The 57,671-nt window shown below is 35.0% G+C and carries 49 protein-coding genes and 2 tRNA genes (1 of these 51 running past the window's edge); 16 read left to right on the top strand and 35 right to left on the bottom strand.

Annotated elements, in window-relative coordinates; genetic code table 11:
• From RU96_RS05315 to RU96_RS05300, 4 genes are all read right to left on the bottom strand, one after another.
• Positions 1 to 223 carry the 5' portion of a DEAD/DEAH box helicase gene (locus RU96_RS05315; protein WP_071864499.1) on the bottom strand. Its footprint begins 2,948 nt before the window's first position, so only the first 223 of its 3,171 coding nucleotides appear in the window; it begins with the start codon at positions 221 to 223; the stop codon falls past the left edge of the window.
• Between the two features lie 45 nt (positions 224 to 268).
• A complete protein-coding gene (locus RU96_RS05310; RefSeq protein WP_071864498.1) occupies positions 269 to 3,388 on the bottom strand; it encodes an AAA family ATPase in 3,120 nt (1,039 codons plus the stop codon).
• A 64-nt stretch (positions 3,389 to 3,452) separates the two neighbouring features.
• The gene (locus RU96_RS05305) at positions 3,453 to 4,580 is read right to left on the bottom strand and encodes an exonuclease SbcCD subunit D (protein ID WP_071864563.1); all 1,128 of its coding nucleotides are present in this window, start codon (positions 4,578 to 4,580) and stop codon (positions 3,453 to 3,455) included.
• A gap of 270 nt (positions 4,581 to 4,850) precedes the next feature.
• The gene (locus RU96_RS05300) at positions 4,851 to 5,468 is read right to left on the bottom strand and encodes a lysophospholipid acyltransferase family protein (RefSeq protein WP_071864497.1); all 618 of its coding nucleotides are present in this window, start codon (positions 5,466 to 5,468) and stop codon (positions 4,851 to 4,853) included.
• 363 nt (positions 5,469 to 5,831) lie between these two features.
• On the opposite strand from RU96_RS05300, the gene RU96_RS05295 reads away from it, so the two are divergent.
• The 3 genes from RU96_RS05295 (at position 5,832) to RU96_RS05285 (ending at position 9,030) form a co-directional block, all read left to right on the top strand.
• Positions 5,832 to 6,566: a tRNA1(Val) (adenine(37)-N6)-methyltransferase gene (locus RU96_RS05295; protein WP_071864496.1), complete on the top strand. Its 735-nt coding sequence runs from the start codon at positions 5,832 to 5,834 to the stop codon at positions 6,564 to 6,566.
• Entirely contained in the window at positions 6,556 to 6,834 is a 279-nt protein-coding gene (locus RU96_RS05290) for a GIY-YIG nuclease family protein (RefSeq protein ID WP_071864495.1), read from the top strand. The genes RU96_RS05295 and RU96_RS05290 overlap by 11 nt, the downstream gene beginning before the upstream one ends.
• A gap of 81 nt (positions 6,835 to 6,915) precedes the next feature.
• Entirely contained in the window at positions 6,916 to 9,030 is a 2,115-nt protein-coding gene (locus RU96_RS05285; protein WP_071864494.1) for a serine hydrolase, read from the top strand.
• A gap of 69 nt (positions 9,031 to 9,099) precedes the next feature.
• Here RU96_RS05285 and RU96_RS05280 read toward each other — a convergent pair whose 3' ends face one another.
• From RU96_RS05280 to RU96_RS05265, 4 genes are all read right to left on the bottom strand, one after another.
• The gene (locus RU96_RS05280) at positions 9,100 to 9,456 is read right to left on the bottom strand and encodes a fluoride efflux transporter FluC (RefSeq protein ID WP_071864493.1); all 357 of its coding nucleotides are present in this window, start codon (positions 9,454 to 9,456) and stop codon (positions 9,100 to 9,102) included.
• Positions 9,453 to 9,836: a fluoride efflux transporter FluC gene (locus tag RU96_RS05275; RefSeq protein WP_071864492.1), complete on the bottom strand. Its 384-nt coding sequence runs from the start codon at positions 9,834 to 9,836 to the stop codon at positions 9,453 to 9,455. Before RU96_RS05275 ends, RU96_RS05280 begins: the two co-directional genes overlap by 4 nt.
• 91 nt (positions 9,837 to 9,927) lie before the next feature.
• Complete coding sequence (gene efp, locus RU96_RS05270) at positions 9,928 to 10,488, bottom strand: elongation factor P (RefSeq protein WP_071864491.1); 561 nt, start codon at positions 10,486 to 10,488, stop codon at positions 9,928 to 9,930.
• Positions 10,489 to 10,584: 96 nt separating this feature from the next.
• Entirely contained in the window at positions 10,585 to 11,520 is a 936-nt protein-coding gene (locus RU96_RS05265; RefSeq protein WP_071864490.1) for a cation diffusion facilitator family transporter, read from the bottom strand.
• A 143-nt stretch (positions 11,521 to 11,663) separates the two neighbouring features.
• Between RU96_RS05265 and RU96_RS05260 the strand changes: the two genes are divergently transcribed.
• Positions 11,664 to 12,857, top strand: a complete 1,194-nt coding sequence (locus tag RU96_RS05260; protein WP_071864489.1) for a DUF2075 domain-containing protein — start codon at positions 11,664 to 11,666, stop codon at positions 12,855 to 12,857.
• A 202-nt stretch (positions 12,858 to 13,059) separates the two neighbouring features.
• Here RU96_RS05260 and RU96_RS05255 read toward each other — a convergent pair whose 3' ends face one another.
• The 4 genes from RU96_RS05255 to RU96_RS05240 all read right to left on the bottom strand — a co-directional run bounded on the left by RU96_RS05255 (position 13,060) and on the right by RU96_RS05240 (position 18,953).
• Positions 13,060 to 13,776, bottom strand: a complete 717-nt coding sequence (locus tag RU96_RS05255; RefSeq protein ID WP_071864488.1) for a CPBP family intramembrane glutamic endopeptidase — start codon at positions 13,774 to 13,776, stop codon at positions 13,060 to 13,062.
• A gap of 152 nt (positions 13,777 to 13,928) precedes the next feature.
• Positions 13,929 to 15,551 carry a glycoside hydrolase family 13 protein gene (locus tag RU96_RS05250; protein ID WP_071864487.1) on the bottom strand — a complete coding sequence of 541 codons (1,623 nt, stop codon included), beginning with the start codon at positions 15,549 to 15,551 and terminating at the stop codon, positions 13,929 to 13,931.
• Positions 15,548 to 17,173, bottom strand: coding sequence for a glycoside hydrolase family 13 protein (locus RU96_RS05245; RefSeq protein WP_071864486.1), 1,626 nt, complete (start codon positions 17,171 to 17,173; stop codon positions 15,548 to 15,550). The genes RU96_RS05250 and RU96_RS05245 overlap by 4 nt, the downstream gene beginning before the upstream one ends.
• A gap of 16 nt (positions 17,174 to 17,189) precedes the next feature.
• On the bottom strand, positions 17,190 to 18,953 hold the full coding sequence (locus RU96_RS05240) for a glycoside hydrolase family 13 protein (RefSeq protein ID WP_071864485.1): 1,764 nt from the start codon (positions 18,951 to 18,953) through the stop codon (positions 17,190 to 17,192).
• A 710-nt stretch (positions 18,954 to 19,663) separates the two neighbouring features.
• Between RU96_RS05240 and RU96_RS05235 the strand changes: the two genes are divergently transcribed.
• The gene (locus tag RU96_RS05235) at positions 19,664 to 20,023 is read left to right on the top strand and encodes a YxeA family protein (RefSeq protein ID WP_071864484.1); all 360 of its coding nucleotides are present in this window, start codon (positions 19,664 to 19,666) and stop codon (positions 20,021 to 20,023) included.
• Positions 20,024 to 20,233: 210 nt separating this feature from the next.
• On the opposite strand, the gene RU96_RS05230 is transcribed toward RU96_RS05235, so the two are convergent.
• The gene (locus tag RU96_RS05230) at positions 20,234 to 21,634 is read right to left on the bottom strand and encodes a C69 family dipeptidase (RefSeq protein ID WP_071864483.1); all 1,401 of its coding nucleotides are present in this window, start codon (positions 21,632 to 21,634) and stop codon (positions 20,234 to 20,236) included.
• Between the two features lie 158 nt (positions 21,635 to 21,792).
• Between RU96_RS05230 and RU96_RS05225 the strand changes: the two genes are divergently transcribed.
• The gene (locus RU96_RS05225) at positions 21,793 to 22,125 is read left to right on the top strand and encodes a hypothetical protein (protein ID WP_071864482.1); all 333 of its coding nucleotides are present in this window, start codon (positions 21,793 to 21,795) and stop codon (positions 22,123 to 22,125) included.
• A 140-nt stretch (positions 22,126 to 22,265) separates the two neighbouring features.
• Here the strand turns inward: RU96_RS05225 and RU96_RS05220 are convergent, their stop codons facing one another.
• The 5 genes from RU96_RS05220 to RU96_RS05200 all read right to left on the bottom strand — a co-directional run bounded on the left by RU96_RS05220 (position 22,266) and on the right by RU96_RS05200 (position 29,715).
• Complete coding sequence (locus RU96_RS05220; protein WP_071864481.1) at positions 22,266 to 23,087, bottom strand: hypothetical protein; 822 nt, start codon at positions 23,085 to 23,087, stop codon at positions 22,266 to 22,268.
• 192 nt (positions 23,088 to 23,279) lie between these two features.
• Entirely contained in the window at positions 23,280 to 24,479 is a 1,200-nt protein-coding gene (locus RU96_RS05215; protein ID WP_071864480.1) for a dicarboxylate/amino acid:cation symporter, read from the bottom strand.
• A 164-nt stretch (positions 24,480 to 24,643) separates the two neighbouring features.
• On the bottom strand, positions 24,644 to 25,882 hold the full coding sequence (locus RU96_RS05210; protein WP_071864479.1) for an MFS transporter: 1,239 nt from the start codon (positions 25,880 to 25,882) through the stop codon (positions 24,644 to 24,646).
• 4 nt (positions 25,883 to 25,886) lie between these two features.
• Positions 25,887 to 26,717 (bottom strand): oxamate carbamoyltransferase subunit AllH family protein, encoded by an 831-nt coding sequence (locus RU96_RS05205; protein ID WP_071864478.1) that lies wholly within the window; start codon positions 26,715 to 26,717, stop codon positions 25,887 to 25,889.
• Positions 26,707 to 29,715: a bifunctional FdrA/YlbE family protein gene (locus RU96_RS05200; RefSeq protein ID WP_071864477.1), complete on the bottom strand. Its 3,009-nt coding sequence runs from the start codon at positions 29,713 to 29,715 to the stop codon at positions 26,707 to 26,709. The genes RU96_RS05205 and RU96_RS05200 overlap by 11 nt, the downstream gene beginning before the upstream one ends.
• 199 nt (positions 29,716 to 29,914) lie before the next feature.
• On the opposite strand from RU96_RS05200, the gene RU96_RS05195 reads away from it, so the two are divergent.
• From RU96_RS05195 to RU96_RS05185, 3 genes are all read left to right on the top strand, one after another.
• On the top strand, positions 29,915 to 31,519 hold the full coding sequence (locus RU96_RS05195; protein ID WP_071864476.1) for a PucR family transcriptional regulator: 1,605 nt from the start codon (positions 29,915 to 29,917) through the stop codon (positions 31,517 to 31,519).
• Positions 31,485 to 32,291 (top strand): alpha/beta hydrolase, encoded by an 807-nt coding sequence (locus tag RU96_RS05190; RefSeq protein ID WP_071864475.1) that lies wholly within the window; start codon positions 31,485 to 31,487, stop codon positions 32,289 to 32,291. Before RU96_RS05195 ends, RU96_RS05190 begins: the two co-directional genes overlap by 35 nt.
• Before the next feature lie 101 nt (positions 32,292 to 32,392).
• Positions 32,393 to 33,052: a DUF2238 domain-containing protein gene (locus RU96_RS05185; protein ID WP_071864474.1), complete on the top strand. Its 660-nt coding sequence runs from the start codon at positions 32,393 to 32,395 to the stop codon at positions 33,050 to 33,052.
• A gap of 142 nt (positions 33,053 to 33,194) precedes the next feature.
• Here the strand turns inward: RU96_RS05185 and RU96_RS13030 are convergent, their stop codons facing one another.
• Both RU96_RS13030 and RU96_RS05180 read right to left on the bottom strand, forming a co-directional pair.
• On the bottom strand, positions 33,195 to 33,353 hold the full coding sequence (locus tag RU96_RS13030) for a hypothetical protein (RefSeq protein ID WP_169818343.1): 159 nt from the start codon (positions 33,351 to 33,353) through the stop codon (positions 33,195 to 33,197).
• Positions 33,354 to 33,533: 180 nt separating this feature from the next.
• On the bottom strand, positions 33,534 to 34,325 hold the full coding sequence (locus tag RU96_RS05180; protein WP_071864473.1) for a Cof-type HAD-IIB family hydrolase: 792 nt from the start codon (positions 34,323 to 34,325) through the stop codon (positions 33,534 to 33,536).
• A 174-nt stretch (positions 34,326 to 34,499) separates the two neighbouring features.
• Here RU96_RS05180 and RU96_RS05175 point away from each other — a divergent pair, with 174 nt between their 5' ends.
• The 4 genes from RU96_RS05175 to RU96_RS05160 all read left to right on the top strand — a co-directional run bounded on the left by RU96_RS05175 (position 34,500) and on the right by RU96_RS05160 (position 37,236).
• Positions 34,500 to 35,153, top strand: a complete 654-nt coding sequence (locus RU96_RS05175) for an ABC transporter ATP-binding protein (RefSeq protein WP_071864472.1) — start codon at positions 34,500 to 34,502, stop codon at positions 35,151 to 35,153.
• The gene (locus RU96_RS05170; RefSeq protein WP_071864471.1) at positions 35,134 to 35,892 is read left to right on the top strand and encodes an ABC transporter permease; all 759 of its coding nucleotides are present in this window, start codon (positions 35,134 to 35,136) and stop codon (positions 35,890 to 35,892) included. The genes RU96_RS05175 and RU96_RS05170 overlap by 20 nt, the downstream gene beginning before the upstream one ends.
• Before the next feature lie 43 nt (positions 35,893 to 35,935).
• Positions 35,936 to 36,718: a pyrroline-5-carboxylate reductase gene (gene proC / locus RU96_RS05165; RefSeq protein WP_071864470.1), complete on the top strand. Its 783-nt coding sequence runs from the start codon at positions 35,936 to 35,938 to the stop codon at positions 36,716 to 36,718.
• 197 nt (positions 36,719 to 36,915) lie between these two features.
• Complete coding sequence (locus RU96_RS05160) at positions 36,916 to 37,236, top strand: DMT family transporter (protein WP_071864562.1); 321 nt, start codon at positions 36,916 to 36,918, stop codon at positions 37,234 to 37,236.
• Positions 37,237 to 37,331: 95 nt separating this feature from the next.
• Here RU96_RS05160 and RU96_RS05155 read toward each other — a convergent pair whose 3' ends face one another.
• From RU96_RS05155 to RU96_RS05130, 6 genes are all read right to left on the bottom strand, one after another.
• Positions 37,332 to 37,703, bottom strand: coding sequence for a DUF1634 domain-containing protein (locus RU96_RS05155; RefSeq protein ID WP_071864469.1), 372 nt, complete (start codon positions 37,701 to 37,703; stop codon positions 37,332 to 37,334).
• Positions 37,700 to 38,548: a sulfite exporter TauE/SafE family protein gene (locus RU96_RS05150; protein ID WP_071864468.1), complete on the bottom strand. Its 849-nt coding sequence runs from the start codon at positions 38,546 to 38,548 to the stop codon at positions 37,700 to 37,702. The genes RU96_RS05155 and RU96_RS05150 overlap by 4 nt, the downstream gene beginning before the upstream one ends.
• Before the next feature lie 169 nt (positions 38,549 to 38,717).
• Positions 38,718 to 39,911: a class C sortase gene (locus RU96_RS05145; protein WP_071864467.1), complete on the bottom strand. Its 1,194-nt coding sequence runs from the start codon at positions 39,909 to 39,911 to the stop codon at positions 38,718 to 38,720.
• 66 nt (positions 39,912 to 39,977) lie between these two features.
• Positions 39,978 to 41,846, bottom strand: coding sequence for a SpaH/EbpB family LPXTG-anchored major pilin (locus RU96_RS05140; RefSeq protein WP_159429697.1), 1,869 nt, complete (start codon positions 41,844 to 41,846; stop codon positions 39,978 to 39,980).
• 43 nt (positions 41,847 to 41,889) lie between these two features.
• Complete coding sequence (locus RU96_RS05135; RefSeq protein WP_071864466.1) at positions 41,890 to 43,200, bottom strand: pilin N-terminal domain-containing protein; 1,311 nt, start codon at positions 43,198 to 43,200, stop codon at positions 41,890 to 41,892.
• Positions 43,200 to 46,568, bottom strand: coding sequence for an isopeptide-forming domain-containing fimbrial protein (locus tag RU96_RS05130; RefSeq protein ID WP_249024151.1), 3,369 nt, complete (start codon positions 46,566 to 46,568; stop codon positions 43,200 to 43,202). Before RU96_RS05130 ends, RU96_RS05135 begins: the two co-directional genes overlap by 1 nt.
• A 913-nt stretch (positions 46,569 to 47,481) precedes the next feature.
• Between RU96_RS05130 and RU96_RS05125 the strand changes: the two genes are divergently transcribed.
• Positions 47,482 to 49,026: a helix-turn-helix domain-containing protein gene (locus RU96_RS05125; protein ID WP_249024150.1), complete on the top strand. Its 1,545-nt coding sequence runs from the start codon at positions 47,482 to 47,484 to the stop codon at positions 49,024 to 49,026.
• 59 nt (positions 49,027 to 49,085) lie between these two features.
• On the opposite strand, the gene RU96_RS05120 is transcribed toward RU96_RS05125, so the two are convergent.
• The 3 genes from RU96_RS05120 to RU96_RS05110 form a co-directional block, all read right to left on the bottom strand.
• Positions 49,086 to 49,158 (bottom strand) — tRNA-Gln (locus RU96_RS05120).
• Between the two features lie 68 nt (positions 49,159 to 49,226).
• Positions 49,227 to 50,183, bottom strand: a complete 957-nt coding sequence (locus RU96_RS05115) for a TMEM175 family protein (RefSeq protein WP_071864465.1) — start codon at positions 50,181 to 50,183, stop codon at positions 49,227 to 49,229.
• Positions 50,176 to 50,607, bottom strand: coding sequence for a MarR family winged helix-turn-helix transcriptional regulator (locus RU96_RS05110; protein ID WP_071864464.1), 432 nt, complete (start codon positions 50,605 to 50,607; stop codon positions 50,176 to 50,178). Before RU96_RS05110 ends, RU96_RS05115 begins: the two co-directional genes overlap by 8 nt.
• 136 nt (positions 50,608 to 50,743) lie before the next feature.
• Between RU96_RS05110 and RU96_RS05105 the strand changes: the two genes are divergently transcribed.
• A complete protein-coding gene (locus RU96_RS05105) occupies positions 50,744 to 52,534 on the top strand; it encodes an ABC transporter ATP-binding protein (RefSeq protein ID WP_071864463.1) in 1,791 nt (596 codons plus the stop codon).
• Between the two features lie 223 nt (positions 52,535 to 52,757).
• Here RU96_RS05105 and RU96_RS05100 read toward each other — a convergent pair whose 3' ends face one another.
• From RU96_RS05100 to RU96_RS05080, 5 genes are all read right to left on the bottom strand, one after another.
• On the bottom strand, positions 52,758 to 53,735 hold the full coding sequence (locus RU96_RS05100; RefSeq protein ID WP_071864462.1) for a zinc-ribbon domain-containing protein: 978 nt from the start codon (positions 53,733 to 53,735) through the stop codon (positions 52,758 to 52,760).
• A gap of 16 nt (positions 53,736 to 53,751) precedes the next feature.
• Positions 53,752 to 54,660: a serine hydrolase gene (locus tag RU96_RS05095; protein ID WP_084035464.1), complete on the bottom strand. Its 909-nt coding sequence runs from the start codon at positions 54,658 to 54,660 to the stop codon at positions 53,752 to 53,754.
• A gap of 473 nt (positions 54,661 to 55,133) precedes the next feature.
• Positions 55,134 to 55,769 carry a nitroreductase family protein gene (locus RU96_RS05090; protein WP_071864461.1) on the bottom strand — a complete coding sequence of 212 codons (636 nt, stop codon included), beginning with the start codon at positions 55,767 to 55,769 and terminating at the stop codon, positions 55,134 to 55,136.
• A gap of 285 nt (positions 55,770 to 56,054) precedes the next feature.
• Positions 56,055 to 56,795 (bottom strand): tRNA pseudouridine(38-40) synthase TruA, encoded by a 741-nt coding sequence (gene truA / locus RU96_RS05085; protein WP_071864460.1) that lies wholly within the window; start codon positions 56,793 to 56,795, stop codon positions 56,055 to 56,057.
• A 104-nt stretch (positions 56,796 to 56,899) separates the two neighbouring features.
• Positions 56,900 to 57,409 carry a DinB family protein gene (locus RU96_RS05080; RefSeq protein WP_071864459.1) on the bottom strand — a complete coding sequence of 170 codons (510 nt, stop codon included), beginning with the start codon at positions 57,407 to 57,409 and terminating at the stop codon, positions 56,900 to 56,902.
• On the opposite strand from RU96_RS05080, the gene RU96_RS13530 reads away from it, so the two are divergent.
• On the top strand, positions 57,404 to 57,604 hold the full coding sequence (locus tag RU96_RS13530) for a TadE/TadG family type IV pilus assembly protein (RefSeq protein WP_425429961.1): 201 nt from the start codon (positions 57,404 to 57,406) through the stop codon (positions 57,602 to 57,604). The genes RU96_RS05080 and RU96_RS13530 overlap by 6 nt on opposite strands.
• On the opposite strand, the gene RU96_RS05075 is transcribed toward RU96_RS13530, so the two are convergent.
• A tRNA-Asn gene (locus RU96_RS05075) sits at positions 57,570 to 57,643 on the bottom strand. The two genes, RU96_RS13530 and RU96_RS05075, sit on opposite strands and share 35 nt — an antisense overlap.
• Positions 57,644 to 57,671: the final 28 nt, after the last annotated feature.

Genomic DNA, 57,671 nt, shown 5'->3' with positions numbered 1-57,671 from the left:
CTGCCACGGTATGTTTGCAGTAATGATGTTCTTCCCAATACGGGCATTGACAATAGTCTTCTTCTTTTGCCGTCGCATCTAAGTCGACTAAATATTCCTCGCTACCTAATACCACAGCATGCCAAACTTTATTGGCCGGATCCGGCGTTACCGATAGTACTCTTCCTTCATTGAGGTATGTTCGCCCTCGTTCAATCACTTTTTCAGGAATACTCCACTTCACCCAAATCTCTCCTATCTTATGATTACAAACAGCCAAGTGCTGTTATTAATCTAATTTTAGTGCAATTTTACTTTGTCCTACCCCATTGGTTTTCACATTTATTTGTCTCACGATTTTTTCTTTTAAGGCAGGTACGTGGCTGATAATACCAATTAAACGTCCTTCTGTTTCCAATGTACTTAATGCTTCTAATGCCATCTCCAATGCCTCTTCATCAAGTGAACCAAAACCTTCATCAATAAATAAAGCATCTAAGGCAATACCACCGGTACGATTTTGAATCACATCAGCTAACGCGAGTGCTAAGGCTAAAGCAGCAATAAAACTTTCTCCGCCTGAAAGGGTTTGTACCCGTCTTGTTTGACCGGCATTATCATCATAAATATCGATGTCTAACCCCTTTTGTCCACGTCCACCACCAGATTTTTCTGCTAAGCTAAATTGATAACGCCCATTGGTTAACTGCTGCAAACGTCCATTAGCCAAATCTAAAATTTCCGCTAAATAGGCTTGCAATACATAGCGTTCCAAACTGGTTTTATACATATTTTTGCCACTTAATACTTGACTCAACTGTTCCATTTCCGCCAAATCATTTAATTCTTGTTCGTGAGATTTTAACAATTCTACTAATTTATCTAGTAACTGTTGATTATCTTTTTGCTGTACTTTTAATAAAGAAAGCTGTTGCTGACTTTCAGCTAACTTAGCTTGTGAATTTTCATGAATAGTTAAAAGCTCCGCCACCACAGGTAATGTTTCATTTTTTAAAAGTTGCTGTAGTTTTTCTTCTTGTTGCTTTATAACAAGTACATCATTTTTATAATTTTCGATTTCTTCAGTTAGTTCACTTAACCGCTGTTCAGAGACTTTTGCTTCCATTAATTGCTCTTTTGAAAATTCTTTAGGTGCTTGCTTTAAAAGTTGTTCTACTTGTTGATTTAACTGGTTAGCTTCTAATTGCGCTTGGTTTTCATAATCAGTCAACTCTTTTAATTGCACCGCATAACTCTTTGTTGCAGACTTCAAATTTTCTCCTGTGATTTGATCTTTTTGCAACTGCTCACTTAAGTCAGAAATTTCTTTAGTAATTGCTGCTATTTGATTCCTTAAAAGCGTAGCGTCGCTGTCTCCTACATGTTCTTTTAAACTGTCGATTTCACCATTTAAGCCAGCCAAAAGATTGGTCTGGTCTTGATAACGTTTTGTCCAAAGTGCAAGTTCTGCTTTTTGCTTTTCTATTACTTGGGTTAATTCAGCTTGTTTTTCACTGGCTGTTTCAATTTGTTGCCCTAATTCTGCTTGGATGCTAGCAAAAGTAGTAATTTCCTTAAAAATATCTCCTGTGATTTTTTCTGTCTGCAAGTTCGTAAAGTCTGCCACGATTTTTTCTTTTAACGTAATCATTTCATCACTTATTTGACTTACCTGTTTTTCTAAGTGAACGCGTTCTTTTTCTAATTGCTCTTTTTGCGTTTGGCTTCTAGCCAGTTGTTCACTTAATCTGGTTTTATTTGTTTCAGCTAATTCTAATGCTGCTTCACTTTCTTTAACTGTCGCTGGTGAATCTTGCTGATGAATAGCTACATTGGGATGTTCGGTTGCGCCACAAACAGGACAAGGTTCACCGGGTATGAGATCTAAACTTAATTTGGCAATCATCGCTTTAGCATGATTACTTTTTTGTAGGCGGTAATTTTCTTCAGCTTCGTTAATTTCTGCTTGCAGTGTATATATCGCAACTTCCATGGCTTTTAAAGACTGATTCCTTTGTTTAAGATTATCTGTCAGCTCAGTCTTAGTCGTCGTCAATTTTTCATAATCTTTAACGCTTTGTTGCACTTTGACTAACTCAGTCATTGTTTTTTGCCATTGATTATTTCTTTTTACCAATTGCTCTTGCGCTTGGTAATCTTTTTGCAAAACTGCAATCGCTTCTTCAATCTTGGTTACTTCTTTATGCATTTTAAGTGTATCTTTTTTTTGAGCGGTAAGTATTTGTTGCTTTTGTTCCAGTTGTTCTGCCTGTGGTAACTTTAATTCTAAAGTATGAAGTGCTTTTTTTTGGTCTTCTAGCTTCACTGCAAGTTTCTTGACATTTTCTCTTTGACTTTGCCACTGTGCGAGTGCGACTGCATTTTTGTCTGCTTGCTTTTGAACTTCGGCTCGTTTATCCCCATGCAAACTGACTTTTGCCAACGCCAATTTAAGCGAATTTAACACTGGAATTTGCTTTTGCACCCACAAAAGCAAATTTTTCTCCTCTGTTAATTTTGAGATGGCTGTTTGTTTTTGTGCTAAAACAGTAGCTTTATTGCGGACTTTTTCAAGCTCATCAAAATTTTGTTTAACTTCTTGTGCGCGGTAATAGTTTGTTTCAGCTTTTTTCTTTTTGTCTGTATCTTGTGCCACTACATTTTGTTGGGATTTAATAGCAGCTGATAATGCCATTAAGTCCTCTTGCCAGGCATTTTTTGTGGCTGTTAATGTTGGAAAAACAGTAGCTTCTTCAAACCATTTGAAACTTTCAACTAACGTTTCGGCTTGCATTTGTTTTGTTTGAATACTTTCATTTTTAGCGGCTGTTTGTTCTTTTAACCAAGTTTGCAAATTTTGATAAATTTCAGTATCAAATAGCCGACGCAAAACTTGTTCTTTATCTGTACTTGAGGCAATTAAAAAATTACGAAATTCCCCTTGCGGCAACATAATAATTTTGAAAAACTGTTCTGCAGTTAAGTGAAGCAGTTGATATAATTCAGAATCAACATTTTTTGTATATTGTTTCTTCTCGTTGCCCGCTTCATCATAAACAGTCAATGTCGTTTTCCCAGCCCGCTTTGTGGTGCCGGTCCCACGTTTTTTTTGAACTTCTTGTTCAGGGCGGCGCATCACTTCATAAAGTAAACCACCATGACTAAAAGAAAAAGTTACCTCAGTTTCCTCTGTTGGTTTTGAGAAAAGTGAACGCATCTCTTTACCATTCCGTAATTTACCCGAGGTTTGACCAAATAAAGCATAGGTCATACCATCAAAAATAGTTGTTTTACCTGCACCTGTTTTTCCACTGACTAAAAATAATCCTTGGTCTGAAAAGGCGCCAAATTCGATGGTTTCATCAAGATAAGGACCAAAGTTTTTCATGCGTAAAGTCCGTGGCTGCATAACTGTTGTTTCCTCCTTGTCAAAAATTGCAAAAGCGAGCTGTTAGATTGCATAAAGACTTTTCTCACTTACTCTCATCAAACTTTGCTGCTGTTTGCAAACCTTTTGTTAGCCACTTTTCTTGGCTTAAAGTTAATGTTTCACTCGTCATTTCTGTGAAAAAGTCGTGAACAATTTCTTCCGGGGTATCTTTTCTTTTTTGCAGTTTATGCAACTGACTTTCCTGCTGAATCTGATGCAAACGAGAAATTCCTAAAAGACGCGGATAAATTGCTCTTAATTGATTCATTAAATTTGCTATCACACCGCGATCAGTTAATTGAATTTGTAAAAAATCTTCGCAATCAACCGCCTGATAAAAGGCTGGTGATAAAAGCTCTTCGTAACTGGCGGTTATTGTCCTAACATCATGTTTAGGCGTTAAAGGATAAAATGTGCGCGAAAAATCATTTGTATCGACAATATAGACACCTTTTGTTTGGTTTTCTTCTGAAATAGCATATTTTAACGGCGCGCCACTGTATTGGATACTAGGATGATCTAAGGCATGATGATTGTGTAAGTGTCCCAATGCGACATAATCAAAAGAATTTAATAAATCAACAGCAACACTGTCTAATCCGCCGACCATGATTTTTGTTTCCGACTCACTTTTACTACTACCAGCGGCAAAAAAATGCGCTACCAGTATCTGGCGCTTTGCGGAATCAAACTTTTTTTCCATCTCAGCTACTATTTTTTTCATCGCATCGTTTAAGGTTTTAATACTGTCATCTTTAAAATACAAGCGAGCACTAAAAGGTTCAAAGTATGGCAACAGAAAAAACTGTATATCTGCTATTTCTACTGGTTGAAAGGCCTGTGCCAATTCTGTATGTAAATAAAAATTTGTTTTACTAAACCAAGGTGTCCCAAAATTTAGACGTTCACAACTGTCATGATTACCGGCAATTGTCAGTAGAGGTAGCTTATTTTCCAAATTAAAGGCAATAATTTTTTCATTAAATAAATTCACTGCATCAACACCTGGTACTGCCCGATCATATAAATCTCCTGCCACCACCACAGCATCTACTTGTTCTGTCACAGCTAAGGTTAAAATTTGATCAATAACTGCTCGTTGGTCCGTTAGTAGATCAAAGCCATTCAATTTTTTGCCGATATGCCAATCTGCGGTATGTAAAAAGCGCAATTTCATTCCAACCTTTCTAAAAAAGCATCTTCTGACTATTATAACACTTTCAGCCCCTTTACAAAAAGCGTTGGATTTTTTAGTTATAAGTATAAGATAGATATTCTTTTCAACTTTCACACATACGAATTTTCAGCTTTTGATTGTTGTAAATTCCCCTTCAATAAAACAAAAATACTAGCGCAAATGTCTTATTCGTTATGAAATTCACGAATTTCTTTACATATAAAAAGAGGTTGTGACAAAAGTCTTGTCACAACCTCTAAAAACTTATTGGGCAATATACTTAAATTTAGGATCAATCGTTTGGTCCAATTGATCAAAAGCAGTTTGAATGCGAGATTCTACAATCGCTAACCCGTCTTTATCAATTTTTTTTATGTCACTTATATCAATTGGTTCCCCAAATCGCATGGTAACTTTTTTACGCTTTAATAAGTCTTTAAAAGTTAAAGGCCCTTGGTAGACACATGGAACAATTTTCACTTTCGCCATTTTAGCTATTAGTGCCATGCCACCTTTTAATTCTGTTGAATGTCTGGTCCCACTTGGAAACATAATCAAACTTAAATCAGAATTTTTCAATAGTTTCACTGGTGTTTTAATTGCAGAAGGCCCTGGCTTTTGTCGATCCACTGGAAAAGCATTGGCATGAACTAAAATAAAGCGTAAAATTGGATTTTTAAACAGCTCTTCTTTAGCCATAAAACTAAATTTTTTCGGACGCGCCCCTACAGCCATATATAAAGGATCCCACCAAGTTCTGTGGGGTGCAACTAAAATATAATTTTCATCTTGCGGTAATGCTGACTTGTTTTGAAATTCAGCATTTCCGTTTAACACAAATAAAAGAAAGCGGACAATTCCCCGCATAATGGTAAAAAACATCTGATCTCCCTTTCTATCATGCGCTTAGTCCCGTACCTAACTTCTTTCAAAAAAAGCTACTTTAAAAATATTTTTAAAACGGGATAATATCGTTTTATTGCAATACGGTCTAAGTATGCAAAAAAAAATATCATTTGACAAGCTTTTTTTACCCTACGTCATTTTATCATCATCTATAGCTTCATTCTTTCTTTTAATTTTAATATTTTCCTTTTATTAGTTATTCTTATTTTCTACCTGCTAAACCTACTAAAAAGTTTTCTGCCACCGAATCAAGATTTTCAACAAAAAGTTGCGCCCACAGGTCAGTCGAGTATAATACGGATAGATATTTTCAATTTTTTATAATTGCAGGTGTAAAACGTGTTAAATAAAAATGAACGCATTGATGCTTTATACGCTGAAGGCATCCAAATAATTCAAAGTAGTGACGTTTTTTCATTTTCCATCGATGCTGTCTTATTGGCTAATTTTCCTAAGATTCCAAAACGTGGTAAAATCCTTGATCTTTGTGCTGGCAATGGTGCTGTGGGCCTTTTTATTAGTCAAAAAACCCAAGCCAAGATCGAACAAATTGAAATTCAGCCACGGCTAGCTGATATGGCACAACGAAGTATTGCTTTAAATCATTTAGAAGCACAAATGGAGGTTCACCAGCTCAATTTAAAAGACAGTCTATCAGTTATAAAAAAAGATTCCCTAGACTTAATCTTGTGTAACCCGCCTTACTTTAAAAATTTGCCGACAAATGAAAAGAATCCCAATCCTCATCTGGCCATTGCCCGTCACGAAATTCATGCGACTTTAGCAGACGTCATTTCTGTTTCAAGTCAAATGTTAAAAATGAATGGCCGCCTTGCTCTGGTTCATCGCCCTGATCGTTTTTTAGAAATTTTAGAGCTGATGCAACATTACCGCATCGCCCCTAAACGCGTGCAATTTGTTTATCCTAAAGAAGGTAAAGACGCTAATATTGTGCTAGTAGAAGGAATCAAAGATGGTAAAAAAGCTGGCTTAAAAATTTTACCACCGCTAACAGTCTATTCAAAAAACAACGAATATACCCCTGCTTTAAAGGCGATGCTTTATGGCGAGTAACCATTATTTTTATGTTCTTTTGTGTCATGATAATACCTTTTATGGTGGCTATACAACTGATTTAGCCCGCCGTTTAAAAGAGCACAACGACGGTGTTGGCGCTAAATACACGCGCCTAAAAAAAAGACGACCACTTAAAATGATTCATGCGGAAGTTTTTTTGGATCGCAGTAGTGCCACCAAAGCAGAAGCTGCCTTTAAAAAATTAAGCCGGCCCCAAAAAGAACGCTATTTAAAACAGCAACAAGCAAAAAATCAAATCCGCTAAAGCCGCTATGAGGTCTCTTTTCCAAAGAGATCTTTTTTGTGATACCATTAAATTGAAAACGGAAACAAAAGGAGGAATAAAATGAAAAAATTGGGAATGGCTTTGGTTGGCCTAGGTTGGTTATTGGTAGCTTCTCCACCTGTTTTTGCGACAAGTGAAAGTGGACAAAGTCAAAGTAGTATATCATCATCCACTACAAACACATCACAAACAAGCAAAGAACTACCAGCAAATACCACCACGACAGCACCACAATCACAAAGAAAAACTGTTACATCCTCGCAAGTTGCTAAAGAAACAAATGCTAGTCATCCGTATTTCACTATTACAAAAAAGGAGCAGCCAGTTTGGGAAGATTTAGCCAGTGCCGCAGTTACAACAACAACGCCTCATTACAATCAAACTTTTCAAGTTTTAAGTAAAATTCTCACCACTGATGGAACAGAATACTATAAATTAAAAGGGCAAACAATTTTTTATGTTCGCACTTTGAGTGGTCGTTTAAGTGACAGCCCTTTCGGTATTCCTACTAGCCAGGTGCAATACGTTAGTGTAAAGACTACTAGTAACACTTATTGGCAAGATATTAACTTACAAGTAGCGCAAAATAGCGCTACACTTAAAAAACGCACTTGGCAAAGTCGTAATCTCTATCGCCATGTCAACGGAGAAAACTATCTTGATCTTTATAATGGCCAAGGAAAATTTATCGGTTACATAAAGTCAGCTGATACTACTACCACAACAATTTTCGGTTTAGCAGAAAAACAACAAAAATACGTGACCGTAACTAAGGCAAATTACCCTTTATTTCAGTCACTCACTGCTAATTCAACACTAACGACAAAAAAATATGATAAACAAACTTTTTTAGTCAAAGAATTGTATCATCACGTCGACGGCAATGACTATTACAGTCTTTATCAAACAAAAAATGGCAAGCACGTTCGGATTGGTTTTGCTAATATTAAAGCTTTCACTACTGCTCCAGGTCCTCAAGGTATTTATCAATCCTTTAGTAAATACGTTACGATTACAAATAAAAATTATCAAATTCACCAAAACTTTGCGTGGCGCTATCGCAATAAAACAAAAAATGTTTATGGTAAAACTTACCGAGCTAGAGGGCTTTATCGCCATGCAAATGGTGCTACTTACTACACCCTTTACGATCAAAAAGGAAAATGGCAAGGCTATTTGAATAGTGCCGCTGTAAAAGTCGCACCAGGAGCGCAAGGTATTTATCAAAAATGGGGTAAAACCGTTATTTTAACCAATAAAAATCAGCCACTTTGGCAAAACTTCCAATGGAAAAAGAAAAATACAAGCCAAAATTTAATGGGGAATTTGTATATAGCTCGTGGCTATTATCAACATGCCAACGGCTCTCGTTACCTCACCCTTTATAATAAAGCGGGTAAATGGCAAGGTTATATTAACGCCGGTGCCACTAAACAAGCTACTTCAAAAGCAGCAAAATTGAAAAAAGTCCAACAATTACTCAATAAAAAATATAAAAATAAAAATGTAGGGATCCATGTGATGAGCCTAACTGATGGCAGCACAGCACAAATAAATGGCAATAAAAATTTCCATGCCGCCAGTACTGGAAAACTACCGGTTTTATACTATACCCAAAAACAGATTAATGCTAAAAAAATCAATCCTTATAAAAAATATCGATATACAGATGCCATTAATAAAATGTCACTATCTTATATGCGTGGTGGCGCGGGAATATTGCAATCCAAACGCTATGGTAATTATTACTCCATAGATACAATCATGAACTGGACCTGTAAGTATTCCGATAATCAAGGCGCCAATTTTTTAGGTTATTATGGTGCCAATAAATACGATCAAAAGATGAAAAATGAAATTAGTCGTATTATTGGGCGGAAATGGAGCCGTTTTAGTATCATTAATGCTAAAGAAAATAGTCAGTTGTTAAAAGCAATGTATTTTGAAGGCGGCAAAGTTTTAACTTATTTATCCCATACCACCTATGACCAACAACGTTTACCCAAATATCTACCCGTTCGCGTCGCTCATAAAATTGGTGATTTAGGCGGTTATGCTCATGACTGTGGAATTGTTTACACCAAAGAACCTTATGTTATTAGCGTAATGACCCAAGGAACAGGTTATGAAGTCATCTCAAAAATTTCAAAAGACGTCTATCAAATAATGAAATAAAAAAAAGGAACCAAAGAATACCAATTCGCTGAAAATCATAAAGCGAAAAGACGTAAGCTTTGGTTCTTTTTATTTTGCTAAAAAACTCCCCAGTGCTACGCCAAGAAAGCTTAACAAGAGGCCGCCACCATAAGAAAGAGCAAAATAGTAATAAAAAAGTTTTCGTTTTGTTTGATATAACGTTAACATTTCAAAGTTAAACGTTGAAAAAGTCGTATAGCCCCCCATCATTCCAGTTCCTAAAAATAAATAAAGAGCATTCCCTAAGTTCAAACCAGAAAATATGCCTAAAAGAAAAGCGCCGGTTAAATTTATAATTTGAGTAGCCCAAGGATAAGGATGAGGCCGCTTTTCAAAAAAACGATTAATCGCAAAACGTGCCATTGCACCTAAAGCTGCTCCAAAACCAACAAGTAATAGATTCATTTAAAATCCTCCTTATTTGCTTTAGGTCGCCAAAATTTTTCTCCTAGATAAGCTGCAAAAAGGCCGCCACCAATCGATAAAATAAGATAAATAAATGCCAAGAAGATGTTGGTTTCAAATAGTTTCACTGTCTCTAATGCAAAAGAAGAAAACGTGGTAAAAGCGCCAAAAAAACCGGTTCCAACCCCGAGAATGAGCCGACCATTTACATCTTTATCTGCCATAATATGTTTAACCAGCCAACTAAATAAAAAACACCCTAATAAATTAGCAGCTAACGTTCCCAACGGAAAACCATTTACTACTGGTAAATTCACGCCTAGTAAATAGCGGGCATTACCACCAAAAAAGGCAAAAAAAGCTACAATCAAATAGTCCATTTCAACGCCTCCTTCTGTAAAAATTTCTTATCAAAAAAGTAGCACAAAAAAACCAAGAGTGAAAGGTACAACTCTTGGTTTTTAAATTTAATTATTTGGCACGCTTAATGTAAGTACCTTCAGCTGTATTGATTTCTAAACTTTCACCAGCTTCAATGAAATCTGGAACGTTCACAACTAAACCTGTTTCCATTGTCGCAGGTTTACCAGAGCCCGTTACAGTCGCCCCTTTAATTGAAGGTTGTGTTTCAGTTACAACTAAAACGACTGTTGTTGGTAGTTGAACACCAATAACTTCTGAACCGAAGAATTGGATTTTCACTTCCATATTTTCTAGTAAATATTTCATTTCTTCTTCAATTGTTTCGACTGGAATTTCATATTGTTCATACGTTTCTAGATCCATGAAAAAGGCTGTATCATCCATTGTATATAAATATTGTACCGGTTTTGTATCAATGTGGGCTTTTTCAAATTTTTCATCTGGACGTAAAGTAGTATCATAAGTCGCGCCACTTCTCACATCACGAAGTTTCATACGCATTACTGTATTTCCTTTACCTGGTTTATGATGACTGGCATCTAAAACTTTAATCAATTTACCGTCTTGGACAAATGTCATTCCTGCCCGTAAGTCACTTGCTGCAATCATTGTTTAAATCCTTCTTTCTTGTTATAAAATTCTTTTTCATTGTAGCAAACAAGACGCGTTTATGCTAGTTTTAGCCAAAATTTATCCAATCCACCCTTATTTTCTGACATAGTTAGGATCATATTCATCTGTTTCAATGTAAATATAAGCTTTCTTATCCGGTAAACTATGGCGAATATCGCGTTCAATATCGTTTACCACCGTATAACTGTGGGCTTCATCTTCATCGACAATATCAATTTTAGCCGCAATCATAATTTCAGTTGGCCCTAAGTGGACCGTTTTAATATCAATCAAACGTTTGACTTCTTTGCGATTAAACGCTGCTTTAATTTTTTTTAAATCACCAGCCGTTACACTTTCCCCTATGATTAAGCTATAAAACTCACGGGCTAAAAAGATGGCCGCAAACATTAGCAAAAGCCCAATTAATAACCCACTCAAGGCATCAAAAACCGCATTACCTGTCACCATCGTTAAAATCGTTCCGGCTAAAGCAAGTAATAAACCAATCACCGCACAAAAATCTTCGGTAAAAATAATTAAAATTTCACTGTGGCGACTTTCTCGTAAAAAACGAAACAGTGGGAGTTTTTCTGTATTTAGTTCTTTAATCTCTTTAAAAGCAATGCGTAATGAGCTACCTTCTACTACCATACCAAAAAGTAAAATTACAATTATAAGCCACTGATTACCAACTTCATGGGCGGGATGAAAAAGTTTTTCTAATGCTTCCATTACGCCAAGCGCACCACCACCAAAAAAGAGCATGGTTGCTACAATCGTACTAAAAAAGTATTTGGCCCGACCTTCACCAAATTGATGTAATTCACTAATCGGTCTTGTCGACCGCTTATCACCGATTAACAAGAGGGCTTGATTACTACAATCCACTACACTATGAATACTTTCGTTTAACATAGCAGCACTACCACTCAACATATAGCCAATAAATTTACTAATGGCGACTAAAATATTGGCAACTAAAGCGGCAATAACAGCCATCATTCCATGATTTTTCTCTTCTGCCATTTTATCTCCTCTTTTCATCAAAATGAAATTTCTCCTTTTATTATAAAGAATCCCAGACACAAGGGAAAATGATAACGCCTTAAATCAAAATATTCTACAAATAAGAAGATTTTTTCTACAATAATGTTTAGGAAGTGAAGACAATGGAAACATTTACGAGTAGTTTTATTCTGCCTAAAACGGCCCAATTAGATCCCTCACAACAAAAAGTGATAGACGCAATTTTAAAGTTCAGTGCCGAAAATGCGACGGCCAAAAAGTCCGCCGTCTTTGTTTTAAGTGGCGACGCTGGTGCGGGTAAAAGCATTGTTTTAGCTAGTGCTTTTGAAAAATTACAAACGTTAGCCCGTCAAAAAGATACTCCTTTTTCTGGCTTTGACAATAAATTATTGGTTAATCACAATGAGATGCTAAAAATTTATAAAGAACTGGCGACAAAAACAAGCCACCTTTATAAAAAAGATTTTATGAAACCAACTCCTTTTATTAACCGTTATAAAAAAAATCATCAACAAGCCGATATTGTGATGATTGATGAGGGCCATTTGTTATTAACTAAAGAGGATCCCTTTAATAATTTTAAACAACAAAATCAATTAGCTGAAATTATGCAGTTAGCTAAAGTGGTGATTTTTGTTTTTGATCCGCAGCAAGTAGTGAAACTCAAAAGTTACTGGCAAAATGATTGGCTAAAAGCGTTATTAACTGGTCACCCAACCGAATATTATCACTTGGATAAACAGTATCGTGTCCAAAATAAAGCGATAACCGCTTGGATTGATGCTTTTACAAAAGGGAAACTGTTAAAAAGACCCCAAACTGCCAATTTTGAGTTAGAATTTTTTGCCGATGGCTTACCAATGTATGAAAAAATACAGGAAAAAAATAAGGCTTTCGGACTATCCCGCCTGTTAGCCACCGCTGATTTTCCTTTTACCGTTTTAGATGGAAAGACGTGGTTTGTGACAGCTGGGCAATTAAAGTTGCCTTGGGATAAAATTAATTTTACCGACCGTCCTTGGGCAGAGCGCCCAGAAACCATTCAGGAAGTCGGCTCCATTTATACCATACAAGGATTTGATTTAAATTACGCCGGTGTTATTTTAGGTCCGAGCATTAAATACGATGAAAAAAAAGACAAAATCTATGTTGACAGTAGTCTTTACGAAGATCACGAAGCTTTTAAAAATAGAAATGATATTCCTATGCTAGCTAAAGCAAAAGATGCTATCGTCATGAACTCAGTTAATATTTTATTAAAACGGGGAAAATTTGGTCTGTATCTGTATGCTTCTGATCCGCTTTTAAGAAAACATTTATTGGCGTTAAATGATTAGACTGCCTTCTTATTTAACTCATGATTGCTTAAAATACTTCTTTAAACATTTTATTAAAAAAAGAGCTTGTAATAAAAACAGCTGCTATCAACCGCTTATTCGGAAAAAAGGCAGCGTGACAAGACTTTTGTCACACTGCCTAAACTTTCCACTTATAAGACTACTAAATTTGCAATTTTTATCCGTTTAATCGCCCATTAGATTACTTTACAATTCCGAGTAATGTCAAAATGATAATGAATAACGTTGGCAACATCTGATTAACGGTATTGAAGATCCAATGGACAATCAATGATCCCCAAATATTACGATAAACCATGTAAATAAGACCAAAGAAAAATCCTACTGCCATATATGGAATCGTTGCATAGATGTTACCGTTAAAATTAGCATAATGAATCAAACCAAATAAAACAGCTTGAACAAATAACATCACAATTCTCACCAAATTGTTAGGGGCTTTGCCAACTAATAGATAGCGGAATATGAGTTCTTCTGAAAAAGGCGCTATAAAAGAGGGAATCGCCGCTAAAAACAGCGCCACAAGTTGGACATTGCCACTAAAACTACTTTCTGATACTGCTGCATCAGAAGCATCAGTTGAAATTTTTAATAAATTTTCCGGTATAGTCCCTCTGACAAATTGAATCAAGAGATGACTTGCAACTACTAAAACAACTGCCAACAATAAGTTTAACCACAAACGTTGGCGATACTGTGACCACTGCTCTTTCAAATCTTTTTTGTAGAAAAAAATTAGAATTGAAAAAGCCACTAAATTAATGCCCACACTACCAATTAAAAGATATAACGGATTATCCTTAAAATAAGAAATATGAATCAAATTATTTCCTATTAAAAGTTCCAACGGTATGATGAACAAAGCCCATAAATCTTTTTTTTGCCATTTTGTCGCCATTATTTGCTCCTATCTCTTTCTTTCAACTTATAGACTTCAGTTTAGCAAAATTATAAATATTAGACAAAATAAAGCACATGATTATGCTGTATCAATTCATAAGTTTGTTTTGCGCTACTCTTATTATCTAAAGCAAACAAGTTAAACTGCCCTTAGTTTTGTTCAAATAACCAAGCATCATAGGGATTTAATTGCATATTTTGAGAAACTGTTTGCGGTGCATTTTGATCATTTGCAATCACAAGCTGCCAATTTTTTTGCCAAACTTTTTTAGGCAATGTGAATTTGCGCACCTTTTGACTAATATTGGTGACAATTAAAAATTGTTTTTTCCCTGTTCTCATATAAGCAAAGATATCAGGATCTTTTGCCGCCAATAAAGTAAACGTGCCCGTTATAAAAGCCTGTTCTTTTTTGCGTAGTGCAATCAACTGTCGATAAAAATTTAAAACCGATTCAGAATCTTTATCTTCAGTAGCGACATTTATCTTTTCATAATTAGGGTTCACTTTAAGCCAAGGGCGCCCTGTGGTAAAACCACTATTTTTTTTAGTATCCCACTGCATCGGTGTACGTGCATGATCTCTTGTCCAAGCGGTAGCAAGTTTTAGTGCTTCGTCCTCACTTTTTTCAGCTAATAAGCGTTTATAATAAGACAATGTATCTTTGGCATTAATCTCACTAATAGCTTTAAAGGGATAATTGGTCATGCCAAGTTCTTGTCCCTGATAAATAAATGGCGTTCCCCTTAAAAATAAATACATTAACGCCAGTGCTTTAGCTGACTTACTTGTTTCATTTCCTAAAATAGAATTAAAACGAGGATTATCGTGATTTTCAATATAAAGCGCATTCCAGCCTTTTGGTCCTAAATCTTTTTGCCAACGAGCGATAACCTTTTTAAAGCCAAGTAAGTTAATCCGCTCTTTCCCAGGTTTTCCCATCCGCACATTATGTTCAAGTTCAAAAATCATATCCAAATAGCCGTCTTTATCTGTCCAATTCACTGCTTTTTTACTAGAAACACCGCTAGCTTCACCAACAGTCATGACATCATATTCATTAAAAATTTGTTGTAAATCTTTCATGTAATCGTCAATTCCTGCAACATTCATAAATGGTGCCCACGGATTTGTTTTGATCTGAAAATCCCAAGGTTCTTTTTGAATATGACTAATCGCATCTAAACGAAAGCCGTCAATTCCCATATCAAGCCAAAAACGAATCATTTGATAAATTTCATTTCTAACAGCTTCATTTTTCCAATTTAAATCTGGTTGTTCTGGGGCAAAAACATGAAAATAAGCCTGTGAACTTTTTTCATCAAAGGTCCAAGTAGATCCTCCAAAAAAACTTTGCCAATTATTTGGTAATTTAGTTTCTGTTGCATCTTGCCAGTGATAATAATTACGATAAGGATTATCTTTACCTTTTTTAGCTTCAACAAACCACGGGTGTTGATCACTGGTATGATTTACCACTAAATCCAAAATAAGTTTTAAACCGATTTGATGCGTCGCCTGTAAAAGCGTCTTAAAATCGGCCATATTGCCAAACTCAGCTGCAATATCTTGGTAATCTGAAATATCATAACCATTATCAACGTTAGGGGATTTATACATTGGATTGAGCCAAATAAAATCGACACCCAACTCTTTTAAATAAGGTAATTTTTCAATAATTCCTTTAATATCCCCAATTCCATCGCCATTACTATCAAAAAAGCTACGGGGATAGATTTGATAACCGACTGCATTTTGCCACCAACTCGTCATGATTTTTCAACTTCCACAACAAAAGCATCCCATGGAGCTAAAGTAAGATTTTTCAAATCTTGTGGTAAGATGCCATTAGTAATAATGATCTCTTTTAGCAATCCATCGTAATCAAATTTATTTTCATTGCTAGAAAAATTTGTTACCACTAACCAAGTCTTGCCTTCATAATGGCGTTTATAAGCAAAAACCTCAGGGGCCGTTTCAATTAATTGAAAATCTCCCCAAACAACGATTGGATTATTTTTGCGCAACTGAATTAACTTTTGATACGTATAAAATAGCGAATCTTTATCCGCTAAGGCTTGGGCTACATTTATCTTTTGATAATTTTCATTGACAAAAAGCCAAGGAGTACCGGTGGTAAAGCCAGCATTTTCACTGTCATCCCACTGCATCGGCGTACGAGCATTATCCCGACCTTTGACATTAATCGATTGAATAATTTCTTTAGGGTCATAGCCTTCTGCGAGGCGTTCATGATACATATTGATACTTTCAATATCATCCACTTCTTCAATTGCAGTCACCGGTCGATTGGTCATGCCAATCTCTTCTCCTTGATAAATATAAGGTGTTCCCTTTAAAAGATGTAATAAAATAGCCAATAATTTACCACTTTTCACACGATAATTTTTTTCATCGCCCCAACGAGAAATAATCCGTGGCAAGTCATGGTTATTCCAAAATAGTGAGTTCCAACCCTCATTACCTAATTCTGTTTGCCACTTTTCAAAAACCGCTTTTAATTCGGCAACTACCAATGGGCGTAAATCCCATTTACTTTTTTGGGGTTGTTCATCTAAACCAACGTGTTCAAATTGAAAAACCATACTCAATTCATTACGTTTAGGATTAGAATATAATTTGGCGATTTCTGGTGTCGCGCCCCACGTTTCACCGACCGTCAAAAGATCGTGTTTAAAAAATGTCGCTTGATTCATTTCTTGTAAATAATCGTGCAGCTTCGGCCCATTTCCCGTAATCATTTCCATGGGAACTTTACCAATCAAATCGATAACATCCATCCGGAAACCGCCAATTCCTTTAGCAATCCAAAAGTTCATCATGTCATAAACGGATTGTCGAACCTGTTCATTGGCCCAATTTAAATCCGGTTGTTTTTTTGAAAATAGATGTAAATAATACTGTCCGCTGGCTTCATCAAACTCCCAAGCACTACCAGAAAACGTCGATGGCAATTCATTCGGAGCGCTACCGTCAGATTTTGGATCTGCCCAAATGTAATAATCGCGATATAAATTGTCACGTCCTTTTTTTGCCTCAACAAACCATTGATGTTCATCAGATGTGTGATTGACGACTAAATCCATGATAATTTTAATATTGCGCTGATTGGCCGCTGCAATCAGGTGATCCATATCTGCCATCGTACCGAATTCAGTCATGATTTTTTCATAATCTGAAATATCATACCCATTATCATCATTTGGAGAAGCATAAACTGGCGATAACCAAATTGCGCCAATTCCCAACTCCTTTAAATAATCTAATTTTTCAATAATACCACCAAGATCGCCGATTCCATCGCCATTACTATCTTTAAAACTGCGAGGATAAATTTGATACACTACTACTTCTTGCCACCAGTGTTTTTCCATTTCTTTCACCCTTTTTCTACGCTTTGGTTATAACAAAACCTTTTGGCGCAATCGTTATCTGCCCAGCTGTTTCTTCAAAACCATGCCCTAAAAGAATCGTTCCGTTTTTCTCAAATACATTTTTAGTTGTTCCTAAGTTAAAATGACCACAAATTATTTCATCATCTAATTTACGGCTTAAGACGATTTGTTCATTTGCTAAATTAACTGTTTCCCAAATCATTTTTCCGTCGGCTAAAATGGCCGCATGTTCCCGTCTGAAACTAACCAATTTTTTAAAGAAGTCAAACATATCACGATCTTGTTCTTCTTTTTGCCACACCATACATTTACGACAATCAGGGTCCATCTCGCCTGTCATAGCAAACTCATCACCATAGTAAATACAAGGCGATCCTGGCTGTAAATACGTAAAGGCTTCAACTTGTTTCATTAAATCTTTATCTTCGTTAGCTTCAGTTAGAATCCGGGGAGTATCATGAGAATCTAAAACATTAAATTGCATCGCATTTGTTTGTTCCCGATACATCATTAAATGGCGGTTAATTTCTGAGACCATTTTTTCCAAACTGATTTCTTTTTTAACAAATGCGCCTACGATTGCATCAGTATAAGCATAATTCATTACCGCGGTGAACTCATCCCCATTTAACCAGCTTTGGGCAGAATGCCAAATTTCCCCTAAAATATAAAAGTCATCTTTTATCGCGTCACAAACTTCACGAAATTCTTTCCAAAAAGTATGATCTACTTCATTAGCAACATCTAAGCGCCACGCATCAATATCAAATTCTTCAATCCAATAAGCCGCAATACTTAATAAATATTCCTTGACCTCAGGATTAGCTGTATTGAGTTTTGGCATATGCGGGGTAAACGCAAAAACATCATAGGTAATATCCGTTGCATTTTCAAAATCTTTTCCTTCTGTATAACTAACTGGAAATGAATTGACGTGAAACCAATCCGCATATTTTGAGTCCGCGCCATTTTTAATGACATCTTGCCATTGGGGTGAAGTATCCCCCATATGATTAAAAACAGCATCCAACATGACTTTAATTCCGCGTTTGTGACATTCGTCTACGAGTTTTTTAAATAGCGCCTTATCCCCAAAATCAGGATCAATTTCAAAATAATCAATCGTATCGTATTTATGATTGGAATAGGCTTTAAAAATTGGGCAAAAGTACAGACCATTAATTCCCAGCTCAGTAAAATGATCGAGATGATCTAAGACACCTTGTAAATCACCACCAAAAAAATCTTGGCGATCAGGTGCTTTACTCCCCCACGGAAATGTACCTTTAGGATCGTTTGTTTTATCGCCATTTGCAAAACGCTCTGGAAAAATTTGATACCAAACTGTATTTTTCACCCAAGCCGGCGCTTTAAAACGATCGATTTCATGAAAATAAGGCATTCTAAAATAATTATTGGGCATTTCTAAATGTTGTTTGTCAAAAGGAAAACAACCATGATCGCCATAAAATACTTCTGTGCCATCTTCACCTACTACCCGAAAAGCATAGGCCATTCGTTTAAAAGGCTCACTCGTTGCCACTACCCAGTAATCATGAACAGCCGTGCTCAGATACTTTTCCATTTTTAAAGGATGTCGGTACCATTTCTCTTCTGCTAATGTATAAGTATCACCATGAATTAATTCTACATTTGCGACATCATTTTTCGCCGTTTTTAAACGAATATGCATGATATCTTTTTGATAAAGATAGGCAAACTCACTATCTGGACGGTGGGCAATTGCTGCTGTGTTCATTTCATCACACCTTTTCTTTTTTATTGTGACGCTTTCTTTATTTGCTGTCATTTCAATCTCATTATGGCATAAAAGAAAATGCTTTTCAACGAAACTACGCAATCGATTGCAGACATATTCTTTTATAAAAAAATCAGATAAAACAGTGAAAATGCTTGGATAATTTGATAAAAATATTTATAAGTTTCAAATCTGAATAAAAATTATCAATACTACAGCAACCGATTGCTCAAATTATTATTCTTTCCCCTAACTAAATTTTATTTGCTATCAAAAAATTCTAAAATCTAAAAAAAAATGAAGAAAAACACTTATTTATCATTCAATCCTTTTCTAACAACAATTTTCTGATTTAAAAATAACTTAAACTAAAAATATTTTTCTGTTTTCCTACAGCTAAAATTTAATAATTGTAGAAATAAGTGTAAAATATGGAACTAGAAATAGAGGATATTCCCCGATAACCTTAATTTTCCATTAGGCGGAAACTTTCTCCCCATTGTTTCCGCCCCAATTTTTATTTTGTCCTTTAGCCGTATCCTATAGGCCAATTTTTATATGAAGTTTTCTTATTACTCGAGCCTTTTTAAGGCTTTTTTTTGTCAAAAGAATCATTGCAAAATTGTAAGTCTAACGCAAGTTAAAACAATGGCACCTTTTTTAAAATAGCTTTAAGATAAGACTATAAAGGAACTAGGATGGTGGAACACGTGAAAAAACTATTAATCGGCTTAGTAGTAATCATTGCTGCAGCCTTTGGGTTATTTAAATTTATTGAAAATACTGAGATGGGTGGAGACACTTATTACGTCCAGATTACAACCGATGGTAAACAAGTAACGTTAAAAGATGACAGTGGTCAAGAGTATTTGGATTATGAATATCAACTCACCGGCTACGATGATAAAGGTAACAGCAAAGAATTATCATTTAGAGCCAATAAAGAACGTCCCTTACGAAAAAATGCCTACTTAAAAGTGACCTATAATTCTAAAAAAGAAGAAGTCACCCAGTGGGAAGAAGTTAACGAGAAGACAGTGCCACAAAAAGCACTAACACAACTAAAATAAGCACTAAAAACAGCCACTACATTAAGCCTTGAAGTGGAGTGAAAATTAGACTGAAAATCTAATTTTGCTCACTTCGGCGCGCAGTGGCTGTTTTTTTAGATAAAGTTTTTGAAAATAAAAACACCATTTTAAAAACTTCATTTTATTCTTTAATAGTTAAATAACTATCTGTAACTTTGCTTATTTACTTGATACTTAGTTAAACAATTTTTAATCGCCTAAATTAAAGCGTAGCTTCATTTGAGGTGCTCCTAACATTACCATTTGCCCTAATAACTTTGTGGTCATTTCTTTAGCTACTTTTGCATATTCCTCATTTACTGAAGCTAAATAATGGGAAAGATCAGTTTGACTTGATGCCGCTTGATCACTTTGCCGTTGAATTTGGCGAAAAGCAGCGACACTTGCTTGAACATAGTCATCTCTGACATCGGAATACAAATTATAATTCGTATCCCCTAAAACCGCGATAAGTCCACTTAACCAGTACATGTTATCCAAGCCAAATTCTTCGCTGACTTCTTTATAAAAAGCAGGAGTATCTGTAACATTGGCATAAAACGGCACCACTGTATTAAAAGTATTAGGACCAAAGGCGAGCCAGTGAATTCCTGCAATTTCTTTTGCAACATCATTGCGTAATTGCAAAATATGAACTTCTTGATTACGATTAATTCCTACTGGACGTAGCTGACGTTTTTGTGCATCAGTACCATCACCATAACAGTCATACACCGTTTCTTCATAATGAGAACTAAGCGCCCACTTCACATCTTCAATACTAATTAAACGATTCGCTTTACAAATGAACGGTAAATTTTGATCAAAAGGCGATTGTTCTACCTCAGGGGTAAAGAAACGTTGAATATACCAAGCACGAGGATTATTGTATTGGTTATCTTTAACTGTTGCGCTACCAAATATATGTCGCAAATTGTAGCCATCATAGTCCGGATTCAAATGATTTTCATCAATCAATTCTTTTAAATCTGATGAGCACATTGTATCTGGGGCCTCAAAATCAAAATCGGTAATATTCATACGATTTGGTGCAACTACATAAGCATCATCTGGAATACGCACAGCTGCCCAATGATGGCCTCCAATTGTTTCAAGCCACCAAATTTCTTCATTATCAGAAAAAGCGATGCCATTGGGTTCATAAGTGCCAAACTCTTCCAGCAGTGCCCCAAGACGTTCTACCCCTTCTTTTGCACTTTTAATGTAAGGTAAGACAACTGTTAACATGTCCTCTTCACCAATCCCACCTTCAACATAGGGATCAATGCCTAAAATACGGGAATTACTAGTAATCGTTTCTGTAGCAGACATCGCCACATTGGCACTATTAATACCTGACTCACCCCAAATACCAATTTTAGGCGAAACATCGGGTGTCGCCGTATAACGTAAAGGATTCGCTGGTAATTTTATTTCTACACCACTGATAACAGCCTTATAATCTTGTTTTTGCTCTGACGGGTTGACTACGATAAAATTTTTCGGATTTAATGGCGCTTCACCATCTTCGTTACGTGCAATCATCGTAGAGCCGTCAATGGAAGCTTTTTTCCCTACTAAAATCGTCGTGCATTCACTGTGCTTATTCATTTCATTCATCCCTTCTTTGTTTACTTACATTTCATTTCTATTTAAAGAGTAGACCTTCTCTTCAATTTTGTGAAATAAAAACCATTGTTCTGATGAAAAGCAATTTTTACCAACATTTTACAAATAAAGCTATAATAGAAAAAAAGGAGGAATGTGAGATGTCCGTACTTGTTCCCACTAATATGAATGAAGTTGCTGAAAAATTAAATGAAGATAAAAACAGAGGAATTGAAACTACCGAAGAAATCGTTATTAAACAAGCCGTTTTAGACAACGCTCAAGATATATTAAACGGCGCTTTAGAAGGTCCTTATTGGAAAGTAAAATGGCGCAAAGAAGATGAAAGTTTAGTTATCTACGATATCATGAATCAAGAAGTTGGCACTGTTAGTGCAACTCAAAACTCTTTTAGTAAAAATTTTAAAGATAATCCTGCAACTGTTATTCGTAGTTTAGATGACCAAATTCAAAAAATCGTGAAAAACGCCTAACAAAGCTATTGAACAGTTTGCTTCATTTTACGACTATCAAGCTAATATTTAAAGAAGATTTATTATTGATGTCATCTATTTCTTCTTTACACTAGTTCTACTAAAAAAGCGGTGTGACAAGATTCCTGTCACACCGTCTTTTATTTTTGCCACACCAGAATACTCGCATCGTCACTTTGCTTGAAACGCGGATAAGTTAGTAATTGAGCATCTTCTCTTTCTAGCTGGCGAAGATGATCGCAAGCAGAAATAAGCATACTATAATCTTTAAATTGACCTAATTGATGTGGGGTACACTCGTTAAACGTATCCACTAACCGATAAAAACCATCGCTTGTAATGACAATTTTTTCTACCTGGACAAGGGGTAGTTTTTTTTGTGATAAACGTGCAATCCCAATTGGTGATGGATCTAAAATAGCATAACCATTCGGTGTATTTTTCATCTGACGATTTTTAATTAAATCTTCTTTGACTGTTTCTTTTGCCACGTCAATTACTTCACCTTTTTTTAAGAGCTGATGAAAAGTCATCACAATTCGTTGATCATTTTGTGGCACTGTTCGGTCATAAAAGGTGCGCATCTGTTGGCTCAAAAAAGCAGTTATTGGTGAATCACCTAACCAGCTAAATTCCATCTCATCGCCGATTTTACGATAGCAGCTAAAAGTAGCACTCGGCCATAAGTCTGGAGTTAGTCTACCTAATTCTTTGCGGTATTTCTGAGCAAATTTAGTCACTGCTTGCATTAACGCCCGATTCGTCGCCATTTTTTCATTAGCAAGAAGTGTAATCAACTGACTACCAATAAAATGACTAAAAACTTGTGCATCACTATTCCCTACTAAATAATTTTCCCCTAGGCCACTAGCACCATCTAAGATAAAACCAAATGTATCATTACCATAGACAAAATCTTCATTTTGATTATTCCCACGATCAGTATAAAAGAATACAGCCATTTTATTCTTCCCTTCAAAATCAGTTTAAAACCCTGCTTTACGTATTTTCTTATAGTAGCACAAGAAAATTAAAATACCAACATCGTGAAATAGAGTGAAATCATTCACTCTATTTAGAAATGAATGTTTTACCTATTAAACAATAAAAAGTTGTCTATAATACTTTAAATAGACAACTTTTTACTCATTTTTTCATTTTTGATTAAAAATAGTATAATCAAGCTCATTGACTGATTTTGCTACTATAATTGCGGAGTATACATCTGAGTTAACATTTAGAATAGTTCGTAACATCCCGACAAACCACTCTACACCAGCAAAGATAGCAATGCTTTCAATTGGTAATCCCATCTGTGGCACAATGATTGCTAAAGATACTAACCCTGCTCCTGGCACTACGGCATTAGCTAGTGAAACAAAAGTAGCAGTAATCGCTAAATAAAACATTCTTTCAATTGAAAAATCACTTTGATACATTTGTGAAATTGTCATAACTGTAATAGCCATGTGCATTGCTGAACCATTACTATTCAATGACATTCCCAGTGGTAATACCAAATTTGTGATGCGATTACTTAACCCCAATTTTTGATGAGATTCTTCCATAGCAATGGGTAAAGTAATCGCTGATGATGTCGTAGCTAGCGCCATTACCGACATATTCTTCATATTCAAAAGTAAACGCCAAGGATTTACTTTAACATAAAGACTAATTATCATAATCCATATTCCTAAAAATAATACTGTACTTATGCCGTAAACTAGCAAGTACTTCATTAACGGTAAAATAATTTTAATGCCTAATTCGCTAATCGTTGAAGCTATTAGTGCGAAAATTCCAATTGGTGCGAAAATCATTACATAATAAATAATGTTGATAATCACTTCGTTAAAATCAACTATAATTTGGAACAGTTGAGATTTTGGTTTTTTTTGCATAAATTTGCTCAATGCTAAACCAAAAAACAACGCAAAAACGATAATTTGAATAATTGATCCTTCAGCAAGTGAAGTAAAAATATTTTTCGAGAAAAAATCACTAATTGTCTGACTTAAAGAAATTTCTTGCGGTTTAATTTCATTAGTCAGAGAATCTGTCATTTTAACACCGTAACCAGGATTAAACAAGATAGCCATCAAAATTCCCCAACAAGCGGCTAATAGCGAAGAAATACCGAAAACGATAATGGTTCGAAAGCCCAAACTTGTCAATTCTTTCGGTTTAATATTTCCAACAGCTTGAATAATTTGTCCCAAAACTAAAACTGGTATTGCCATCTGCATCAACTTTAAAAATATATCGCCAATAATTTTTAAGTAATGGGCCCATTCTGGTATCCATAATCCAAAAGTCAAACCTAAAACGACGGCAATCAAAATTTGGGTGATCATAGAGACTTTTTTGTCATTTTATTCACCTCTATTGATTGAAATAATCCACCACCAGCTTTCATTACTAAAGAGCGTAAAGAAAATAGCGGTTATAATTTTATTAATAGCTAGCATACTCTTCTTCTACAAACTTTTATTACTTCTATATCACAGTGCTTGAAAAGCTATGCTTCTTCTTTTGTATCTTTTGCTAACACAGCAAATACTATTAAACCAATCACTTGTAAGATACAAGCTAGATAAAATCCAATCTTCATTGAACCTACTGTATCTGCTAAAAAGCCTGTAATATAAGGTGCTAAAATAGAACCGGACATCCCTATAAAGTTGTATGCACTTAATGTAGTAGAAAGAGAACCTTTGGGAGCGTTTTTTGTTACATAAGCTACCACGATCGGATCAAGAGCCAATTTACCAGTCAATCCATACAAGATTAAAACTGCAATTAGCAATGTTCGATTCGTCACAAACGCGATAGAAAAAACAGATAAAATTGCTAATGGTACGAGTAAATAAACTAATTTTTTTGTACTTCCTGACTTATCAGCAAAACGGGCAAAAATCAAAGCACCAGGAATAGAAGCCCAAGGTACTAAAGAAGAAATAAATCCAACGCTAGTACCCGCAAATCCGCGTTCAGCAATTAGAAATGACGGTAACCAAGTAATAATAACGAAATTAGCATAAATACTGGTAAAACATAAGATAAACGCCGCAAGTAAGTTTTTGTTAGAAATAATCGATTTAAAAGATACCTTATTTCCAACTGCATCTGTTTCAACTACTTTTGCTTCATCTTCTGGTCGAATCACTTTTTCTTTTAACAAAGTATAAAATAAAATAGCTACAATAATAGTGGGAATAGCCATAATAAAGAATGGTCTACTCCAATGTTCACCATTTTCCAAAACCAATTTACTAGAAAGTAAATATCCCCCAGAAGTACCAAAAGCCATTCCGCTATTAATAATCGCTGTTCCCAAAGTCAATTTACTTTTCGGAATAGATTCTGTGGATAAAGCGTATTGCGGTCCGTAATATGCACCTTGACCAATCCCTGCCATGGCACGAATAACTAGGAACATCACAAATGTCGTGGCTAGACCACTAAAATATGTCATGACCCCCATAATTAAAAAGCCAATTGTAATAACCAATTTGCGTCCAATTTTATCTCCAATAACGCCAAATGGTACTTGCGCAATCGCATACGTTAAGAAGAAAATTGAATTTGCTAACCCTAACTGCGTATTACTTAAGCCAAAATTTTCCCCAATTATCCCCATTATCGGATTGAAAATAGTACGAGTAGCATACATCAAGATCCAGCCAACAAAAAATAAGGCGACAACTTTCATCCAATAATTATTGCTTACTTTTACTGCCTGTTTGGAAGATTCCATAGTCTTACTCCTTTTCAAAATTTAAAGTTAAAAGTGCTTTTATTCCTAAATAAATACCGTAACACATATCTTTTCCTGAAGTATGTCCTACTTTCATTATCTGTTGAATATCGTTTTCAAACTTTTCTGTCTTATTTTCTTTCAAATCCATATAAAACTGATAAATTAACGAATTCACATATCCTGCCACACAACTTTCAATATAAGCCCAACTTATATCTGTAGTATTCCCTTTTTGCTTTATAAGTTCAGCCACTAAAGCTTTAATATAGTCGATGTGACTCAAACCAAGAATAAAAGTATATGCTACTAAGATATCATCACCACTTGGTGTTAATCCTTTCCCCCGACCTATTAAAAATTGTGTAATACTAGCCCAATCAGCTGTTTCAGGATGTAGCAATTGTTCTTTTATTGCTACAAATTTTGCATCTTGTTCAATGCCGATTTTTTCTTTCAAATTAGCCGCTACTAAGAGTTGCTGCAAAAAATGCAGCGACTCTTTTTCTAGCTGTGTAGCAGTTACTTTTAAAGATACCACCTCGTAGTCTGATAGGTTTAATATCTTAATTTCTGCTAGATTGTAAAATACAATCCGATCAGATTTAATTTTAATGTGATCTCCTTGTTTAATATATGGCTTTATCTTTGCAAAAGAATCTATTGGAACAAATAAACCAAAACACGAAAGGTATTCGTTGTAGTTTGCGACATTGATTAATTGTTCACCAACCTTAAGATTAAAGGAATGTTCAAAAACACTATGAACAAAGCCAATGGTGCCAAACTTTGTTAAAGGTAATAAGTAATCACTGATAACAATCTTATTCCACATGAATATTCCACGCCTTAGCATAAGCTTCTAGTGCTTTTTCAAAACATCCTAGAGGTGCTCTAACTGTACCAGCACCAACTTGTCCCACTCCTGCCTTTTTATGAGCAATACCTGTATTAATAATTGGTGTAATTCCCGTTTCAACGACTTTACGGATATCAATCCCTAAACAAGTTCCCTTGAAATCCCATGTTGGAATTGTCCATGTCGGGTTATGAGTTTGGCAAATTTGTTCCATTTCATTAGAGATATCTAAAGCATCTTGAAATCCTCCCGCACCTACAAAACGTGTCACACCAGGAGCAGCCACCATTGCCATCGCTCCAACACCAACGGTTTCTGTGATAGCACTATCTCCAATATCAGGATTACCATCTGCTTCTGTAAAGCCCGTAAAGTATAATCCTTTTGGCGTATTCACTGGTGCGGTATACCAATCATCACCACTTTCAGCAATACGTATACCAAAATCTACCCCATTACGTGTCATTGTAGTTACAATAGTCCCTTTCGTATCTTTCCTAGCTGCATCTACAATTGCCTTGCCAGTTGCCATCATAATATTTAAAAAGAATTGATCTGTATCAGCTAAAAATTTAATAACATCATATTTTTCTTTTTCATCCATTTGTAATTTGACAATTAGTGGCGCAATTTCTTTTAAGAAATTGGCCGAAGCCGCGATATTGCGTTGGTGAAATTCATCCCCCATTGTAATTGAACGAGCGATGAGCACATTTAGATTAATTCCTTCTTCCGTTTGCTGTAATGCTTTTGAAATCGTCGGCCCTAAAACATCCTTCATCCAATGAAGACGATCAATAACTTCTTGTGAATAAGCCCCAAAACGTAATACTTTACCAATGCCTTCATTCATTGTGCAATATGCTTTTGTACCATCTAAGCGGTTTTTAATTACTACCACTGGCATATTACCTGAAGTGATTCCACCCATCGGGCCAACCGCATGAACATGATGACAAGGGATAAAACGAACTTCTCCATTTTCTAAAAGCTGTTTTGCTTTTGTTTCATCTTCTGCCCAGCCTTCAAATAACGCTGCACCGATACAAGACCCCTTCATTGGTCCTGTCATTTGATCATAAGTAATTGGCGGTCCAGCATGTAATAATGTTTTTTTTGCTTCATTTAGTTCGGGAATCACCGTGTTAGCTGGTACGACGTTTACTAAAAATGGTTGTGAATTTTTGATTTTTTCAATTACTTTTTCATTTTCAGCCTGAATTTCTGCCGCATGATCTTCTAATGCACTTAAAATTTTAATCATTTTTTTATTGCCACCAGCTTTTGGTCGCCAATTAAATTGTACTGATTTTCCGCCATAGTCTGTGATAGACTCATTGAAACTCTGTAAGCCAACATTAATGATACGTGGTTTCGTGTTTAAAATTTCTGTTACAGCTGCGCTAGCTTGTGGCACGGCCACTTTTTCACCTTTATAGTCAATTACTTCTTTGTTTGATTCTGATATAGTAATACCTTTTAGTAATAAAGCTAATTGGACTGCCTTAGCATTACTCTCAGCAACAAATATACCCGCATCTTCTAATCGTTTCACTGTTTCATCATAATTTTGAGGGTCTTTTCTAGTCCCTACTACTGTGGCAACAAAATATAACGTACGCTTTTCTTCTTTTGCTTTAGCTAATTCTTCTTTGATTGCTGGTAATAAAGCACCTGCCATATCCTCATGAGCGCCATAGCCTAATACAACATCAAATAAAATGATACCCGTTTTACTTTGTGTACCATATTCATGAATTTTTTGAATACGAACATCCGGATCAATCATCGGATGAGGCTTGCCTTGGGTATAAATATCATCGCCTAAATCAATCACCTCATAACCATTAGATTTCAAGATATATCCTTCTTGCTTAATTAGCCCATCTAAACCAAGAGCTTCTGAAATCATCATGCCTGCTTCTGCTGCCAAAGTTCCTCCAGAGTACAATCCTTTGACAACTTTATCGGAAGCTAAGATAGGTACATCCGGTTTTGCCACAGCTTCAAAATAATTTTTTTTGACTGCTTTTTCACTAGCTAAATCAATTGCAATTTTGGCTGTTTCTTCTAACGTATGTGCCAGATAAACTTTTCCTTCATGAGCAGTTGGTTTTTCACCTAAAAAAATTGCAACTACTGGTTTTGAAATACTTTGCAATAGTTGGACAACTTCATCTCGTACTTCTTTGGCAGGTGGCTTAGAAATAACGCAAATTACATCTGTTGGTTCATGGTTTTCCAATGCCACAATGGCATCTTTGACTGTGGTTGCTCCAACTTTATCACTTAAATCGCGTCCCCCTGTTCCAATCGCATGGACTACACCATTTCCTAGCCGATCAATGATTGTTGTAACTTCTTGAATTCCTGTACCAGAAGCACCTACAACTCCAATATTCCCGGGAGAAATTACGTTAGTAAAAGCAAGTGGAACACTGGAAATAATTCCTGTTCCGCAATCTGGTCCCATCATCAATAGACCTTTTTCATGTGCTAAATTTTTCAAGCGAACTTCATCTTCTAATGAAACATTGTCGGTAAATGAAAAAACATGAAGGCCCTTCTTAAGTGCATTTTCCATTTCAGTTGCACCATATTCACCAGGGATACTAAAAAGTGCCATATTAGCATCTGGTAATTGTGTCAAAGCTTCATCCCAAGAAGTAACGGCTCTATTTTCAGACGTTTTACTTGTGGCAGATAAGTCATCTAAAAATTCATGAACGGTTGGTAGTACTTCATCCATAATTTTTTCATCTGTACTATCAACTACAATCATTAAGTCATTGGGCGAAGAATCTTTCGCCTCTACTGTTAATAAATTAGTATTTTGTAAAATATCCTTATTAGCCTCTGTCCCCATCATGATTTGACTCATATTAACCTTTGGTAAATCATTAATTTTATTTGTCAGTAGCATTAGATTGATGGAGTCTTGATAATTATTTTTTAAAATTACTGTTTGTAACATGATGAGCCTCCTTATTTTTTTGAGCGCTTCAAATAACTATTTTTAAGAAAAAAGCTTAAATTAGTTGACGTCTAAACTAATTTTTATTGCTATATTTCTTTACACACTTATTGTATTTTTTATTGATTGCGTTTACACTTGATAATATTCTAAAAAAATCGCCTATTTTTTATCCAAAAGCGTAAAAAAGGAGAATAAAATGAGAATCTATGAATTATTGAGGTTAGAAATATTCCAAAATAGTCAGTTACTAACAGGTGAAATTGGTTTAGAAAATGAAATTGAATCAGTAATGATTTTAGAAGCACTAGACATTGAAAACTGGAGTCGAAAGAACCAGCTTATTTTAACCTCACTTTATGCGTTTGAAAACTTGGAACTACCTGCAATTGAAGCGTTTTTCCAAAAAATGCGTGGAATTGGTGTCAGTGGTCTAGTAGTAAAAGTAGATCGCTTAATTAATCGTGTTCCAGATTGGCTACTTTCTTTTTGTGGCAAGTATCAATTCCCCTTAATAAAAATAAGAAAAGATGTAACCTATGAACAAATCGTGTTAGCAATTTACCAACCAATCTTAAATCATCAATCTCATGTTCTAAAAACCTACTACGAGGTACGACAACGTTTTAATCGTTTAACTAGAAATTTTTCTTCCTATGAACAGATCATGACAGAATTTTATCGGATGATAAAAAAAGATTGTCTTTTACTTTTACCAGAACAGAAATTAACGTTAAATTTCGGGACACTTCCTCATGAATTAGTCGTCACCAAAAGAGTACAGATGCCCATTAGCGAATTTAGTAAAAACCACTATGAATTTCTAACACTATTCTCACATAGCGAAAGTAAAGAATATTTGGCCCTACAAACTAATATTGCCAACAATTTTAGTAGTGAATGTACTCTTTTAGTACATGAAGGTGAGGATGGACTAAAAGAAACAGATCTCATGATTATTGAAAACTTAATCGATGTCATTCAAGAAAGATTGCAAATGGACTTTTTAATAAAAAAGGATCGTTATACCCGTTTAAATAACTTAGCCGATGCAATTTTACAAAATACGCCTAATAATCTTGATGAACTAGAGGGTTTACTTAAAGAAGCAAAAATGGATCATTACTCTTATTATCAAGGAGTAGCATTTGGAACGAAAAAATTGTCTGACGACAAGAAGCGAAACTTACGGAATAAATTACGAAATTTACGTACTCATACTTTATTTTTTGAACATCATAATTATTCATTAATTCTATATAATTTAAAAGATGAACATAGATGTCTGACAAAAGAAGAGATACGCCAACAACTTAGTGAATTTTTGAAACAAAATAACGACCTTTTTATTGCAATAAGTTCACCCAAATCAAAAGAAACAATTAAAGAAATTTTAATTGATTGCCTTGACACATTACGGTTCAATCAATACTACTTAATCGCAAATGTAGTTAACATTCATGATTTAGGCATTTTCCGTTATTTTCTTACAGAAGATAATTTAACAAAAGTTGCCGATTTGATTCCATCTAAGCTCGTTACATTGCAGTTACAACAACCAGAATTATTTAATACTTTATTTACTTTTTTTCAAAATAATCGCAACTATAAGAAAACTTCTGAAACAATGTATTTGCATGCTAAAACAATTCGCTATCGAATCGATCGTATCCAAGAATTACTTTCTTTAGATTTAAACAATAACTTACAAACAATGAATATCGAAATCGCCACATACTTATTACATTTAAAACTACGGAGGAAACAAAATGAAAAAACAAGTTCACTTAACCAGCGGTGGTGAAGCGACCATTTACCTACCTCTGACTAAAATGGCGCCCCGCTATATTCTTTATTTTCATGGTGGTGGTTTAGTTTACGGCAGTAAGGCTGATTTATCTGAAAATCTGCTTCGTACTTTTTTAGAACGCGGGTACACAGTGATCAGTTTTGATTACTTATTGGCACCAAATAGCAGCTTATCAGAAATTTTTACTCAATTAAAACAGACTTGGTATGAAATAGAAAATACGATTATTCAAGGTGCGCCTTTTAGCTTTTGTGGTCGTTCTGCTGGTAGTTACCTGATGCTTTTATTGACGAAATGGTTACAAAAAGAAAGGCAAGTCCTTCCTCATCAAATAATCAATTTCTATGGTTATTATGATTTAAAATTTATTACGATTCCCCGTAAGCTAATCTCAGAGGGAATAACTGAAGAAATGATTCAAGGCATTAATCAAAAAACACCTGTTTTCGACGATCCTTTTATGCAGCGCTATCTGCTTTATTTATACGGTGTCTCTCACCAGCTATTAACGCAATTTTATGGTATTACACCAGCCAATCAGAAAGAATTTGAATTAACGCTAAATGATTTAACTACTTTACCTCCTGTATTCAGTACTGCCAGTACGAGTGATAATGAAGTGCCGTTTCAATACAGTAAAACACTAGCTCGAAAAAATAGTGCTGGAAAATTTCTGCCAGTGTATTATTTACCACATGATTTCCTAAAAGAAACTGATCCTGCAGTTACAACCGTTTTAAAAGCATTAACAGAGTGGCTAGACTAAGACAAATGGCTCTTAATTTAGTAATCTCCGTATCTTTGGTATACTAAGACTGGCACTTATTGCAACAGTTACTGTTGACACTTTTGTTGGAGGGTTTACTTATGAATATCAAAAAAATCCAACTAGGACTTTTAACTTTTGGACTTTTTGTATTAGCGTTTAACTTTTTTGAATTGGTAACAAAGGCGCGATCAGATTCACCGGTAGTCTTTGTTGAATGTATCGCCGGTATCATTTTAATTTACTTGCCACAATTATGCCGCAAGTTCTTACGAATTGAAATTCCAGATATGATTGTTATTTTTTATTGGTTCTTTTTATTAATTTCGGTCTTTTTAGGAACTTGTCTGCATTTAATTGCCTACATCAGTTGGTGGGATAAATTACTTCACAGCATTAGCCCCATGGTTTTAACTGCTTTGGGATATGGGATCGCAATCCTCACTTTAAAAAAAGCCCAAAGTAAAGCTGTCTCGCCTTGGCTCTTTTTGCTTTTCGGCTTTGCATTTGCTGGTGTCTGTGGTGTCTTTTGGGAATTTTGGGAATTCTTGTGTGATACGATTGGGGATATGAATTTACAACGTTACCGTGCTGGGGGTGTTGATTTAATTGGTCGCGCGGCTTTGATGGATACTATGGGGGATTTATTAACTAATACTATTGGTGCAATTCTGATGGGAATTTTTGCTTTTACCCAAAGCAAAGGGGATGCAAGCTATTTTGAAAAATATCGTATTACCATTATTCCTAAAAATAAATAGCTAGCCCACAAAAATAATTTTAACGTTACTTTTTTTGGATTACCATTTTAGATAAAAAATACGCAAGCGTCGATTGGTCATTTCTTACAAACAGACCTTTTAAACGCTTGCGTATTTTTAATTTAGACATTTAATGATTCCTTCATTGTTCCAATTTTGCCAATGCCAAAAGTCCACAGTCTAGAATTTCTACCGTTGCAGTTCGTTCAAAGATATTAACAACTCTCACTGTTTTCCGCTCATCATAACCAATAACGTTTGCTTCATATACTGCATTAATACATATTTCTTCTTTTTTCAAAGAAATCACCTCAATCTCTCTTTTGAAAGGTTATAACATGTAAAATAACAGTTGTAAACGAAATTCACTGATTATTCAAACAATTTTTACATCGCGTTAACATTCGAATTTTGTCCACGTTATTTACTACTAATTGCTAGAAAAATAATTTGGTACGTTTGCTCTCATTTCAAGCCTACATTACAGCTCTTCTAAAATATGAGCGACACCATCTTCATCATTTGATTTGGTAATTCTATCAGCTACTTTTTTTACTTCTAGAGGAGCATTATTCATCGCTACTCCTACTCCAGCTGCTACAAGCATAGGAATGTCATTATAGTTATCACCAAATGTCATAATTTCTTTAGTGGTAATATTATAATATTGCGCAATGGCTTGTAAGGCACTTTCCTTTGAAACGGTGCGATGGGTCACTTCTAAATAATTATCTTTAGATAAATAAAGTGCGCTTGTAGTAACTTCTTGAGCTAAGAAATCTTTTGCAGCTGTAATCTCAGCCACAGCACCAATAAGCAATAGTTTGTGCACCGGTCGTGTATCAACTAGTAGATCTAAATCTGTCACAATAGGTGTTATTTGGGTAATTTCACTTTCTAATTTTACATCTTGGTTCATCCGATCAACATACCACTCATTTGAGCTATACAAATTCACAGCAATAGTAGGAAATTGAACTTTTAAAGTAGCTAATATTTTTTTGACGTCTTCTTTTTCTACTGGCTGACTATAAATTATTTGATCTTGCCTAATCACTAATGCGCCGTTAAAAGCCGCTAGCGGCGAATTTGTGACCGCTAATTTTTGACTAATTTGTTTCATCCCTTCAGGTGAACGAGCAGAAGCTAGTACAAATGGAATATTTTTTTCTGCTATTTTTCTAATGGCTTCTTTTAATCTTTGACTCATTTGGTGTTGAGAATTTAAAATCGTGCCATCCACATCACTTACTACAACTTTTACTGCTACCATCTTCTGACCCCTTTTCAAAAAAACTTGTTATTTCATTATAACGTTAAAACGTTACTTTGACCTTCTCTATTTTGTGATTGATACTTCTTTTCAATTAAGTTCCATCATTAGAATTTTTTCCATTCCTCCTTTACAATAAAAAGTTGAATGATAAAAAAATATAAGGAGAGTTTTATGACATTACTACGTCTATCCGATGTGCAATATGAAATAGCCGGACAAAAAATCATCCAAAATATTTCTTTTGCACTAACAAATGGCGACTTTTTAACCTTAACCGGTCCTTCTGGCGGAGGTAAAAGCACACTACTTAAGTTAATTGCAACCTTATTAACCCCCACTGCTGGAAAAGTTTATTTTAAAGATAAGCAACAATCTGACTATGAAATTGTGAAATATCGCCAACAAGTATCTTATTGCTTTCAACAACCTAGTCTGTTTGGGGCAACTGTTTTTGACAACTTGTGTTTTCCCTATACGGTGCGCAATCAAAATTTTGATGATAAACGTGCAGCAGAATTATTGGAGCTAGTAGCTTTACCAACTAGCTATCTTAATAAAAAGATTACTGAGCTTTCTGGTGGTGAAAAACAGCGGGTAGCGTTAATTCGGAATTTGATGTTTTTGCCTGAAATCTTATTATTAGATGAAGTAACAACTGGTTTAGACGAAAAAAGCAAAAATATTGTACACGACTTAATTGGGGCTGTTCAAAAAGAAAATGTCACCATTATTCAAGTGACCCACGATCCTGAAGAAATCCAAAACGCCAGCAAAATTTTGTGGCTAGAAAAAGGGAGTATCATTGATGAACCAATTAGCCGTTAATAATCAATCACTTATTTTAGCATTTATTTTAGTTTTAGTGGCCGTAGCGATTAGTTACAAAGAAAAACTAGGCTTAAGTCGCGATATATTCTACAGTATTTTACGTGCAGTGGTGCAACTATTTATTGTAGGTTATCTTTTAAAATATTTATTCCAAGTCAACAATTTTTGGCTAACCACTTGTATGAGCTTTTTCATTGTTTTAAATGCTGCTTGGAATGCCCACAAGCGTAATCCTAGCCCACATAAGCACTACTTAGATTCATTGTTGGCAATTTTTATTAGCACTTATCTTACGATGGGCGTTTTAATTGCCGCTGGTGCGATTAAATTTATTCCTTCGCAAATTATTCCTATTAGCGGTATGATTGCCAGTAACGCGATGATAGCAATTGGATTATGCTACCGTAATTTGTATACAAAATTTCACGACCAAAGACAACAAGTGCTTGAAAAATTAGCGCTAGGTGCTCCAGTTAAATTGGCGTCTTTACCTATTTTACAAGAAAGTATTAAAACAGCGATGCAACCAACCATTGATTCTGCCAAAACCGTTGGCCTAGTTAGTTTACCCGGCATGATGTCAGGTTTGATTTTTGCTGGTGTGGATCCGGTTCATGCTATTAAATATCAGATTATGGTAACTTTTATGCTTCTTTCAACTACGAGTTTAGGTGCCATTATTGCTGGTTACAAAGCTTATAAAAATTATTTCAATCACTATTTACAACTGCGCTAAAATTTTTAACTAAAATTTTTAATTACAATTAGGAGGAAAAAAGATGAAGATTGCGTTTTTTGGTGCCGGACAAATCGGCAGTGCATTAATTAAAGGAATGCTTTATGACAAACAAATCCCAGCTGAAAATATTTATGTCAAAGGTGGGCATAGCCAAACAGCTGCGAATTTACAAAAAGAATTAGGTTTTCAACTTCTCACAGACTTAAATGATTTAAGCGGGATGGATCTCATTATCATCGCCACAAACAATAGTAGTGTGTTACCTATTTTAAAATCACTACCGCAACCAGTATTGGCTAAAAAAGTGCCGATTGTTTCTGTAGCAGGTGGCATAAATCTCTTTGCCATGATGAAAGAAGTCGGTCAAGAGTATCCAATTGCCCATGCAATTCCAAACACACCGGTTCAAGTAGGAGCTGGCGTATTAGGCATTAGCTTTGCAAAAGATATTGATTCTAAAGTAAAAGCGTTTATTTTAGACAGTTTAACTCCTCTTGGGGCAGTTTATGAAGTACCGGAAGATAGTTTAGAAATCGTCGGCTCCATTGCAGGTTGCACACCAGCTTTTATTGCTATATTAATTGAAAGTTTGGGAGATGCTGGGGTATTACATGGCTTAAAACGTGATTTAGCTTATGAACTAGTAGAACAAATGTTAAAAGGTACCGCAACATTAGCATTAGAAAGTAAAATGCATCCGGCCGTTTTAAAAGATGGCGTTACTTCTCCTGGTGGCTCAACTATTCGAGGTGTAGCAGCGTTAGAAGCTAATAATTTTCGTCACGCATTAATGGCCGCCATTGATGCCACAATGTCAGAATAGTGTCAGAAATTAGTAAAAATTTGCTCATTTAAGCCGCGAGCGTTGACTTTTAGCATACCTGTGCTAGAATCACTTTTAAGCAAATAAAGTATTCGCTGCTACCGGGCAGCTTAAAGAGGAAATCATTCCGTTAGGTCTTTGTAGGAATGATGCCCTCTTTTTTTATTTGCCATAATTTGAGGAGGTAGATAAAAATGATGGCATGGCTTTATTTAGGTTTGGCAGGTATTTTAGAAGTTTTTTGGTCCACGATGATGAAAGCAAGCGCAGGGTTTGCTAAGCTAGACTATTCCATTTACACCATTTTGGGGATGATTGCAAGTTTTCTATTTTTATCAAAAGCAATAAAAGTACTCCCCATGAGTTTGTCGTATCCAATTTGGACTGGCATTGGTGCAGTCGGTTCAATTATTGTGGGTGTGGTCTTTTTTCACGATAAATTAGCCCCTTTAACTTGGGTATTTGTTGCTTTGTTATTAGTGGGTATCATTGGTATCAAAGTTACAAGTGGTCATTAAAATAAAAAAGACATGAAAAAGCAAGTAGTATAGTCTGATTTTTTCAAACTATTACTACTTGCTTTTTTCACGTCTTTTTGTCATTATTTTCTTATTTAGCGCGCAACAAACCCAATAAAAATACCAATTAATAAAATAATTAAAACCATTGCGGTAATACCAACGTATAAATAATCACTTTCTTTAAAAAAGGCATAAATAGAGACAACAACTCGCAAAACCGGTGTTAAAATTAAACAAAAAATGCCAGTCATAATGTATGCTGCCGGTTGCAACGTGATAAGCCCATGCCAGATAAGTGCAAAAGTATTAGGTGCTTGTCCTAAATCACCGCTATTACCATTTACTATCAGGAGGATTAGCCCACAAGCAATAATTGCGGCAGAAACAACGACCCCAATTCGTAAAATTTTTCCTATCGCCAACTCCACTACCTGAATTTCAGTTTGTTCTTGTTTTTCTTTCATCCTACACTCACCCCAAAACCACGTAATACCATTTGTAATCCCATTACTACTAAAACAGGAATAAAAATTAAACGAATCCATTTGGGCTGCATATGTTGCATAATTCGTGAACCAAGTAATGCACCTGCCAAAACACCTAAAGCTAGAGGAGCTGCTATTTCTGGTAGAATTGTGCCATTAAAAAAATAAACCATTGCTGAAGCCGCCGCCGTAACCCCCATCATTAAATTACTCGTCGCGCTGGAAGGTTTTAGCGGCATTTTCATAATCGTATCCATAGCAGTTACTTTAAAAACACCACTTCCAATTCCTAACAATCCTGATGCAAGTCCGGCAGCGACCATCATGGCAAAGCCTGCTGGTACCTTTTCCACTTGATAATCAATTTGCTGTTGCGTAGTTTTTTCAAAATACGAACCATTTAACTTTAATTTTTCAGCTAACGCGTCGCCTTTAGTCGCTATTTGATCTGTCTTTTGGCTACGTAATTTTTTGAGCATATTGATAGCTGAGAATAATAAAAAGCTTCCAAATAAAACAAATAAAAATTGCGGTGCCACAATGCTCGTTAATAAAGCACCAACAATAGCGCCAATAGTAGTAGCAATTTCTAAAAACATCGCAATCCGTAAATTTAGCATCTCATCTTTCAAATACGCAATCGTCGCACCCGAGCTAGTAGCAATCACGCTGATAATACTAGCGGCAATCGCATATTTAATGTCCAAACCAATTATTAGGGTTAGAAAAGGCGTCAAAATAATACCGCCACCAATTCCCAAAACAGCGCCTAAGACACCACCTAATCCACCACCAACTAATAATAAAATCGTTTGTTCAATCATACTCTCACCTCTTCTTAATTGTAGAACAAACACACCCAAAAAGCGATGACAAGGATGATAAACCGCTTTTCTTCGCAATAAAAAGCCCTTGTAATCATCAATAATCCGTGTTTACAAGAGGCTTTATACAAAAAAATGGTTAATTTAAAACGAATAATAAAAATTAATGTTAGCTTTCTGTATTAGCTAACCATTTCTTTGCAATCTTTTTTTCAGTTAATTCGTTTTGAATGACTGATTCTACAAAAAAGTTGGCTGGATTTTCTAGTATCTTTTGTTGATAGAAATTTTTATCCTTTACTTTTCTTATCTTTACTTTAAAAATTAATGAACCAACTTTGACACGATAACAGCCACCTTTTAGCTGCCCAATATATAATTTACCATCGACCGTGGTGAATGATTTTATTGGCTTACCTTTTCTGGTAATTTGATGTTTACCATTTGTAGTAAAGAGTGTCACTTCTAAACCCACTTTTGGAATACCGTATTGGTCAATAACACAAAAATTCAAATCATATTTTTGATTAGAAATTCGCCAGTTCCAAATACGCCAATAAAGAAAAAGTAATAACCCTACACTAATAACGATACAACTTGCTACCGTTAACCAAAATTTAGCTTGTCGTTGTTGGTCATTTTTTTTCAACATTTTTGTCATTGCTTTTTTAAAAGGAATACGCTCTCCTCTGACTAACAAACGGTGACTATTAATCATATAAGGTGTGCACGTTACTAATGTGACATAATCTTTGTTGGGAACAATCGCTAAAGTCTCAATCTCAGTGGGTTCCACTACTTCTATTTGATTAACCTCGTATGCTAACGTTTCCCCATTACTGACAATAAAAAATTGATCTTTTTCCTTTAGGCGCGATAAATCGGTAAAAAGATTAGCTTCTGGTAAACCACGATGAGCGGAGACAACAGCATGCGTACTTTTGCCACCAGTTGGATAGGAAGTACCTTCTAAAAGTGCTGCTCCCTTTTTTAAAAATAGTTCGTTGGTATGATCAAAAATTGGCAACTTAACATTAATTTTCGGAATATTGATCACTGCAATAGTGTGTTGTTGATAATAATCTGGTGTTGCTTTTACAGGGTGCGCTCCTTTTTCAAAAGGGTCTTTTCCTGGATTTCCTGCTCCTTCAGCTAATTTTTTGTTTTTTTCAAGTTCGATCTTTCTTTTTTGGGTGGCGGCTTTAGTTTGTTGATTTATTTGCTGTGTATGATAGTGAACAATTTGTTCATCTAAAAAATTATTAATTGCATCACTGGCAAAGGGATAGATTAAAGCTAAGAGTCCAACAGATAATATTAAAATCATGACTATATCTACTATTAATCGACCAATATTTTTCATTAGACTCCCTCATTTCTTATGTATCTGAAAAGCCAACAAAAATGTCGGCTTTTCTTTTAATATTCACTATGCTTCAAATTTCTTACGTCCATTTTTAAAATAAAGCACTGCTGCACTTACACCTAGTAAACCGACAGCGATAAAGCCTACAATCCCCATACCGCCGGTTGACGGTAAAACACCCCGTTGTTTATTGGTTACTTCCATAGCTTCAAGTTCTTTGAATTCATTGGTACCTGAAATGACAGTAAAGTGAAGTGCATCTTTTAAAAGAACATAACCTTCTGGTGCCGCAATCTCTTGTAATTGATACTCGCCTTTTGCTAAACCATAGACACCAAAGGCGCCATGTTGATCAGAAACTAAGATTGTCGCTTTATCTTTAGTAGTCGTCCAAGACACATTTAAGTCATCTGTTGCCTGATTTCCACTAACTTCTTTACCTTCCTCGTTATTTAAGACTAGGTAATGTGTAGTTGAATCAACTTTTTTAGTAATGACAAATTTAGCATTGGCTAAAGCAGATTTGTCGACACTATCGACTTTTTGGAAAATATAGCCACCAGTTGTAACCGTTTCAGTCGTCTCTTTATCATAAAAATCATTTTCTAACACTACCTTATTTTCCAGTGGTGTTAGATTTGTGCTACCTTTGACTTTCATCTCAACAGTAAAAGAAATTGTCTTACCCTTGTATTTTGCTAACTGTTTTGGCGTCAATTTAATAGTAAACGGATTACCAGTAGTATCAACTTCAGCTGTAACATCTGTTATTGTTTTGTCTGAAATTTTCATTGACTCTTTTATTTGTTCTGAAGATGAAATTAAATCTAAGCGCGCATCATATTCATCAACTAATGTAAAAGTAGTATACCGCTCAATATCATTTGGCACGATTGTAGTAATGGTATAAGTAACTTTTTGTCCTGCTTCAACTGTCGTATCATCAGCAACTTTATTTACTTCAGGCGTTTTATAGTTATATGCAACCGCCGTATCACCTTTTTTTTCGGCTTGAACGGCATCAAAGTAAGTATATTCAATTTCCATATTGTCATTAACAGTTGCTGTTACAACATCTTTTTCTTTGTAGTGATAAATTTCTTCAGTTTGTTTTGTTTGTTTACCAGAAACAGAGACAGCACTATCAATTTCTGAGAAGATATATGTTCCAGGTTCTAAATTTAAACCTGCCACAGAGACTTTCCCGTTTTTATTTGATTCAAGAATTTGTGCAGCTGATGCTTCTGCCAGAAAATTGCCATCTTGATAATAACCGCTACCTACTTTACGTAACTTAAATTTTGCTCCTAGTAAAGCTTTAGCATCTTGACCAACTTCAATTCCATATTTAATAAACTCTAAATCTAGCGTCTTTACTTCATTTTTGGGATAAATATGAACAGTCGCTAGCTTTTCATTGGTTTTTTCATCATGAACAGGCAAACCCAAAACAAAATCTTTACTCTTATTACTTACTACTCCAGCAGGTTTTTTTGTTTCAACAAACCGATAGACTGCCTTCTTCTTATTCGAAACAACTGGTAAATCTTTTACAGTTTTGCCATCTGAATCCGTTAAACTAAAAACAATACCCTCATTTGGCAAGGTTGCTTTAAGCGTTGCATCAATAGCAGCCGCTTCTTTATTTGTATGGCTACCTTCTGTAGCACGGTAACTATCCCAATAAGTCTGCGTCATATCATAAGCTGTAAACTCAGCTCCCGCTAAAGGTTCCCCATCAAAATTTGGCATTTCTTCACCAGTATTTTTGATCTCCTCTGTGGGATAAGCAGTAAACTCTCTTTTATGAAGCATAACAGTTTGTTTTTCTACCTCAGCGGCGATAGAATTTTTATCACCAAAGAAGCAGAATAGTGGCATCAATACAAGAATGGCAGTTAAAATTTGCAAAACTTTTGAACTTTTTTTCATTTTTATTCCTCCTAATTTTTTACGTATTTATAAAATAATTGGCTTATCTTCCAATCTTATGGATAATGAATTTTCTCCAAACTGAAATGACAGCAAAAATCAAAACCAGACCAAAAACAAACAAAAGTGACTTTCCTTCATTCGTTTGCGGTAACCTTTGTCGCAATGTTTTCACTAAATCAGCCGGCACCATTGTCCCAAGTGTTTGGGGTAAACGCCCATTTGGACGAGGATCTTGCGGTACTGATGTCTTTGTTTGATAGTTGTAAACCCGTGGCTCTTTTTTTTGATAGGCAGATTCAGGTACTTTACCAGAAATAAGCTCATCCATTTCTTGACCATTCACCTTAACCGGTTGAAAATTTCCATCATCGTCATACCAAGCTTCAGGAATTTCCACCTTTACTTTCTTAGCAGCCGCATCAATCCTATATCCCGGTGCTGCTTGAACTTCTTCAAAGTAATACGTACCACTAGGCAAGAAGCGTTCACCTGTATTTACTAGCCCGTCTTGATCAGAGATAAATTTATCTACACGCGTATCATTTAGTGGATCACTTGAAGTAACCCAACTATTTTGTAAATCATGCACTGGACTCATATCTAAATAAATTTTTTGCTTATTTTTGTCATATTGAAAAATAACAAACTTTGCTCCTGTCACCGGTTTTCCTTCTGTAAGATCACTTGCTGAATTTTTCCCATATTTAAAAAAGTAAGGATCACGAACATAACCAACATTTTTAGGGTATAAATGTATCTCTTTTAAAACTTCTTGATTAATTGGGTGATATTGGGGTAACAGTACCATTAACGGTGCCGCTTTTTTATCTAAATCGACATTTAATTGCTTGTTTTCATTTAATTTTGTCTCAATAAATAAATAGGCTTTTCCTTTTTGGCTTGGTAACTGAATGCGAGCAATTCCTTCTTTTTGGAGTTTGCTATCAGTTTGAGTGGTAATTTTTCCAATGTGTTGTAAATTTTCCTCGTGTGCTATTTTCTTGGCTTCTTTACGAGACATTTTAGAAAATGAAGCAACAAACTTTTCTGGTGTTAAATTTGTTTGATCATAAAGTTTAGTCGCATCAAATACTTCAAAATTAGCACCATTTAAACCGACTGTTTTTTCGATTAGAGCAAGATCATCTGGATTTTTACTATCTTCTTTAATCGTTAAGCCATCATTTTCATAAAAATGATCTTCTGGTGCACGAACATCCCGATAGATTCGTTTATGCAAAACAATCTCTATTTGTTCACTTGTTTCAGCTCGTACACTTTGGGGAAGAATACCGCCAACTAAAGAAAAAAGAAACGTTATTGAAAAAAGCACATTCACTATTTTTCTCATTATACTTCCCCTCCTTTATTACTTTTTGGCTGATAGTAAAAAAAGAAAGTTAATACGACGCCAATGGTTAGAAGTGCCAATAGACTTAACTTGTGCCGTCCTGTTCCACCAGTTTTGGGAAGTGACGTACGGGATTTATTAAAAACAGTCAATGCAATCGAATTATTTTTTTCACCAGTTTCATTTTTTATAGCAGTAAAATGGTAAGGTGTATCGTTATAGGAAACGGTAATACTGCCATCACTGGCTACAGTAATAATAAAATCTGCCGGTAATGATAAGTACCCTGGTAAAGCTTTAGTTTCCCTTAGGCGATACGTTTTACCCGGATGAAGTAACCCTTCAAAGGTTATTTTTCCAGCTTTAGTTACCTGTGCTTCACCGATTTTTTCCTTGCCACTTTCATCAAACAAAGTGAATTCCACTCCGTCTAAGATTTCATTAGTAGTTGCATCTTTTTTCTCGAGGTTTAAATCAAATTTTTTCAATTTATTGACGACTGTTGGTAACGTGAGCTGAAGGGTATTCTCTAATTCTGAGATAGCTACATCGCCTAAAGAATAAGTAACCTTACCAGAAGATGTAATTCTTAGTATCCCGATAACACCCTCAATTTTTTCAAAACCAGCAGGTGCTTGAATCTCTATTAGTTCATAGATACCCGGCTGACAATTTTTAAAAGCGTAACTTCCTGATTGCGCCGTATTTTCAATCGAGTCGTATTTTTCTTGTCCTGTTTTTGCTCGTAATTGGAACTTGGCTCCAGATAGGTATTTTCCTTTTTCATCGGTTTTCTTAAGCGTAATTTCAATTGGCTTTAACTTATTTTCAATTTTGTTATTTTCGATGCCTACACCGGTAATAGTTCCGTCTTTGTTCACTTGCACATAAATCGGGACCATTGTTTCAAAACCGGCGGGTGTTTTAGTTTCTTTTAGCCAATAATTACCAGGCAGAATATTGTTAAACTGCAGTTTACCATCAATTTCAGTTTCTTTAGTCACATATTTTGCCTCTTCATCTGTTTTGCTTTCAAATAGACCAAATTCTGCACCGCCAAGATTAGCACCACTTTCATCTATTTTCGTCAATTCACTATTAACGGTGGCTTCTCTTACTCGCGTTTGAACCCTATTGGTCTCCCTTGCTTCAGCTGCAATATCATTAGCATAAATAAATTCTACGCTAGCACTATTCGTCATTAACGCCTTACTATTAGCACTATCTTTTGTTACTACTTGCACTTTTATGCGTAAACTAAACTCTTTACCACCGTATTGGCTCATCGCCCCTTTTTGATGAATTTGTTTGGCTACTTCGGCTGGAATCGTAACTTCTAATTTTCTTTCTGAAGCCTCATACGCAATAGCATTACTCGCTAGATTCAAGATAGAACCATCTAAATTGTAAAGAGTAACGTCTCCTTTAAAAGTTACTCCTTCAGGTAAGACATCTTTAATCACATAACTTTCTGGCATTAAAATTGATTCTGTGTATGGGTTGATAGTTTCTTGATTAATAAAGTAATAGTGTTCTGTACCCGGCACTACAAATCGCTGTTCCTTTTTAGGAACTCCTGGCGCTAATTTATCCTCTTCGGCGTTATGGCCTACTTGGCGATAACTTAAGGAAAATTCCCAAGGTAAATCTTTATCTCTGTCATAACTATCTAAATCATTCCAATACCGTTGCGCAAAACCAGATTCTGCACCGGTAGGATTATCCCATGTGTCACCTTTTTGATACTGTTGCAATGGTTGTACGGTCTTTGTTGGTGCTTTTTGTGGAACTTTTTTGACTTGACTGCTAGCAAAAGTATTCCAAGCTCGTCCATAAGTTGTTCCCATTGTAAACTCATGTTTCGTTCCTTTTAAGGGAAAAGAAACCGCTGCTAAATTGAAATTTTTAGCTCCTAAATAATCATCAAATCCATTTTCTGTGGGATTTTCAGCAAAATACTTTCCATCCGAGTGCTTTGTGAGCAAAGAATTTTTGACTAATTGTCCATCACCTTTATTTCTTAGACCAGCAAATTCATGGCGATTAATACTCTTAGCTGGCGCAGGATTAAGGCTTCCATTTCCGTAACCATTTAAAGAAGAAAATGTAAAAACAGAATTATCTCCTTCATTACCAAAAGTAATCAATTTACTCTCATTACCTTTTTCAAAAAATTCAACATCCATATCAAAACCTTGTACATAACAATAAACAACACCAGAGTATAAATTATTGGAAAACTCTACCCATGGATAAATACTGTTACTATTTAACCAAGTTGGCCCACCTCCAATTTGTAGATTCGAAATGGTTAGCTTAGCTCCGATTGGCCTAACATTGTTATCTACATCTAAATACGCCCCGACCTCACTAAAATTCAGCGTAATTACTTCATCCATCTTATTACCATTTTTATCTGTGTATTGTAAGGTACTGCCAACAGGTTTACTTTTAATTTGTTCTTTTAATTGATTTAGTGGATAAGCAACTACATTTGAACCTGAACCTTGCATAAATTGAAAATAACGATTGGCAGGATTAATAGCATCACTATAATAGCTATAATTGTTGTTGTTTCCACTATGACTACTCCCATTAGCTTTTGAAACAACTTTTGTTTGTTTTCTCCATTCATCATTCCCATTTGTTTTAGCCTTCGAAGTAACAACAACATCGGCAAATGCCGTAGGTGAAATAAGTAAATCTTTTGCACCAATTGAAGTTACTTGCATCTGTCTAGATGATTCCTTTGCTGAATTTTCGGTTGGATCAGCAGTTAGCACTTCAGTTGTTAAGCCATTTTCAAAAGAACCAGTTGTTGGCAGGGACACAGTCAAAATTTTTTCTTTTGCATCCTCTCCTGAAAAGATATTCGATGTGACGTCTGGCTTTTCTTTTGATATCTCATTAGTTGTAAGCGTAGACTTAATCGCTTCGTCTTCATTAGATAATGATAATTCTTGTTGATCCGCTTGTATGTATAATGTTAATTGCGGTTGATCTTTTGGTGTCGTCACAATCACCGTTCCTTTTGATTGGGAGGAAAAATGCGTTTCTTGAAACCATATACCTTGTGTTTCCCAATCCTCTGCAGGAGTGATGATACCAGTTGGAAAGTGGAATTTTAATTTGTGTAAAAAATTTCCACTTGATTTTTTCTCATAATAAATTTGCCAAGTAATCGATTCGTCATTCATTTGTGTTTTAACATCGATTTTTGCAATATCATTGTGAATGACATGAAATTCATCGATAGCAGCTGTTTGTGTAAGAGCCTCAACTGGTCTTGCAATTCCAAAAGAAAGTGACGTAATAAAAGGAACAAGTAATGTAATTAGTACAAAAATCGCTAAAAATTTTCTTTTCATCTTTCACCTATCCTTTCTAAAATTAGAAATTTTTTTCTTTTCACTCTTCTATCATGTTATTCAAACATGATAGAGCTTTCTATTTGGTATTAAAACATCTATTCGTCCATATCATAACAGACAGATTTTTAATGTCAATTTAATTAAAACGCAATATAAATAATCATAATCTCATTATCCAGGAGTTTAAACTGATAAAACCCTTTAGAATTAGCAAAAAAAAGCAGATTAAGTGATTTTGATATTAAATAACTACTAAAAAATCAATTTTTTCTGTATTTATTGTCATAATTGACCACGCTATATTACACGCGAATCTTAAATAATGTTTTCAAAAAACTTTATAAAAAAATTGACGCACTACCAACCATAAAAAATTACAGACAAAAGAAAAGAATTTTTGAATTTACGCACAAATTCTCTTAACCTATTATCTTTATTTCTTGCAGAAAATATTGTATCCCTCTCACTACAAAAAAAAGACATTTTACTGTCAGAATGTCTTTTTGAGTTATCCGTTTTATTAAGAAAAGGCTAAATAGCTTGCTTATAAAAGCAAAAAAATGTATCCATATTCATTAAAACCTATTATTTTCCCTATTTTTATTTATTAAATAGCTATGACTATTAGTACCTTTTTTATTAAATACTGTTTACATTTGGTTAAAAATAAGAGGATTCTACTTTCAATTGAATTCTTCTACCACTCTAATCAGACCAAAATTATCATTCTATCAAAAAATGGTATTTTTTTAATTCTTAAATATTACCAAATTTCGTATTCATTAATATCACTAAAAACTAAATATTTTTACCTTTTTTTAATTATGCTTAAAAATAATTAGAAAAATTCACCATAAAATTTTGGTAAACTAAAATTAATTAGAAATACATAATAAAAAGGAGTAAAGATATGGTTATTAATGAGTTATTTTCAATCGTTTTGGATAAAATTAGTAATGAAAAAAAAGACTTGTTACACCATATAAATCAGCAACAAGGATCACATTTTTCAATTAATCAACTCAGTATTGAACTAAAACTAACTTACAAAAAGACCTATCAACTAGTTTTAGAAATAGAACAAGATTTTATTGCGCTAGGTTGGAAGCCTTTAATATTAGAAAAAGGAATTATTATTTGGAAAAGCGATCATAGTAAAATGGACGAATATCACCGTTTTTTAGTCCGCCATTCCATCGGATATCAAATTTTACTGACTATTTTACTATCACCAGAAAAAACCTTAATAGAATTCTGCCAAGAGCAATTTATCAGTCGCTCTACTTTACTACGTAGAATAAGACCTTTAGCCCGTTATTTAAAAGGTTACGGCGTCGCGCTAAATGTCTCGCAAATGTCCATTGAAGGAAAAGATGAAGAAGTTGTTCAAGCCGTTTTTTTCAATTTGTTAGGATTGGGTACTTTTGGTATTGATTTTTTAAATGGAAATGTTGATATTGAAGAAGAACAGATAGTATTAAAAAAATTAGCTCATGATGGCGCAACTGCTTTGAATAAGTGGGTGGGCATATCTTGTTTATTAATTGCCCGCTTGCGACTGACAAATCAATATCCTTTACCAAAACCAGCTTGTCCGCCACCATTGTTTGAGGATAAGGCGAAAATATTACAAGATTATTTTTCACAATTTACCAGCAATCCAACTGAAATCGAAAATACAGTTCATTCTGTATATTTTAAATTATTTACGAATTACTACCTTTTTGAAGATGACTGGCGGTTAGAGAAAATAACGCATTTATTTAACGATTTTTTAAAAAGGGGCATGCCAACTGCTTATATGTGCCAGGCTTTCATGACAAAACTGCAAGAAGACTTCTTCTCATATGCTTTGACCCCAAAAGAACTAACCGTTTTGCAATACAATATTTTTATAATTTTTTATCTATTGGAATCCCCTTCTTTATTAACTTTAATGCGCCTACAAACACTACTACCAACTTCTATTCAACAACAAAAAAAATATCGTGAGCTGATTACTTTTTGCCAAGTCTTTGTCGCAGATTACGATCAGTATTTAAAAAGTACAACACTTTACTATGAACAAATTACAGATTTACCTCACTTTTTAGCCGAATTGGTGTATTCATATTTAGAAAAGAAAAGTTATCAATCTAGGTTAAAAGTAGCTCTTCAACCTCTACCTAATCATTATATGATGACTAGTCTATGCAATTTTCTTGATCAAATTCGCTTTGTAGATTATGAAATTTATGAAGAAGATAACCTGTATGATTTTTATATTGGTATAACAAAGGATCACTTTGAGATAGAAAAAGACGTCTACTTGTTAACTTTTAATCATCCAGAATATCAGGGAGAGCTCTTTCAACAATTACTAACAGCTTTGCAACAGAAGACAAATAGCACTTCTTATTTTTCTCCATTTATCCCTGAAAATCTATCTGAATCACCTTTATTACAAAAAAAATGATTCTTCTTATCAAAAACAAAAGCCACTTCCATTAATTTGGAAGTGGCTTTTATTTTTGATTGGGATAGCAGGGTTCGAACCTGCAATTGCTTGATTCAGAGTCAAGTGCCTTACCAGTTTGGCTATATCCCACTAAGACAACATAAAAAGAATAACGCCAAATTTTTTTCTTTTCAATTATTTTGTCTTAAAACTGGAAACTATTTTTTAGAAGCGTTTGTTTTATTGGGCGTCTGCTCAGTCATTTTTCCGTGAACAAAAGGACTTTTTTCCAAGTGACGTTCTCGTTCTTTAAGACGGGATTGCTGCATTTCTAAGCGTTTAATTTCTTGATGTAAATGTTCTTTTTCACTCGGAGAAGCATTTTCCAGTGCAGTTTGACGCATGGCAATTTCTTGATCTACTTTTTTTAGCCATTCTTTCATCAAGTCTTGCCATTGTTGACTCTCTTTTTCCTTTGGTTCGTTAAAAGAATCTCGTAATAAGTGGGAATAGCGCTTCATGGTATTGCCCCAAATTTGATTACGATCAGCAAAATAATCCGCTTGTTCTCTTTTATCTAACGTATCTACAAAACGTTCTTCTTTTTGATCAACCATATTTTGTAAAAACGCTAAAATCGGCAATGCTAAGTAGATAATGAGGGCAATGTGAACTTGAAATAATCCAATGACTAAAATTATAATTCGAGCGATGAAACTTAACATATCTTGTCGATTCAATTCATCCACACGGCGCTTTTGCAAAGCTTGCTCAGAAATCGACTGCTTGGTTAAAGCGGTAATTAACCGACGCATCAGCATTGTCACAATTAATGTTAGGACACCGTAGATTAAAACCGTCTGCTTGGTTGTATCTTCAATTAAAATTCTCGTTGCCGCAGGTACCAAAGATAAAGCAAACAGAAGAAACAAATAGACGACTAAACTTTTATTTCTCACTTGTTCAATGCGGTTAAATGCATAAGCAGTTTGAAACCAGAGATTGGCGACAAAGCAAAAGCTGATAAAATAAATTCCGACAGCACTGAATAACGTTTGCCACACAAGCTCACCATTTGTTGCATACTTAATCGGGAGTTCTAAGACCATAATGGTTAAAATAATAGCAATAATAGCATCGCCAAAAACTACCACCCGTTCTTTCATGTTACTCATCTAATTTTTCCTCCAATTGAAGCGCCAGTTTATTTAAAATTTGATGTAGCTGTTCTTTTTCTGTTAACGATAAAGTAGCAAATAATTCTTCACCTAATTGTTTCCGTTCATCTTGCATGGAAGAAATATATCTTTTTCCTGAATCTGTCAAAAAATAATTTGTGATGCGGCGATCATCTGTATTTTGCTTTTTGGACAAATAGCCTTTTTGATTCAATTTTTTTAATAACTCGCTTAATGAAGCTGGTCTGATATTCATCCGCTGGGCTAGTTCTTTTTGAGAAGATCCTTCTTGGCGCGCTAAAATACGGAGTAAACGATTTTGACCAAAGGAAAATTCTTCCTCGCTTGTTTTGCGTTTAGTATGGCGGCGTAATAAATGATTAAAATGCTGAAATTCTTCAAATAGCGCTTCTTCTTTCATGAAAACACATCCTTTATTTCCTTAAGTTTACGCAAAGATTTTTCATTCGTCAAATAGTTAGGTGCCTATCTATTTACATTTTCAAAAAACAGTAGTATAATGATTAGGTACCTAACTAATAAACGGAGGGGATTTAATGGCGCGAATGCGTTTTGACTTTGACCAAACAAAAAAACCTGAATTGACACTTCCTTTTATCCGTCGTATCCTTAATTATTTTAAACCACATACATTAAAATTGGTTTTGATAATTCTTTTAATTCTTGCTACTTCTGCTTTGGGACTAGTACCTTCACTTCTATTACAAAAAATTGTCGATAAGGCATTGCCCCAACATGATTTGACACAATTAAGTATTTTAATTGGACTTTCTATTTCCGCTACAATTTTATTAAATTTACTGCAAGTTGCCCAAGGCTATCTTAGTACTTGGATTGCCAAAAATATAACATTGGAAATGAAGAACAACTTATATCGCCATTTAACTTTTTTACCACAAAGTTTCTTTACTACGGTTAAAGAAGGAGAAATTTTGACTCGTTTAACCAGCGATGTCGACGGCATTCAACAAGTTTTTCAGACCACTTTCATCAATGCATTAAGCAGTATCTTTATTTTAGCGACAACACTTTTTGCATTATTTTCCATGAGTCCAATTTTAGCAGCCGTTGCCTTAGTGACTGTACCACTATTCATTTTACCTACTCGTAAAGTCGGTAAAAAAAGATGGCAAATCGCATCAGCAAGCCAGACTGCCCTAAGCAGACTTAATCAACACACCCAAGAAACACTAAATACAAGTGGTAGCACACTGATGAAACTTTTTACCAAAGAAGATGAATCTTTTCAAACTTTTAATCAAATTAACCAAGAAGTAACTGCCCTACAAATCAAAGAGTCTTTAGCTGGTCGTTGGTTCCGCATGGCTATGTCTGTCTTAATGGCAATTGGTCCTATGTTAATTTATTTAGTAGGTGGCTTTTTACTGACTAAAGGTCAACTTACTATTGGTGGTATTATCACCTTTGCTTCTCTTTTAGGCCGGCTTTATAATCCGGTTACACAATTATCTAATATTCAAGTTGATTTAATGCGGTCTTTTGCCTTGTTTGAACGAATTTTTGAATATTTAGATATTACTCCTGAAATTAAAAACAGTCCTACTGCTAAAGAGTTAGTGATTGATGCTGGTGAAGTAACTTTTGAAAATGTTGATTTTCGTTATGAAGAAAATGAAGTCTTAAAAAATATCAACTTACACATTTCAGCCGGTGAAACTTTGGCGCTTGTCGGACTCTCTGGCGCAGGCAAGTCCACTTTAACTCACCTTTTAACCCGCCTGTATGACCCAACCCATGGCGTTGCTCTAATTGATGGCCAAAATATTAAAGATGTCACATTTACCAGCTTACGACAAAATATTGGCGTAGTTAGCCAAGAAACTTTTCTTTTTAATGGAACTATTCGGGACAATTTACTTTATGCCAATGAAAATGCGGATGAAGCAGCGCTAATTGCAGCAACGAAAGCTGCTTATATCCATGAATTCATTATGACATTACCAAAAGGCTATGATACCATCGTGGGAAATCGGGGCATTAAACTTTCCGGTGGTGAAAAACAACGAATTGCGATTGCACGTATTATCTTAAAAAATCCACAAATTTTAATTTTGGATGAGGCCACTTCCGCACTGGATGCAATTTCAGAATATTACGTTCAAAAAGCAATGGATAATCTGATGCAAAATCGGACCAGTATCGTCATTGCCCACCGACTTTCTACTATTGCAAATGCAGATCAAATTGCTGTGATGGAACAAGGTAAAATCGTAGAACAGGGAAATCACCAAGAGCTTATTTCACAAGCTGGTCTATATGCAAAACTTTATCAGACACAATTTAAAGATAAAGAAGTCGCTGCCTAAAGCTTAGATTGCAAAAGTGAACCTTGGCTAAACGATTTCGTTGTTTCCATTTGAAAAATAATGACTTTAAATAAAAAAACTGTATTTCTATTCTGTTTACCAAAAGTTAGCTTAATATCTAGCTTTTGGTAACCCGTAATTAAAGTGAAATACAGTTTTTTTTATTATAAAAATTGATTGTAATCTAAAATAGATATACTCTTTTATGCTACTAGCAATCGATTTAGTAACTAACCCAGACCTCGTTTACACCATTCCCTTTTTTAACCCCATCGGTCAATGCTAAGCGAGAAGAATAAGACAAATACCCATAAAATACTTGTGTACCGCCTCCATTATCCCATGTTACCGTAATTTTAACATTAGGATGAATTGTTTTTGTATTGGGCATATCTGAAGGATACAACGCATTAGTTTCATAGCTTAAAATATTGCCACTCGTATTACTAATCACTGCTTGACCAAAATATTGTGTGCCATCATAATTATTCTGGGTCACACCCCCATTGGCACTAATATTTAACGAGCTTTGTTTTTGGTTAGACTGTGAATAATAAAAAGTATACGTATTCGCCCACTTGGCATGATCGCCAGTAAAACCACTCTGATTTGATACTGCCTTTTTTTCTTCAGCTTGTTGGGCTTTTTTTAACTCTGCTTCTTTTATTTCTTTTAGCCCTGTACTATTTTGCTGGGTTAATTCCGTTACCGCTAATTGAACAGATTGAAACTCTGGTTTAGCTAAATCACTCACGGGAATGGAAGCCAGTTTTCGCTCTGACTCTTTATATTTTCCGTCAATCGTAAGCTCTTTTGCTGCTTTAATTACCTCATCATATTTTCCGGCTTCTACTGTTTCTGAAGTTTCTTTACCCCTACTTTTCGTACTACTATTCGTGGTAACTGAAGTCGCTTCGTTAGTCGAACCATTATTACGAGAAGCAAAAAATATCCCTGCTCCTGCTAATAAGAAGACAACCACAAAAATAGTGATTAGGAGTGGTTTATAATTACGTTTTACTGGTTGTGCCTGCATTCGACTTTCACTTTTATTTCCATTAATCTGTTCCTCGTTATTAGCTACTGTCGCATCGTCACTATGTTTTACAACAATAGGAACATTTTTCAATGAATATCCACATTCTTCACAAAAATTAGCTAAATCATCATTTTTTCGCTGACAGTTCGGACATATTTTCATTTTTTCTCCTCCTAAATTAATTTTGACTTGCCGCTAATGCAAAATTAGCAATACTTTGCCGCATCATCTCACTATTAGTAACACCATTACTTAAAATAACGATTGCAAAAGGATCAGCACTCATGATGATCCCAATATCATTTTCTACACCAGGCAGTTCCCCGGTTTTATTGGCAATTATGTAATTAGGTAATTTTAAACGAATTTTTGTGCCAATTTGCTGACCGGTCATAATTTGAAACATTTCATTGTAAGGATAATCGTTTTGGTTATGATACATTTTTTTCAAAAATGACATCGTGTCAGTGAGACTCGTATAATTTTCAAGCCCCATTTCTTGTGCTTGTGTATCAAGCATTTTCCGCTGCAAAAGGGTCTGTTGATATCCTGCTTTGATAAAATATTGATTCAAATTTTCCATTCCGAAATAATCGATTAAAACATTAGTCGCCTCGTTGTCACTAATTTGAATCATTTGTTGGGCCAATTGGACTAAGGTTAGACCATTTATTTGAGTTGCCTCTGTTAATTCAGTATTTTTTATCTTTTCATATAAATACTCCAAAATAAAAACTTTAATAATGCTTGCCGCAATCATCGGCTGGTTATTTTCATTACTTAAATAATCTTGATGTTGAAAATAGTAAACACCATAGCTAACATTTGCAGCCTCTTTTAAAAGAGGTTGGGCAGCTGAATAAAGTTCATCTTTTTCACTCTCCTTTGTAGTGGTACTTTCCAAACTTGTTTCACTAGTTGTTTCGCTGGTTGTTTCCGCCGTCACTTCTTGCGTTGTTCCGCGGGTTGTATCAGAGGATACATTGCTTATTTCTTGTGAAAAATCTGGTTCAGCTAGCGATTTCTCGTGGCGTGGATTATCTTTAACTAAAAAGCTCCAAATAAAAAAATAATCCCAATTATACAAACTACACTTATCACAAATATAAAATACTTGTTTATTCCCTTTTTATGACCGTTCTGATGTTTTCCCACTATCTTTTCCCATTACTTTCTTTATATTGGCATAAAAATGTTCTCCTAGCCATTTTTATTATACCACGCTATAAAAACGCTATCATTTCAGAACACAAACTTAAGTAATCTAGAGTATTTTTAGAGTTTTTAAATCTGCAAAGAAGGATCCTAATTTAGGTGATAAATCAATTTTAGCACAATTGTTAGATTTCTATCTGCATCATACGTTTCATTTTTTTTAAGTTGTCGTCTTTTTTAACTCGTGATAAGCCCTTCTAACAAAAAAAGTTGACCGGATCTCGTTTCACACAAATAATAATAATAATAATAAGGAAAAATCTTGATAAATTATTTCGAAAATTAAAAATTATGAAATTTCTGCTACAAAAAAAGCACTCGTAAAGTTTACAAGTGCTTGCTTTCTTATTTAAAAGTTGTAAGTTTATCTGCTGAAAGTCGAACCGACTCGTAGCCTTCTTCTGCAGCTTTTCCAAGAGATAAAATTAGAACTGGCAAATAGCGTTCTTCAGATAAGTCAAAAGTCGTTGCTAAGTTATTGGTTTCAAAACCACCAATTGCATTGGTGTCATAACCGTGAGCTCGCGCTACCAACATCAGCTGCATCGCTGAAAGACTAGCATCCCGCAAAATAATTGCATCCATTTCTGCCTGCGATAAATTTTGATAAAGTGGGATAATCGTTGCTAATTGTCGATCGTGCACTTCTTTGGGCATTAATCCCGCCTTTAAAGCTTCGCCATAGATTTCTTCACCGTATTCATGAGGTTTACGATCACCAAAAATTAAAATCATAGCTGCAGATGTATCATTTTGTAATTGATTAAATCGAATAAAAGGACGCAGTTTTTCTTTTCCCTCTTTAGTATCTACTACAACATAGCGCCAAGGCTGTAAATTAACAGAAGAAGGCGCGCGATTCGCTTCGTCTAACATCGTCAATATTTCTTCTCGACTAATTTTAACATTTTCATCATAACGGCGAATTGATTTGCGATTTAACGCAATATCACTAAAATTATTATTCACTAATTTATCCATTTCACTGCTTCTTTCTATATATTTAATTTTTTTAAATTAAAGGAACTGATAGAATATACTTGATTCAATCGATTTTCGCAAGAAATACGTCTTATTGAACCATCACAAATTGAAAATATTTTAAAAATAATTTCACCAAAGTAAAATAAAAAATCAAAGGCTATTATGATCAGCATAATTTTTAAATTTCAGTCTTATCATTTCCATGGCAACGCACGATTAATTTTCACAAGTAAAAACTAGAACTTTCTATATTTACATTGAGAAAGCGCGTTTGTATTTTATTTAGCTATAAAATACTTGATCTAAAAACAAACCACTAGCTGGCACAGTTTCACCGGCACCTTGTCGAATTTTATTAGCTAACACTTCATCAATTACATCTACCTCAAGTTTGCCCATCCCAATCTCCAGCAGAGTACCTGTCAAAATACGAATCATCTTATGCAAAAAACCATCTCCAATAAATGTAAAATGGAGCATACTGCCTTCTTTTTCTAAACGAATTTCTTTGATAGTGCGAACAGTCGATTTTTTCGTCTTTTTTAAGGCGGAAAAACCAATGAAATCATGTGTTCCTAAAAGCTTTTCAATAGCCTTCTCCATTTTAAGCAAATCTAACTCTTGAGGTACATTAAAACTGTGATGTCGATAAAATGCAGTCGGAATCACATCATTCCACACATAATAACTATATTGTTTGCCTTTAGCGTTATAGCGCGCGTGAAATCTTTCGCCCACCTCTTCTACATCTTTAATAACAATATCATTAGGTAAATAACGATTTAAAAAGGAAAGTATTTCTTCAGCAGTTAAATTTGATTCAGTTTTAAAATTAGCAATTTGGCCTCTGGCGTGAGTTCCAGCATCAGTACGTCCCGAACCAATAATTTCGATTTCTTCTCCTGTCATTTGCGCTAAAACTGTTTCAATTTTTCCTTGAATAGTTTTTTCAGAATTTCCTAGTCGTTGCCAACCTAAATAACGTCTACCATCATATTCGATAGTCAATTTAATATTTTTCATTTTTATAAAACTCCTTTATCTCTATATTTGAAGCATCCGTATACTATTATCAAAATTCCACATAAGAAAAGCAGGGAAAAAGAACTCCCTGCAGTGATAAATCATTATTTTCCAATCACTAATCGTCTACTATAGACAGCTTGACCTGAATGCATAATAGCATCATCAATCGCAGATACAATCCGAACTTGACGGGTTACTGGTGGTGTCCAATTCAAATCAACGATATCTTGTAAGCTATCCTCAGTTATTGTCTTTAAATAATTAAGAGTAAAATCGATGCTTTCATTTAAGTAATCTACTAATAACTGTTTATCAGTTACTTGAACTTTTGCAGCTTCTTGTGGTATGTGATGCCAATCTTCTGTATTATCCGGAAGGGGAAGGTTAAAGCGATTACGCCAGTCAGATTTAAACCATAAAGGTTTGGAACCATTTAAAGCGGAAATTTGGAAATCTAATTCACGGGCTGTATGCCACATCAGCCATGTCACAGACTTGATTAAAGGGTTGGGCATAGTATTAGCTTCTGTTACAGTCATTTGCATCAATGTATCTTCAAAACGTTCCTTTGCTCGTAATAATGTTTCGCTTGATAACTGGGTTAATTGCAATTTTATTCCCTCCTTGTTCCTTTGTTTATGGTTACGGGTTTTCTTGTAATTCATTTTAGCATGATTTACCATAATTATAAAAAGCTACAGTCTGCAGTCAGTGCAAGCAAAGGATTCTCAAAACATACAAAAAAAAGACAGCAACTAAGCTGTCTTAAAACTCCGGCAGTAGGACTCGAACCTACGACATCATGATTAACAGTCATGCGCTACTACCAACTGAGCTATGCCGGAATAACCGCGTGGCGACGTCCTACTCTCA

This window comes from Enterococcus canintestini (assembly GCF_001885735.1).
Taxonomy (GTDB): domain Bacteria; phylum Bacillota; class Bacilli; order Lactobacillales; family Enterococcaceae; genus Enterococcus_C; species Enterococcus_C canintestini.
This window is presented reverse-complemented; position numbering and strand designations above follow the sequence as displayed.

Coding starts and splice junctions, on each gene's coding strand:
- RU96_RS05135 (WP_071864466.1), bottom strand. CDS start 43,200: ATGAGAAAAATAGTGAATGTGCTTTTTTCAATAACGTTTCTTTTTTCT.
- RU96_RS05265 (WP_071864490.1), bottom strand. CDS start 11,520: ATGGCAGAAGAGAAAAATCATGGAATGATGGCTGTTATTGCCGCTTTA.
- RU96_RS05105 (WP_071864463.1), top strand. CDS start 50,744: ATGGCGCGAATGCGTTTTGACTTTGACCAAACAAAAAAACCTGAATTG.
- RU96_RS05110 (WP_071864464.1), bottom strand. CDS start 50,607: ATGAAAGAAGAAGCGCTATTTGAAGAATTTCAGCATTTTAATCATTTA.
- RU96_RS05090 (WP_071864461.1), bottom strand. CDS start 55,769: ATGGATAAATTAGTGAATAATAATTTTAGTGATATTGCGTTAAATCGC.
- RU96_RS05255 (WP_071864488.1), bottom strand. CDS start 13,776: ATGGCGACAAAATGGCAAAAAAAAGATTTATGGGCTTTGTTCATCATA.
- efp (WP_071864491.1), bottom strand. CDS start 10,488: ATGATTGCAGCAAGTGACTTACGGGCAGGAATGACATTTGTCCAAGAC.
- RU96_RS05195 (WP_071864476.1), top strand. CDS start 29,915: ATGAGAATCTATGAATTATTGAGGTTAGAAATATTCCAAAATAGTCAG.
- RU96_RS05125 (WP_249024150.1), top strand. CDS start 47,482: ATGGTTATTAATGAGTTATTTTCAATCGTTTTGGATAAAATTAGTAAT.
- RU96_RS05175 (WP_071864472.1), top strand. CDS start 34,500: ATGACATTACTACGTCTATCCGATGTGCAATATGAAATAGCCGGACAA.
- RU96_RS05240 (WP_071864485.1), bottom strand. CDS start 18,953: ATGAACACAGCAGCAATTGCCCACCGTCCAGATAGTGAGTTTGCCTAT.
- RU96_RS05275 (WP_071864492.1), bottom strand. CDS start 9,836: ATGGACTATTTGATTGTAGCTTTTTTTGCCTTTTTTGGTGGTAATGCC.
- proC (WP_071864470.1), top strand. CDS start 35,936: ATGAAGATTGCGTTTTTTGGTGCCGGACAAATCGGCAGTGCATTAATT.
- RU96_RS05260 (WP_071864489.1), top strand. CDS start 11,664: ATGGAAACATTTACGAGTAGTTTTATTCTGCCTAAAACGGCCCAATTA.
- RU96_RS05180 (WP_071864473.1), bottom strand. CDS start 34,325: ATGGTAGCAGTAAAAGTTGTAGTAAGTGATGTGGATGGCACGATTTTA.
- RU96_RS05230 (WP_071864483.1), bottom strand. CDS start 21,634: ATGAATAAGCACAGTGAATGCACGACGATTTTAGTAGGGAAAAAAGCT.
- RU96_RS05215 (WP_071864480.1), bottom strand. CDS start 24,479: ATGATCACCCAAATTTTGATTGCCGTCGTTTTAGGTTTGACTTTTGGA.
- RU96_RS05310 (WP_071864498.1), bottom strand. CDS start 3,388: ATGCAGCCACGGACTTTACGCATGAAAAACTTTGGTCCTTATCTTGAT.
- RU96_RS05185 (WP_071864474.1), top strand. CDS start 32,393: ATGAATATCAAAAAAATCCAACTAGGACTTTTAACTTTTGGACTTTTT.
- RU96_RS05190 (WP_071864475.1), top strand. CDS start 31,485: ATGAAAAAACAAGTTCACTTAACCAGCGGTGGTGAAGCGACCATTTAC.
- RU96_RS05290 (WP_071864495.1), top strand. CDS start 6,556: ATGGCGAGTAACCATTATTTTTATGTTCTTTTGTGTCATGATAATACC.
- RU96_RS05145 (WP_071864467.1), bottom strand. CDS start 39,911: ATGAAAAATATTGGTCGATTAATAGTAGATATAGTCATGATTTTAATA.
- RU96_RS05140 (WP_159429697.1), bottom strand. CDS start 41,846: ATGAAAAAAAGTTCAAAAGTTTTGCAAATTTTAACTGCCATTCTTGTA.
- RU96_RS05130 (WP_249024151.1), bottom strand. CDS start 46,568: ATGAAAAGAAAATTTTTAGCGATTTTTGTACTAATTACATTACTTGTT.
- RU96_RS05220 (WP_071864481.1), bottom strand. CDS start 23,087: ATGGCTGTATTCTTTTATACTGATCGTGGGAATAATCAAAATGAAGAT.
- RU96_RS05150 (WP_071864468.1), bottom strand. CDS start 38,548: ATGATTGAACAAACGATTTTATTATTAGTTGGTGGTGGATTAGGTGGT.
- RU96_RS05200 (WP_071864477.1), bottom strand. CDS start 29,715: ATGTTACAAACAGTAATTTTAAAAAATAATTATCAAGACTCCATCAAT.
- RU96_RS05300 (WP_071864497.1), bottom strand. CDS start 5,468: ATGTTTTTTACCATTATGCGGGGAATTGTCCGCTTTCTTTTATTTGTG.
- RU96_RS05170 (WP_071864471.1), top strand. CDS start 35,134: ATGAACCAATTAGCCGTTAATAATCAATCACTTATTTTAGCATTTATT.
- RU96_RS05100 (WP_071864462.1), bottom strand. CDS start 53,735: ATGAAAATATGTCCGAACTGTCAGCGAAAAAATGATGATTTAGCTAAT.
- RU96_RS05225 (WP_071864482.1), top strand. CDS start 21,793: ATGTCCGTACTTGTTCCCACTAATATGAATGAAGTTGCTGAAAAATTA.
- RU96_RS05205 (WP_071864478.1), bottom strand. CDS start 26,717: ATGTGGAATAAGATTGTTATCAGTGATTACTTATTACCTTTAACAAAG.
- RU96_RS05210 (WP_071864479.1), bottom strand. CDS start 25,882: ATGGAATCTTCCAAACAGGCAGTAAAAGTAAGCAATAATTATTGGATG.
- RU96_RS05245 (WP_071864486.1), bottom strand. CDS start 17,173: ATGGAAAAACACTGGTGGCAAGAAGTAGTAGTGTATCAAATTTATCCT.
- RU96_RS05250 (WP_071864487.1), bottom strand. CDS start 15,551: ATGACGAGTTGGTGGCAAAATGCAGTCGGTTATCAAATCTATCCCCGT.
- truA (WP_071864460.1), bottom strand. CDS start 56,795: ATGAAAAATATTAAATTGACTATCGAATATGATGGTAGACGTTATTTA.
- RU96_RS05160 (WP_071864562.1), top strand. CDS start 36,916: ATGGCATGGCTTTATTTAGGTTTGGCAGGTATTTTAGAAGTTTTTTGG.
- RU96_RS05155 (WP_071864469.1), bottom strand. CDS start 37,703: ATGAAAGAAAAACAAGAACAAACTGAAATTCAGGTAGTGGAGTTGGCG.
- RU96_RS05280 (WP_071864493.1), bottom strand. CDS start 9,456: ATGAATCTATTACTTGTTGGTTTTGGAGCAGCTTTAGGTGCAATGGCA.
- RU96_RS05285 (WP_071864494.1), top strand. CDS start 6,916: ATGAAAAAATTGGGAATGGCTTTGGTTGGCCTAGGTTGGTTATTGGTA.
- RU96_RS05115 (WP_071864465.1), bottom strand. CDS start 50,183: ATGAGTAACATGAAAGAACGGGTGGTAGTTTTTGGCGATGCTATTATT.